The 57,531-nt window shown below is 68.1% G+C and carries 51 protein-coding genes (2 of these 51 running past the window's edge); 21 read left to right on the plus strand and 30 right to left on the minus strand.

The features are described 5' to 3' along the window. The 4 genes from ABD768_RS33445 to ABD768_RS33460 all read left to right on the plus strand — a co-directional run. Positions 1-1,336, plus strand: partial view of an aldehyde dehydrogenase family protein gene (locus ABD768_RS33445; RefSeq protein ID WP_343968912.1) — the 3' portion only. It extends 101 nt beyond the left edge of the window; 1,336 of the gene's 1,437 nt are visible here — the last part of the coding sequence; the start codon falls outside the window, past its left edge; the stop codon is at positions 1,334-1,336. Then, entirely contained in the window at positions 1,326-2,204 is an 879-nt protein-coding gene (locus tag ABD768_RS33450) for an aldehyde dehydrogenase family protein (protein ID WP_343968914.1), read from the plus strand. The genes ABD768_RS33445 and ABD768_RS33450 overlap by 11 nt, the downstream gene beginning before the upstream one ends. 70 nt (positions 2,205-2,274) lie before the next feature. Further along, positions 2,275-2,877 (plus strand): putative glycolipid-binding domain-containing protein, encoded by a 603-nt coding sequence (locus ABD768_RS33455; protein WP_344847540.1) that lies wholly within the window; start codon positions 2,275-2,277, stop codon positions 2,875-2,877. 42 nt (positions 2,878-2,919) lie between these two features. Further along, complete coding sequence (locus ABD768_RS33460; protein WP_344847546.1) at positions 2,920-3,948, plus strand: S66 family peptidase; 1,029 nt, start codon at positions 2,920-2,922, stop codon at positions 3,946-3,948. On the opposite strand, the gene ABD768_RS33465 is transcribed toward ABD768_RS33460, so the two are convergent. From ABD768_RS33465 to ABD768_RS33475, 3 genes are read right to left on the minus strand one after another with little or no spacing between them, the layout of a single operon-like run. Next, positions 3,938-4,360 (minus strand): YciI family protein, encoded by a 423-nt coding sequence (locus ABD768_RS33465; RefSeq protein WP_344847548.1) that lies wholly within the window; start codon positions 4,358-4,360, stop codon positions 3,938-3,940. The two genes, ABD768_RS33460 and ABD768_RS33465, sit on opposite strands and share 11 nt — an antisense overlap. 26 nt (positions 4,361-4,386) lie before the next feature. After that, complete coding sequence (locus ABD768_RS33470; RefSeq protein ID WP_344847550.1) at positions 4,387-5,106, minus strand: hypothetical protein; 720 nt, start codon at positions 5,104-5,106, stop codon at positions 4,387-4,389. Positions 5,107-5,161: 55 nt separating this feature from the next. Then, a complete protein-coding gene (locus tag ABD768_RS33475) occupies positions 5,162-6,175 on the minus strand; it encodes a serine/threonine-protein kinase (RefSeq protein WP_343968924.1) in 1,014 nt (337 codons plus the stop codon). Positions 6,176-6,255: 80 nt separating this feature from the next. Here ABD768_RS33475 and ABD768_RS33480 point away from each other — a divergent pair, with 80 nt between their 5' ends. Next, positions 6,256-6,795, plus strand: coding sequence for an RNA polymerase sigma factor (locus ABD768_RS33480; RefSeq protein ID WP_343968926.1), 540 nt, complete (start codon positions 6,256-6,258; stop codon positions 6,793-6,795). Between the two features lie 34 nt (positions 6,796-6,829). Here the strand turns inward: ABD768_RS33480 and ABD768_RS33485 are convergent, their stop codons facing one another. Continuing rightward, positions 6,830-8,266 (minus strand): S28 family serine protease, encoded by a 1,437-nt coding sequence (locus ABD768_RS33485; RefSeq protein WP_344847552.1) that lies wholly within the window; start codon positions 8,264-8,266, stop codon positions 6,830-6,832. Positions 8,267-8,355: 89 nt separating this feature from the next. Between ABD768_RS33485 and ABD768_RS33490 the strand changes: the two genes are divergently transcribed. Beyond that, positions 8,356-8,517, plus strand: a complete 162-nt coding sequence (locus tag ABD768_RS33490; protein ID WP_328334441.1) for a hypothetical protein — start codon at positions 8,356-8,358, stop codon at positions 8,515-8,517. A gap of 30 nt (positions 8,518-8,547) precedes the next feature. Here the strand turns inward: ABD768_RS33490 and pepN are convergent, their stop codons facing one another. The 5 genes from pepN to ABD768_RS33515 all read right to left on the minus strand — a co-directional run bounded on the left by pepN (position 8,548) and on the right by ABD768_RS33515 (position 19,386). Next, positions 8,548-10,995 (minus strand): aminopeptidase N, encoded by a 2,448-nt coding sequence (gene pepN / locus ABD768_RS33495; RefSeq protein ID WP_344847557.1) that lies wholly within the window; start codon positions 10,993-10,995, stop codon positions 8,548-8,550. Between the two features lie 14 nt (positions 10,996-11,009). Continuing rightward, on the minus strand, positions 11,010-11,477 hold the full coding sequence (locus ABD768_RS33500) for a YkvA family protein (protein WP_344847559.1): 468 nt from the start codon (positions 11,475-11,477) through the stop codon (positions 11,010-11,012). Between the two features lie 214 nt (positions 11,478-11,691). Then, the gene (locus tag ABD768_RS33505) at positions 11,692-12,051 is read right to left on the minus strand and encodes a hypothetical protein (protein WP_344847561.1); all 360 of its coding nucleotides are present in this window, start codon (positions 12,049-12,051) and stop codon (positions 11,692-11,694) included. A 40-nt stretch (positions 12,052-12,091) separates the two neighbouring features. Next, on the minus strand, positions 12,092-18,742 hold the full coding sequence (locus tag ABD768_RS33510) for an RHS repeat-associated core domain-containing protein (RefSeq protein ID WP_344847562.1): 6,651 nt from the start codon (positions 18,740-18,742) through the stop codon (positions 12,092-12,094). A gap of 194 nt (positions 18,743-18,936) precedes the next feature. Further along, positions 18,937-19,386, minus strand: coding sequence for a PH domain-containing protein (locus tag ABD768_RS33515; protein WP_344847564.1), 450 nt, complete (start codon positions 19,384-19,386; stop codon positions 18,937-18,939). Positions 19,387-19,431: 45 nt separating this feature from the next. Between ABD768_RS33515 and ABD768_RS33520 the strand changes: the two genes are divergently transcribed. Then, on the plus strand, positions 19,432-19,944 hold the full coding sequence (locus tag ABD768_RS33520; RefSeq protein ID WP_344847567.1) for a hypothetical protein: 513 nt from the start codon (positions 19,432-19,434) through the stop codon (positions 19,942-19,944). 23 nt (positions 19,945-19,967) lie between these two features. Here ABD768_RS33520 and ABD768_RS33525 read toward each other — a convergent pair whose 3' ends face one another. Continuing rightward, on the minus strand, positions 19,968-20,855 hold the full coding sequence (locus ABD768_RS33525) for a LysR family transcriptional regulator (protein ID WP_344847575.1): 888 nt from the start codon (positions 20,853-20,855) through the stop codon (positions 19,968-19,970). An 83-nt stretch (positions 20,856-20,938) separates the two neighbouring features. Between ABD768_RS33525 and ABD768_RS33530 the strand changes: the two genes are divergently transcribed. From ABD768_RS33530 to ABD768_RS33540, 3 genes are all read left to right on the plus strand, one after another. Continuing rightward, the gene (locus ABD768_RS33530; protein ID WP_344847577.1) at positions 20,939-21,688 is read left to right on the plus strand and encodes a sulfite exporter TauE/SafE family protein; all 750 of its coding nucleotides are present in this window, start codon (positions 20,939-20,941) and stop codon (positions 21,686-21,688) included. Further along, positions 21,685-21,996 (plus strand): hypothetical protein, encoded by a 312-nt coding sequence (locus ABD768_RS33535; RefSeq protein ID WP_343968943.1) that lies wholly within the window; start codon positions 21,685-21,687, stop codon positions 21,994-21,996. Before ABD768_RS33530 ends, ABD768_RS33535 begins: the two co-directional genes overlap by 4 nt. A gap of 122 nt (positions 21,997-22,118) precedes the next feature. Then, complete coding sequence (locus ABD768_RS33540) at positions 22,119-22,541, plus strand: hypothetical protein (protein ID WP_343968945.1); 423 nt, start codon at positions 22,119-22,121, stop codon at positions 22,539-22,541. 79 nt (positions 22,542-22,620) lie between these two features. Here ABD768_RS33540 and ABD768_RS33545 read toward each other — a convergent pair whose 3' ends face one another. The 5 genes from ABD768_RS33545 to ABD768_RS33565 all read right to left on the minus strand — a co-directional run bounded on the left by ABD768_RS33545 (position 22,621) and on the right by ABD768_RS33565 (position 26,687). After that, complete coding sequence (locus ABD768_RS33545; RefSeq protein WP_343968947.1) at positions 22,621-23,304, minus strand: S1C family serine protease; 684 nt, start codon at positions 23,302-23,304, stop codon at positions 22,621-22,623. A gap of 266 nt (positions 23,305-23,570) precedes the next feature. Further along, a complete protein-coding gene (locus tag ABD768_RS33550; RefSeq protein ID WP_344847580.1) occupies positions 23,571-24,518 on the minus strand; it encodes a VWA domain-containing protein in 948 nt (315 codons plus the stop codon). Then, the gene (locus ABD768_RS33555) at positions 24,515-25,483 is read right to left on the minus strand and encodes a DUF58 domain-containing protein (RefSeq protein WP_344847582.1); all 969 of its coding nucleotides are present in this window, start codon (positions 25,481-25,483) and stop codon (positions 24,515-24,517) included. Before ABD768_RS33555 ends, ABD768_RS33550 begins: the two co-directional genes overlap by 4 nt. After that, the gene (locus ABD768_RS33560) at positions 25,480-26,460 is read right to left on the minus strand and encodes an AAA family ATPase (RefSeq protein WP_344847584.1); all 981 of its coding nucleotides are present in this window, start codon (positions 26,458-26,460) and stop codon (positions 25,480-25,482) included. Before ABD768_RS33560 ends, ABD768_RS33555 begins: the two co-directional genes overlap by 4 nt. Then, positions 26,457-26,687 (minus strand): hypothetical protein, encoded by a 231-nt coding sequence (locus tag ABD768_RS33565; RefSeq protein WP_343968955.1) that lies wholly within the window; start codon positions 26,685-26,687, stop codon positions 26,457-26,459. The genes ABD768_RS33560 and ABD768_RS33565 overlap by 4 nt, the downstream gene beginning before the upstream one ends. A 129-nt stretch (positions 26,688-26,816) precedes the next feature. On the opposite strand from ABD768_RS33565, the gene ABD768_RS33570 reads away from it, so the two are divergent. Then, complete coding sequence (locus ABD768_RS33570) at positions 26,817-27,509, plus strand: response regulator transcription factor (RefSeq protein ID WP_343968957.1); 693 nt, start codon at positions 26,817-26,819, stop codon at positions 27,507-27,509. Then, a complete protein-coding gene (locus tag ABD768_RS33575; protein WP_344847587.1) occupies positions 27,506-28,816 on the plus strand; it encodes a sensor histidine kinase in 1,311 nt (436 codons plus the stop codon). Before ABD768_RS33570 ends, ABD768_RS33575 begins: the two co-directional genes overlap by 4 nt. A gap of 70 nt (positions 28,817-28,886) precedes the next feature. On the opposite strand, the gene ABD768_RS33580 is transcribed toward ABD768_RS33575, so the two are convergent. The 6 genes from ABD768_RS33580 to ABD768_RS33605 all read right to left on the minus strand — a co-directional run bounded on the left by ABD768_RS33580 (position 28,887) and on the right by ABD768_RS33605 (position 36,013). Continuing rightward, the gene (locus tag ABD768_RS33580) at positions 28,887-30,308 is read right to left on the minus strand and encodes an FGGY family carbohydrate kinase (RefSeq protein ID WP_344847589.1); all 1,422 of its coding nucleotides are present in this window, start codon (positions 30,306-30,308) and stop codon (positions 28,887-28,889) included. After that, positions 30,309-31,286 carry a sugar-binding transcriptional regulator gene (locus tag ABD768_RS33585; RefSeq protein WP_343968963.1) on the minus strand — a complete coding sequence of 326 codons (978 nt, stop codon included), beginning with the start codon at positions 31,284-31,286 and terminating at the stop codon, positions 30,309-30,311. A gap of 77 nt (positions 31,287-31,363) precedes the next feature. After that, on the minus strand, positions 31,364-32,833 hold the full coding sequence (locus ABD768_RS33590; RefSeq protein ID WP_344847591.1) for a mannitol dehydrogenase family protein: 1,470 nt from the start codon (positions 32,831-32,833) through the stop codon (positions 31,364-31,366). An 11-nt stretch (positions 32,834-32,844) separates the two neighbouring features. Continuing rightward, entirely contained in the window at positions 32,845-33,690 is an 846-nt protein-coding gene (locus ABD768_RS33595; RefSeq protein ID WP_343968967.1) for a carbohydrate ABC transporter permease, read from the minus strand. Continuing rightward, positions 33,687-34,637, minus strand: coding sequence for a carbohydrate ABC transporter permease (locus ABD768_RS33600; RefSeq protein ID WP_343968969.1), 951 nt, complete (start codon positions 34,635-34,637; stop codon positions 33,687-33,689). Before ABD768_RS33600 ends, ABD768_RS33595 begins: the two co-directional genes overlap by 4 nt. Positions 34,638-34,645: 8 nt before the next feature. Further along, positions 34,646-36,013, minus strand: a complete 1,368-nt coding sequence (locus ABD768_RS33605; RefSeq protein ID WP_343968971.1) for an ABC transporter substrate-binding protein — start codon at positions 36,011-36,013, stop codon at positions 34,646-34,648. A 172-nt stretch (positions 36,014-36,185) separates the two neighbouring features. On the opposite strand from ABD768_RS33605, the gene ABD768_RS33610 reads away from it, so the two are divergent. Together ABD768_RS33610 and ABD768_RS33615 are read left to right on the plus strand one after the other, a co-directional pair. Further along, entirely contained in the window at positions 36,186-36,974 is a 789-nt protein-coding gene (locus ABD768_RS33610; RefSeq protein ID WP_344847594.1) for a phosphotransferase, read from the plus strand. Between the two features lie 188 nt (positions 36,975-37,162). Then, a complete protein-coding gene (locus tag ABD768_RS33615) occupies positions 37,163-37,759 on the plus strand; it encodes a uridine kinase family protein (protein ID WP_343968975.1) in 597 nt (198 codons plus the stop codon). A gap of 15 nt (positions 37,760-37,774) precedes the next feature. Here the strand turns inward: ABD768_RS33615 and ABD768_RS33620 are convergent, their stop codons facing one another. Next, positions 37,775-38,737 carry a LysR family transcriptional regulator gene (locus tag ABD768_RS33620; protein WP_344847596.1) on the minus strand — a complete coding sequence of 321 codons (963 nt, stop codon included), beginning with the start codon at positions 38,735-38,737 and terminating at the stop codon, positions 37,775-37,777. A 121-nt stretch (positions 38,738-38,858) separates the two neighbouring features. Here ABD768_RS33620 and ABD768_RS33625 point away from each other — a divergent pair, with 121 nt between their 5' ends. Beyond that, positions 38,859-41,141, plus strand: a complete 2,283-nt coding sequence (locus tag ABD768_RS33625) for a M9 family metallopeptidase (protein ID WP_344847598.1) — start codon at positions 38,859-38,861, stop codon at positions 41,139-41,141. Between the two features lie 134 nt (positions 41,142-41,275). Next, entirely contained in the window at positions 41,276-41,956 is a 681-nt protein-coding gene (locus ABD768_RS33630) for a hypothetical protein (protein WP_344847600.1), read from the plus strand. A 20-nt stretch (positions 41,957-41,976) separates the two neighbouring features. Here ABD768_RS33630 and ABD768_RS33635 read toward each other — a convergent pair whose 3' ends face one another. The 7 genes from ABD768_RS33635 to ABD768_RS33665 all read right to left on the minus strand — a co-directional run bounded on the left by ABD768_RS33635 (position 41,977) and on the right by ABD768_RS33665 (position 50,034). After that, positions 41,977-42,957, minus strand: a complete 981-nt coding sequence (locus ABD768_RS33635; RefSeq protein WP_343968982.1) for a hypothetical protein — start codon at positions 42,955-42,957, stop codon at positions 41,977-41,979. A 110-nt stretch (positions 42,958-43,067) separates the two neighbouring features. Next, positions 43,068-44,348, minus strand: a complete 1,281-nt coding sequence (locus ABD768_RS33640) for a thymidine phosphorylase (RefSeq protein ID WP_344847906.1) — start codon at positions 44,346-44,348, stop codon at positions 43,068-43,070. Further along, positions 44,345-44,740: a cytidine deaminase gene (locus tag ABD768_RS33645; protein ID WP_344847909.1), complete on the minus strand. Its 396-nt coding sequence runs from the start codon at positions 44,738-44,740 to the stop codon at positions 44,345-44,347. The genes ABD768_RS33640 and ABD768_RS33645 overlap by 4 nt, the downstream gene beginning before the upstream one ends. 52 nt (positions 44,741-44,792) lie before the next feature. After that, complete coding sequence (locus ABD768_RS33650) at positions 44,793-46,085, minus strand: ABC transporter permease (protein WP_343968984.1); 1,293 nt, start codon at positions 46,083-46,085, stop codon at positions 44,793-44,795. Beyond that, complete coding sequence (locus tag ABD768_RS33655; protein ID WP_343968986.1) at positions 46,082-47,290, minus strand: ABC transporter permease; 1,209 nt, start codon at positions 47,288-47,290, stop codon at positions 46,082-46,084. The genes ABD768_RS33650 and ABD768_RS33655 overlap by 4 nt, the downstream gene beginning before the upstream one ends. Then, a complete protein-coding gene (locus ABD768_RS33660) occupies positions 47,291-48,841 on the minus strand; it encodes an ABC transporter ATP-binding protein (RefSeq protein WP_343968988.1) in 1,551 nt (516 codons plus the stop codon). Between the two features lie 116 nt (positions 48,842-48,957). Further along, a complete protein-coding gene (locus tag ABD768_RS33665) occupies positions 48,958-50,034 on the minus strand; it encodes a BMP family lipoprotein (protein ID WP_343968990.1) in 1,077 nt (358 codons plus the stop codon). 207 nt (positions 50,035-50,241) lie between these two features. Here ABD768_RS33665 and ABD768_RS33670 point away from each other — a divergent pair, with 207 nt between their 5' ends. After that, positions 50,242-50,892 carry a ThuA domain-containing protein gene (locus tag ABD768_RS33670; protein ID WP_344847604.1) on the plus strand — a complete coding sequence of 217 codons (651 nt, stop codon included), beginning with the start codon at positions 50,242-50,244 and terminating at the stop codon, positions 50,890-50,892. A gap of 15 nt (positions 50,893-50,907) precedes the next feature. Then, a complete protein-coding gene (locus ABD768_RS33675; protein ID WP_343968992.1) occupies positions 50,908-52,095 on the plus strand; it encodes an amidohydrolase in 1,188 nt (395 codons plus the stop codon). Here ABD768_RS33675 and ABD768_RS33680 read toward each other — a convergent pair. Beyond that, complete coding sequence (locus tag ABD768_RS33680; RefSeq protein ID WP_344847606.1) at positions 52,092-53,672, minus strand: acyl-CoA mutase large subunit family protein; 1,581 nt, start codon at positions 53,670-53,672, stop codon at positions 52,092-52,094. The two genes, ABD768_RS33675 and ABD768_RS33680, sit on opposite strands and share 4 nt — an antisense overlap. 275 nt (positions 53,673-53,947) lie before the next feature. On the opposite strand from ABD768_RS33680, the gene ABD768_RS33685 reads away from it, so the two are divergent. The 3 genes from ABD768_RS33685 to ABD768_RS33695 all read left to right on the plus strand — a co-directional run. Next, positions 53,948-55,099 (plus strand): glycosyltransferase family 4 protein, encoded by a 1,152-nt coding sequence (locus tag ABD768_RS33685; protein WP_343969000.1) that lies wholly within the window; start codon positions 53,948-53,950, stop codon positions 55,097-55,099. Further along, positions 55,096-56,199, plus strand: a complete 1,104-nt coding sequence (locus ABD768_RS33690; RefSeq protein WP_344847609.1) for a glycosyltransferase — start codon at positions 55,096-55,098, stop codon at positions 56,197-56,199. Before ABD768_RS33685 ends, ABD768_RS33690 begins: the two co-directional genes overlap by 4 nt. A gap of 116 nt (positions 56,200-56,315) precedes the next feature. Next, positions 56,316-57,531, plus strand: partial view of a choice-of-anchor D domain-containing protein gene (locus ABD768_RS33695; RefSeq protein WP_344847611.1) — the start only. Its footprint extends 1,820 nt past the window's final position; only the first 1,216 of its 3,036 coding nucleotides appear in the window; its start codon is at positions 56,316-56,318; the stop codon falls past the right edge of the window.

Genomic DNA, 57,531 nt, shown 5'->3' on the forward strand with positions numbered 1-57,531 from the left:
CGACGGCAAGCCGTTCAAGACGGTCAGCCCGGCGTCGGAGGAGGTGCTGGCCGAGGTCAGCGAGGCCGGTCCGGCGGATGTGGATCGCGCCGTCAAGGCGGCCCGCAAGGCCTACGAGAAGGTCTGGGGCCCGATGCCGGGCCGCGACCGCGCGAAGTACCTGTACCGGATCGCCCGGCTGATCCAGGAGCGCTCGCGTGAGCTGGCCGTGCTCGAGTCGCTGGACAACGGCAAGCCGATCCGCGAGTCCCGCGACGTCGACCTGCCGCTGGTGGCCGCGCATTTCTTCTACTACGCCGGCTGGGCCGACAAGCTCGAGTACGCCGGGGCCGGCCCCGACCCGCAGCCGCTGGGTGTCGCCGCACAGGTGATCCCGTGGAACTTCCCGTTGATGATGCTGGCGTGGAAGATCGCGCCGGCGCTAGCAGCGGGCAACACCGTCGTGCTGAAGCCGGCCGAGACGACGCCGCTGACCGCGCTGGCCTTCGCGGAGATCTGCCAGCAGGCTGACCTGCCGCCGGGTGTGGTCAACATCATCACCGGCGCAGGTCGTACCGGGCAGGCACTGGTCGAGCACGAGGGTGTCGACAAGGTCGCCTTCACCGGCTCGACCGCGGTCGGCCGCGCGATTGCCAAGTCGGTCGCCGGGACGCCGAAGAAGGTGACGCTCGAGCTGGGCGGCAAGGCGGCGAACATCGTCTTCGAGGACGCCCCGATCGACCAGACCATCGAGGGCATCGTCAACGGCATCTTCTTCAACCAGGGCCACGTCTGCTGCGCCGGTTCGCGGCTGCTGGTCCAGGAGAGCGTGTACGACGAGGTGCTGGCGCGGCTGAAGCGCCGGATGTCGACCCTGCGCGTGGGCGATCCGCTGGACAAGAACACCGACATCGGCGCGATCAACTCGGCCGAGCAACTGGCCCGGATTCGCGAGCTCTCGCAGATCGGCGAGGACGAGGGCTCCGAGCGCTGGTCTCCGGAGTGCGAGCTGCCGGCGCAGGGGTTCTGGTTCCCGCCGACCGTCTTCACCGGGGTCTCCCAGGCGCACCGGATCGCCCGCGAGGAGATCTTCGGGCCGGTGCTGTCCGTGCTCACCTTCCGCACCCCGCAGGAGGCGGTCGAGAAGGCGAACAACACGCCGTTCGGGCTGTCCGCCGGGGTCTGGACCGAGAAGGGCTCGCGGATCCTCTGGATGGCGAACCAGCTCCGGGCCGGCGTCGTCTGGGCCAACACGTTCAACCGCTTCGACCCGACCTCGCCGTTCGGCGGCTACAAGGAGTCGGGCTACGGCCGCGAGGGCGGCCGCCATGGTCTGGAGGCCTACCTTGCCCACTAAATCCGACCCGGCCCGCCTCGACGTCCGCAAGACCTACAAGCTGTACGTCGGCGGCGCCTTCCCGCGCAGCGAGTCCGGCCGGTCGTACGTGGTGTCCGATGCCAAGGGCAAGTTCCTGGCGAACGCGTCGCAGGCCTCCCGCAAGGACGCCCGCGACGCCGTCGTCGCCGCGCGCAAGGCCTTCGGCGGCTGGTCCGCCCGGACGGCGTACAACCGCGGCCAGGTGCTGTACCGGATCGCCGAGGTGATGGAGGGGCGGCACGAGCAGTTCAGCTCAGAGGTCGCGGCGTCCGAGGGCCTGTCGATCAGCAAGGCCCGCGCGGTCGTCGACGCGTCGATCGACCGCTGGGTCTGGTACGCGGGCTGGGCCGACAAGCTGGCCCAGGTGGTCGGCTCGAGCAACCCGGTGGCCGGCCCGTACTTCGACTTCTCCTTGCCCGAGGCAACTGGTGTGGTCGCGGTGCTCGCGCCGCAGGACTCCAGCCTGCTCGGCCTGACCAGCGTGATCGCCCCGGCCATCGTCTCGGGCAACACGGTCGTCGCGGTCACCTCCTTCGAGCGACCACTGCCGGCCGTGACGCTGGGCGAGGTGATGGCGACGTCCGACGTACCGGGCGGCGTCGTCAACATCCTCACCGGCTCAGCGACGGAGATCGGTCCCTGGCTGGCGTCGCACTCCGACGTCAACGCCATCGACCTGGCCGGCATCACCGACGCCGACGAGGCCACAGAGCTCGAGGCAGCGTCAGCGGAGAACCTCAAGCGGGTCCGCCGCCCAGCCCAAGAGGACTGGACGGAGTCACCGGGGTTGTCGCGGCTCACGCAGTACCTGGAACTGAAAACGGTCTGGCACCCGATCGGCCTGTGAAGGCCGGAGCCTGTGGATAACCAGCCGGCTGAGACGACCCCGCCGGATACACTCAGTTAGGAAGGACAGGGTGGCGGTGGTGCTGCGGATGTGGAGGGGCGACGGCTCCTGGCATGCGGAAGCCGTGCAGCTCGACCTCGGCGAAGACCGACTCAGCGCGACCGGCACCCAGTTCGGCGCAGACCCGCTGCCGTACCGGGTGGATTACGAGCTGGAGACCGGTGCGAACTGGGTGACCCGGCGGCTGCATGTCGATGCCGTCGGGGACGGGTGGAGCCGGTCGCTCGAACTGCTCTCGGACGAAGCCGGGCAATGGACCTGTACCTCGTCGGTCGACGGTGACGTCGACCTTCCGGTGCCTGGCGGGAACCTCGCCGCAGTGTCAGGCGCACTGGACTGCGACCTCGCGTTTTCGCCGTTGACCAATCTCATGCCGGTGCTGCGGCACGACCTGCACCGGCAGGCGGGGACGGTCGACTTTCTGATGGCTTGGGTGTCGCTGCCGGACCTTGCCGTGCATGCTTCGCCACAGCGGTATGAGGCGTTGGGGTCTGATGAGAAGAGCGCGCTCGTGCGGTACATCGGTCTCGACAACGACTTCGTGGCGGACCTCCAGCTCGACACTCGAGGCGTGGTAGTCCACTACCCCGGCATCGCCACCCGCGTCAGCTAAATCAAGGCGCCGGGCGGGGCACGGGTCTTGTAGCTTGGCCGCATGTTGTTTGCGCGCAAGGTGGTTGCCGGGGATCGGGTTGCTGTCGTCTCGGCGGGGAGTGGGTTGCCGGAGATCTTTCCTGGGCCGTATGAGCTTGGGCTGGAGCGGCTGCGTGGGTTCGGGCTTGTGCCCGTGGAGTACCCGACGACCCGCAAGCTCGGGTCGACGCCGGAAGCGCGGGCCGCTGATCTGCACGCAGCGTGGAGCGATCCGTCGATCCGGGCGGTGATCGCGTCGATCGGTGGGGACGATCAGATCACGGTGCTCAAGCATCTTGATCCGGACGTGTTCCGCGCCGATCCGAAGCCGTTCTTCGGGTACAGCGACAACACCAATCTGCTCAACTTCCTTTATTCGTTGGGGATTCCGGCCTATCACGGCGGTTCGGTGATGGTTCAGTTCGGCCGGGGCGGCGCCATGCATCCTGACTCCGAGCGGTCGCTGCGGGCGGCATTGTTCGGCTCCGGCGAGTTCGAACTGACGCCTGCGGCCGGGTGGACCGATGAGGATCGCGACTGGGCCGTCGCCGAGCACCTCGCGTCGGAGCCGTCGCTGTTCCCCGGAACCGGGTGGACCTGGCAGGGACCGCGGACGCCGGTGACCGGGCGGTTGTGGGGTGGCTGCCTGGAGATCATCGACTGGCAGCTGGCCGCCAATCGCTGGATGCTGCCGGTCGAGGAGTACTCCGGCGTGCTGTTCCTCGAGACGTCCGAGGAGATGCCGTCCGCGGACACGGTCTATCGGATCCTTCGCAACCTGGGCGAACGCGGCCTGCTCGCCCGCTTCGACGCAGTCCTCTGGGGTCGGCCGAAGAGCCGGTCGCTTGAGCACCGGTCCACGGCGGAGGAGTCGGCGGCCTACGTGGAGGGGCAGTACTCCGCGATCCGCCGGGCGCTTGCGGAGTACAAGCCTGATGCCTTGCTCGTCACGGGGCTGGACATCGGGCACACCGATCCGCAGCAGGTGCTTCCGTACGGCGGTACCGCGAGCATCGATCCGGTGGCTCAGCGGATCTCGGTCATTTACTGAGCTTGGCCGTCGCTGCCTGGGTCCGGGCCTGGGCCTCGGGGGTGTAAGCGTCGCCGAAGTCCTCGGCCTCGAAGATCTGGCGCAGGTCGACGCCGCGCGAGTTGCCCATGTCGGCGTCGAGGCAACGCTCGGCCCAGGCGATCGCCTCTTCCTTCGAGGCGACCTGGATCAGGCAGTAGCCGGCGATCAGTTCCTTGGTCTCCGTGAACGGGCCGTCGACGACGCTGTGCTTGCCTTCGTGGATCTCGAGCCGGATGGCCTTGGAGCTCGGGTGCAGGCCGTCGCCACCGATCAGCACGCCGGCCTCGGCCATCTCGGCCATCAGCGAGGTCATCGCGGTGATGCTCTCCTCGCTCGGCATCGCGCCGGCTTCGTACTCGTCGGTCCCGCGAAACGTCATCATGTAGCGCATAACGGGCAGGCTAACCGACGGACGGGCTAGCGGATCTGGGTCCTGGAGAGGGTCGGATTGGTGTCGGGATAGCAGGCGACCGGCGACTTGATGGTGATGAACTTCCACTTGATCGCCGCCGTGAGAGTGAGACCGGGGTCGTCGAAGCTGGTGCCCTTGAGGCTCGTCTTCACGACGCGACCGCTGGCGCCGGCCTTCAGACGGACGGAGAGGATCGGCAGCTGGTACGCCGATCCGCCTGGCACCGGGCCGCCGAGGCGGATCGTGATGACCCGGCCGGAGTGCTCGAGGGTGGGCGTGGAGCCGAGGCCTGAGCCACCGATCAGGCGGCCGCTGATGAACCAGGTGTTGTTCGGGACGGGGATCCGGAGCGTCAGGTCGCGGACCTCCTTGAGCTTGAATCCCCTCACCTCGGCCGGCAACGACCCTGGCTTGAGTTGGACCGCGATGGTGAAGCCGGTTCCTGCTTTGACGGTCGCCGGGGCCTTCGCGTTCACCCCTTGCTTGAGGCTGAAGGTGTGTTTGCCGAACTTGGTGTCGGCTCGGCAGGCGTAGCTCGCGGTCGGCGCCGCGGCGGATTGTGCGGCGACGAGTTGCGCCGCGGTGGGTTGCGCCCTAGGCGACGGCGACGCGGCGGCGGCCGGAGTACCGGCGGTCAATAGCGCCAGTCCTGTCAGCGCTGCCACTGCTGTCAGGGCGGAGGTGGATGACTTGCGCAGCCGGGTTTCGATGCGTTGAGTAGTCATACGGCTACCGTACGGAGTCACACTGGGATTTGGCTTGGCCCGTCTCGGCTGGTGGTCAGCGGCCGACGAAGTACCAGGCTCCGGTTCCGGCCAGCAGGAAGAGGAGTGGGAGCGAGGTGTAGAGCCAGCGGCGGCGGGCCCGGCGTTGGGTGGGTGATTGGGCGACCGTGGTCGGGACCTGGTCGACGTCGTTGAAGATCGTGCGCTGGGCGGCGAGCAGGGGGGCTTCCTGCTCGAGGCGGTAGGCCTCGGCCTCCAGGCGGTCGGCCAGGGTGTCCGCGCGGTTCCAGCGGTCGCCGACGCGGAAGGCGAGGGTTCGGGCGAGGATCTCGTCGATCTCGCCGATCGAGTCGTGCAGCAGCGGTCGCAGGCTCGGCGGGTTGCTGTCGGGATCACGGGCGAGCACGTCGGTGATGGACGACGCCACGAACGGCGGACGGCCGGTCATCAGCGCATAGGTCACGGCGCCGACGGCGTACACGTCTGCTCGCTCGTCGAAGCCGCCATCGCCTCGACCCTGTTCGGGAGCCATGTACGACGGGGTGCCGACAGCCTGCGTCAGGCCCGACGCCTCGGCTGCCCGCTTGGCCAGGCCTAGGTCGGCCAGCACGATCCGGTGCGTGCCGCCGCCTGATTCGAGCCCTGATGACGGTCGGAGGAGCAGGTTGGCGGGGGTGATGTCGCGATGCACGACTCCCTCGTCGTGGAGGGCCGCGACGGCTCGGGCCAGGTCGGCGCCCCACCAGAGTGCGTCGGCGGGCTCAAGCGGTCCGTGCGAGAGCACCTCGGCGAGTGAGCCGCCGTCGACGAAGTCCATCACGAAGTACGGGCGGCCGTCGGGTAGTTGGCCGAGGTCGAACACGCGCACGACCCGGTCGCTGGCGATCCGGCGCATCAGCCGGGCCTCGGACAGGAAGCGCTCGCGGACGTCGGCGCGGGACGCCCAGTTGTCGGCGAGCACCTTCACGGCGACGTCCACGTCGAGGTCGTCGTCGTACCCTCGCCAGACCGTCGCGAAAGCGCCTGCGCCGATCTTCGACTGCAGCCGGTAGCGTCCGATGACATCCATCCCGGCTATTGTCGGTGACTGTAGGGATCAAGGCGAACACCGGACCACGACGAGTGGCGTCGTGGCGAACCTGGGGGAGCATGAACGAGGAGCTGGAAGAGCTCGCGGCCCGCGCGGCGGGTGGCGACGAGAGCGTCATCCCCGAGCTGCTGCAGGCGATCCGCCCGCAGGTACTGCGCCGGGTCTCGAAGTTCCTGCCCTATCGGGAAGACGCCGAAGAGGCCGCGCAGGACACGCTGATGACGGTCGCCACCAAGATCCACATGTTCAAGGGCACCGGCAGCTTCGCCGGCTGGCTGACGGTCGTCGCCACCAACTGTGCCCGCCAGACGTACCGCTCCCTCAAGCGCCGCTCGGTCGAACAGTCCGCCGAGGTACTCCCCGAAGCGATCGACCCCCGCACCACCTCGGTCATCGCCGGCTCCCGCCTGGACCTCCTGGAAGCCCTCGAGTCCCTGGAGGCCAACCACCCCCAGCTAGTCCAGCCCCTCGTCCTCCGCGACCTCGGCGCCATGTCCTACAACGAGATCGCCGAAGAACTCGCCGTCCCCCTGGGCACGGTCAAAGCCCGAATCCACCAAGCCCGCAAACAGGTCGCCGAACACCTGACCGTCCGCTGACCCCCTCGGTGGGGTCAGCGAACGGCGTACGGCTTCAGCGGAGACGGCCCTGGCGTTCGGCTCCCGGGTCGACGGTGGTGGTCTTCGTCCGGGCTAGCGCGGGATTGGCGGCGACGCCCATCCATTTCTGCAGGATTTGGGTGGCTTCGGCGCGTTGGGCCGCGGGGAGGCCGGTGATGCTGGAGCCGTGGTTGCCGGCCGGCTGGATGTACCAGTGGGAGTCGCGGGTGCCCCGGCCGGGCTCGAACTTCTCCGCGCTCCACGGGTCGTTCTCGCCGTACACGAACAGCATCCGCCGACCCGAAGTCTTCAGCCACCGGTCGACGTCGGCCATCGCGTACGGCTCGTGCTTCGGCTCGATCGAGTCCGGTACGGCGGCCGGCGCGTCGCCCGCCTCGCGGTAGTGCAACAGCCCCTTGAGCCAGGTCGTCTTGCTAGCGACGTCCGGCCAGTTCAGCTGCTGGGTCGCCTGGTAGTAGTACGGGAGGAAGTCCGCGGTGCCCTCGTCGGAGTAGAACTCCCAGCCCGAGATCTGATCGATGAAGTCGAACAGTTGCTGATCCGTCGCCGCCGCCGTCCCCGGCACCTGCGGGCAGTTCGCCTGAGTGCTGTACTGCCAGAAGGCGAACGGCGTGTCCAGCACGGCGGCCTCGAACGCGCGATCGACCGTGCCGAAGGTGTCCTCGTAGGTCAGCCCCTTCTGCACCGCCATCTGCTTCAGCTTCGCGACCATCGCCGGCCTGCGCAGCAACGCGTTCCGTTGCATGTTGCGCAGGGCGAGGTTGCAGGCCGGGTCGGTACCGGCGTCCTGGATGAAGGAGATGTACGAGTCGTGCCGGTTGTCCACATCCTGCGGGGCCACGTACGCGACCGTGGCGTCGACGTCGTTGGGGTAGAAGCGCCGGTGGTAGACCGACGTCATGCCGCCCTTGCTCGCCCCGGTGGAGACCCACTTACCGGAGTACAGGGCCTTCTTGAACGCCTGGACGATCTCGTGGTGGTCGGTCGCCGCCTGCCAGATGTTGAGCTTGGTCCAGTCCTGGCTGGCCGGCTTGGAATTGTTGAAGAAGCGCTGCTCGACGTTCAACTGGTTGCCGTCGACGAGCCGCGTCGGCTCCGAGGTGAAGGCGCCGCCGACACCGCCGTACCCGGTCGTGTGCAGCACGGTCGGGCGATCGAAGCCGCGGTGCCACAAGGTCACCCGCTGCTCGAACTTCTCCCCGCGCGGCTTGCGGTGGTCGGCCGCCTGCGTGTACCAGAGGACGAAGAACGGCTTGCCGCTCACGAGGCTGCTGCTCTCGATCCGCAGCCCTGGAATGGTCTGCAGTTTCGCCGTCACCTCGGCGACTGGATCAGCAGCCGGAGCCACCGCCCCTTGTACTACGGGCGCGGCCGTCGCTGTGGTGAGCGCGGACCCCGCGATCAGGGCTGCGGTCAGAACAACCACGGGCAGACGGGCAAAGCGGCGCATCGGCGGACTCCTCGGTGTGGGGCGACACTGCGGAAGAGCCTAAGCTCCCCCACCGACAATCCGCGACCCTTGACAGATAGGTTGCCTGCATGTGCAGAGCGGTGAAGTGCAAGACCTGCGGGAAGACGACCTGGGCGGGCTGCGGGCAGCATGTCGCGCAGGTCAAGCAGGGCGTGCCGGCGCAGGACTGGTGCGCCGGACACCCCAAGGAAGCCGGTTCAGGACTGTTCGCGCGGTTCTTCCGCCGCTGACATCTGGCCGCTGACCTCTGGCCTCCGACCTCAGCCGAAGGTTCGGCGGACGGCGATCGCCCGGCGGAGGTCGTCGGTGTGGTCGGCGGTGGTGCGGCGGATGCTCGGGGCAACGGTTTCGTCGGCGATCAGCGCGTCGGCTCGCTCGATCACCGCTTCGTCCACCGCGTACTTCGGGAAGATCCGGACGACCGTCATCGCGACGGCCATGCCCGAGCGGATCTCGCCGGTGTGCGCGATCTCGGTGAAGTAGCGGTCGACGTACGGCGCGGTCAGCTCGGTCTGCGCCGGATCCCAGAAGCCCTCGGCGATGGCGAACAACTCGTTCACGCCGACCGTGGCATCCGTCATGATCCGCTGCCAGGCTGCTTCCTTGCCGTCCGCGGTTGCGGCCAGGCAGCGAGCCGCTTGGGCTACACCTTCGGTCGACTGGTCGTTGGCCAGCGCGGCATCGACCTCTGCCTTGCCGTAGACGCCTAGGCGGACCAGGCGGAGTACTAGGGACCAGCGGAAGTCCGTGTCGACCTGGAGGCCGCTGGGGACGCCACTGCCGTCCAGCCAGCCCTGCAGCAGCTTGGCGTCGTCTGTGGTCGCCACTACTGCCCGGGTGATGGCTAGTTGGAGGCTGCTGCCGGCAGGGGTCTCGGCGAGCCTCTTTGTGAGCGCAGCGGCTGCCTGGGCGCGGTACGGGTCCTGAGGGAGGTAGGCGCCGAGCAGGCGGTCGTCCAGCCAGCGCAGAAGGGAGCCCACCGCGATGTCGCTGTCCTCGTGCTTGATGGCTTCGAGCAGGATCGCGAGCGCCTGGCGTGGGTCGAGTTCGGCGTCGGCGACGGCGTCGCGGATGCTGTTCCAGATCACGCCGCGGGTGGTGCTGTCGGCGATCTGCGGCAGTACTGCGGGGAGGTTGGCCAGGCTGGTCGCGTCGAGGCGGATCTTGGCCCAGGTGTCGTCGGCTGCGTCCGGGACGATCACGGCCGCGGTCGGGTCCAACTCGATGTCGACGGAGTCGCGGTCCAGCAGAACTGGGAACGAGGTGAGGCGGCCGCTCTCGTCGTACGCGCCGACCGTCAGTTTGTGCGGGCGGTCGGCGGGGTGCGCTTGCGGCGTACTGCGGCGCAGCCTGATGCCCGTCGCGGTGCGCTCGGCGCTGATGGTGTCGAGGCCGGCCGTGCGGAGCCATTGCTCGGACCAGTTCGGCAGCTCGACGGCGCCGGCCTCGGTGAGCTTGGCGATGAACTCGTGCAGGTCCGCGTTGCCGAACTCGTGCGCGTCGATGTGCGCGTTGACGCCCTTGAGGAAGACCTCGTCACCCAGGTACGCCGCGAGCTGTTTGAGGACCGCGGCGCCTTTGGCATAAGAGATTCCGTCGAAGTCGTCGAGCGACTGGCGGGCGTCCTTGATCGAGTCCGCCGCGACCGGGTGGGTCGAGCGGCGCTGGTCGGCCTGCAGCCCCCACCACTTGCGGACGAAGGCGAAGTCCGTCCAATGGCCTTTGTGGTCGGTGACGTCGTGCGCGACGCGGTTGGCCATGTACTCGGCGAAGGACTCGTTCAGCCAGAGGTCGTTCCACCACTTCATCGTGACCGCGTCGCCGAACCACATGTGCGCCATCTCGTGCACGACGATCCTCGCCCGGAGACTGCGCTCGGCGTCGGTCACCGCTGAGCGGAAGACGAGGCTGTCGGCGAAGGTGACGCAGCCGGGGTTCTCCATTGCGCCGAGGTTGAAGTCGGGCACGAAGACCTGGTGGTACTCGCCGAAGGGGTAGCGGTAGCCGAAGAGGCGGTGGTACTCGTCGAAGGCCTGCGCGGTGACCCGGAAGAGGTCTTCCTTGTCCTTCTCGAGATGCTCCTTGAGGCTTTGGCGGCAGGCGAGTCCCAGTGGGATGCCGTCGTGCTCGCTCTTGATGAGGTGGAAGGGGCCGGCTACCAGCGTCACGAAGTACGTCGAAAGTGGTGGGGTTTGCTTGAGCTCCCACTCCCCTGGCTTTGTTTGCGTCGCGGCGCCGTTGCCGAGGACGATCCATTCCTCGGGGCATTTGACGGTCATCGTGTACGGCGCTTTGAGGTCGGGCTGGTCGAAGCAGGCGAAGTACCTTGGGGCGGACTCCAGTGACGACATGCCATACAGGTAGACGCGGCCGTCGCCCGCGTCCACGGACCTTTGCAGGCCTTCGCCGTCGGCGGAGTACTTCATCACCGCATCGACCACGAGCACGTTCTCGCCTTGCAGGCCTTCGAGCTGCAAGCGTCCGTCCTCAAGGCTCTTGACGTCGAGGTTCGCGCCATTGAGCGTCACCTTGGTGAGCTCCTGCGGCTTCACATCGACGAAGCTCCGCTCGTCCCTCGCCTCGAACCTGATCGTGCTCACCGCCCGGAAGGTCTCAGGTCCGGTGGTCAGATCGAAGGCGATCTCGTAGGAGCTGACGGTGAGGGCGGCGGCCCGGGTACGGGCTTCTTCGACAGTGAGAGCGGGCATGCCGTAGACGCTACCTAACCCGGCGGAAGGGCGCGCCGCTCCCGCTCGTGCCGCAAGTACAACCCCGTAGCCGTCGACACGCTCGTGAACAACCACATCCCGACACCCGCGTCATCGGCGATCCCGAGCACCGGCAGCAGATCGGGAAGGATGTCGATCGGAGAGATCAGGTACACCAACGCCACCAACCACAGGGCCTTCCGCCCACCGCTGACCCCCGCGTACCCCTCAGCCTTGGCCGCCCTGAGCATCCGCGGCAAGGCCTTGGCCCGCTCGAACACATCCCCCACCGGCACCGGCTCCCCCTTGGCAGCCTTCCTCCGCCACCGAGCCCGCCGCACCAACCCAATCGCCGCGGCAACCGCCCCCAGCCCGAGAAAAACACCCCCGACCCCCGCGGCCGGCACTCCGAGCACATCCCCATCCCGAAACACCAGAGTCGCCAACCCGATCAACCCCAGCAGCCCACCAAAGAACACCATCCCCCAACAGTAAAGCCCCACGCTGCCTCAAGCTCGCTCCTACGTCGCTCGCCTTCGGCGCTCCCACCCACCCGGTGTTTACGCTCCTCCGTCGCGCGAAACGAGAGTAGGCACCCACGCACCCCACGCGGACCCGTCGCCAACCACCGCGGAGTACGCAGACCCATCGTTTGCTGTGCGCGACCACTAGGCGGGCCACACCCTCCGCCTTCGGCTAGATCATCACCACTGTGATAGCAGCAGCGATCGTCGTCATCAGCACTACCTGCGCGACCTTCGATCGCCGCCACAGGTGGTCCGGCAGTTTGGTGCCCTCTTCCCTTTCCTTGTCCTCCAGAAGGTCCGAGAGAATCAGGATCGGCCGCCCGAGGGTCGCGACGATTGCCAGCAAATAGAGTCCTGCCGCTCCCCAGGCGACGATCGCCATCGGGTTGTCCACCAAGGCTGCTCGCCACGTCGCGAAAACGGCCGTCACCAGCCAGCCTCCGACGCCGATCCCACCTGTCGTCCTGTCCTTTCGGACCAAGGGATCGAACCAAGTCAGGAGGCAGACCAAGACGAGCAGCCCAAGCATGACACCTGTCGCCAGGTGCGGCGTCTGGAAGAAGAAGTCCTCACCACCAGTGCTTTTTACGGCCGTGCCTCCTGAGACTTCGGTAGCTGTCGACCATGCCCGATCCGTTCAAGGCGAAGTGCGCCTTGCCTTCCCAGTAGACACCATACAATCGGCTCCGGCCATGGCGGGTGGCGTGCCGCCTGAAGGCGCCGACCGCGCCGCCCTCTCGCGCGAAGCGCCGGACTTTGCGCCACTTCGATCGATATTTGCCGATCTTGAGGTGCCTGCCCTTCATCGCTCGTGCGAACTTCCCGCCACCGACCGCGACATTCAATGCGGTCGAGGCCAACTGCTTTCCCGCCGCCTTCCAGTCGCCGTTGGCCGCGTAGAGGCCGGCTGAGAGGAGGCCAGTAGCCGCCGAGAAAGCAGAGCAGAACGAGCAGAACGGTACGTATCCGGCCACGCTACTGATGGTGGACACGACCTTCGCCACCCTGCCGCACCAGCCACATTTCCATTCACCAGTCAGATCAACGCTATTGATCGGATCGGCCGGGTACGTGTAGTCGTTACTGTTGCCGCCCTCGACCGGGTCCACGGAACTGAAGAGACCAGTCACCGAGTTGTAGAGGCGAACGCCCATAAGAATAAGGCCGGTGCCTGAGGTGGCTCGTTGTTTGGCGCCTAGCCAGCCGTAGTCGACGGCGCCGGTCAGAGAGGTGTTGGTTGCTGCGGCGTTGCCGTATTCGTCGTACGCGTTCCAACCGGAAATGCTGGTTGCTGGGGTGAGGGTTGTTGGGAGGTCGACCGTCGTGACCACGTCGCCGTGGGGGTTGGCGAGGGTTAGATCTGCTGAGGCTGATTGGTCGACGGTGAGGCTTAGGTCGCCGCCGATTAGTTCTGCGTAGCGTTGGGTGGTGGTGCCTTGGGTTACCCAGGTGGGGTTGTCGGAGGTGTCGGCGTAGTGGCGGATTGTGTTGGTTGTGGTGCCGCTGGTGGTTACGGATTCGGTGGAGCGGCGGTCCAGGGCGTCGAGGGTGTACGACGTGGTGGTGGGGCCTTGGGTGATCGACTTTGCTAGGTCGTTGTCGTAGTAGGACAGGGTGATGTTGCCGTCAGTTGGGTGTGGGGCGTCTGACGCGGGCAGCGTGGTGGTGCGACCCAGTACGTCGTACGCGTAGGTGCCAACACCATTCGCACCGGTGACGGGGCGGTCGGCTGTGTCGAAGGTTCGGGTGGTGGAGACGGCGCCGGTGGTGGTGCAGGAGCCGTCGGCGGCTGGGGCGGCTACCGCCTTGGTTAGGCGGTTGTCGTTGCGGTCGAAGGTGTAGGAGCGGGTGACGCAGCCGGGGAGTTCATTGGGGTCTGTGACGTCTGTGCCGGTGGTGGTGGCGGTTCGGTCTTGGACCTTGGTGAGGCGACCGGCGTTGTCGTAGGTGTAGTTGCGGTCGTAGCCGAGGGCGTCTCCAGGAGCGTCGCCGGTGTCGCCGGTGAAGGCGGAGCCGTCGGGGGTCCATTCGTGGGCTACTCGGCCGTTGACGTCGTTGTCCAGCGACCAGGACAGCCAGGGGCCGTTCGGGTCGATGGTGGTGGAGCCGTCGTCGTTGATGTTGGTGACCTGGCCGGTGTAACGCAGGCCGATCGGTTCGCCGACGTTGTCGAGGTCGTTGTACTGCGTGATGCCACCGGGCAGCTTCTGGACCGTCATCGAGCCGTCGGCGTCGTACGCGCCGGTGGACGACCAGGTGGAGCCGGCCGTGGTGACCTCGACCTTGGTGGCGACGCCTCGGCGCTCGGTCTTGCCGGCCGCGTCGGTGCCGTCGTAGGTGTAGCGGGTCGAGCCGTTCGCGTCCGTCACGGTCGCGACCGAGCCGGCAGCGTCGTACACGGTCGTCGTGGCCTGTTCACCAGACGGCTGGTACGTCGTTTGGCGGCCCCAAGTGTCATAGCCGGTGGTGATCGTGCCGGCGGTGGTCCCGTCGGCGTTCTTAGCTGTGACCACAGTCGCCTGGCCCGAGACCGGGTCGTACGTGGTGGTCTTGCTGGTGTTCGGGGTCGAACCCGCCAGCCCGGCGACCGTGGTCTTGGTCGTGTCGACGCGACCATCGAGCAGGTACGTCGTGGTGGCGGTCCGCGTCACCGCGCCCGAGGTCTCGGTCACGGTCTTCGGTGCCAGCAGGTAGTTGAAGTCGGCGGTCGTTGTCGTCGGCAACGTCGGTGTCGCGGTGCCGCCGGAGGTGGGCTGCGCCGCGGGGCCGGTCTGGCACACCAGGCCTGCCCATTGAGCCTTCCCGCCGCATGCGGGCACGGACGCGTTGGCGGCCGCCGTGTAGTACACGGTCTTCGTCGTACCGGCGTCCGCTCCGTTCGAGCCCGGCTGGCGGGTCTCGATCGTGCGGCCCTCGGCGTCGAAGCGGGTCACCTTGACGATGTCGCCGGTGCTGTTGGTGCCGTCGAAGTCGACGTCGGTGATCGTCTTGCCGGCCTGGCCGAGCGCCCAGCCGGAGGCGTCGCCCGGTACCGGTGGTCCGTAGTCGGTGAGCGACTGTGCCGTCATCTCCAGGTCGGTGCCGGTACCCGGGTCATGGGCGTACGACGTCGACTTGGTGGCCAGTCGGTACGGCAGGGTCGTGTCCGGGTTGATCCCCGCGTTCGGGGCGCCTTCGTCGAAGCTGCTGTGACTGTGCACCCGGACCCAGCGACGCGTGCCGTCCTTCAGTACCGCGAAGCGCGACGGACCGTAGGTGTCGGTCACCAGGGTGCCCGCCGGGGTCACGACGGCGTCGCCGGCCGCGTTCTTGATGTCGCCGTTGTAGACGGTCAGCGAAGCGACCTGGTCGACCGACGCGCCGGCCGGGATCGCGCCGTCGATCACCGAGCGGATCGCCCGCTCGTCGAGCTCGCGAACGGTGTTGCCCTGCTCGTTGTAGTCGGTCGAGTTGTACTGCCAGTCACCCGCGCCGTACTTCGCACTGTTGACCGTGTACCCCGACGCGTCGGTGTACTGCAGATCGGCGTACTGCCAGTCGTCGGCACCAGGCGCGCCCGCCAACGGATGATCCGGACCGAAAACGGCGTACCCGTTCGTCGGCGTCGCCTTCTGGTTCCATCGAGCCACCGAGGTGGCCGACAGATCAGGCAGACCCGTGCCTGACAGCGGTACGTCGTACACGAACTTCGCCAGCGTCGCCGTACCACCGGTCGGGTCCCCGGCCGGGCGATCACGCTTGACCGTGTCGAGCTTTTCGCGCTGATCGACGGTGACGTAGTTCAACTGGATCGGGAGCTGGCCGGCTGCCTTGACCGAGGTCAGGTGGTTCAGCGAGTTGTAGCCGTACTCCGTGGACAGGTTGGACCGCGGGTCGGTGACCTTGATCAGCCGGCCGCTCGCGTCGTACGTGTACGCCGCGACCTTGATCGAATCCATCCCCGGTCCACTGGCGCGGTCCGGGTTGTAGATGTCCAGCCAGCCCTCCGACAGCCGGGTCTCGCCGTTGATCGTGGTGTAGACGAAGTGCAGGGCGCGGCAACCCGCAACCAGTGAGCTGATGCAGTTCACGCCCGGCGGCGTCGGGGCCAGGATGCGGCTGACGTGACCACTGGCGTCGTACGAGTAGGTGGTCTTCGCCGTGATCCCGGGCTCGTAGACCGTTCCAGGCTTGAAGAACGCCGGTGTCGAAGGCGTCGGTGCGGTGTCGGTGGTCCAGGTGGTGACGGTGCCGTCGTCCTCGGTGTAGGTGAGGATCGGCGCCGTGGCGGTGCCGGTGACGGTGAGCTTCGAGCCGTCCAGTTCGGTGTCCTCGTCGGCCGGGACCCAGGTACCGGCTGCCAACGATGCACCCGTACGCCGCTGGCCGTTCGGCGACTCGAACACCAGCCCGGTGCCATCGCCGTCGGTCAGCGAGATCGTGCCGTCGACGCGCGACGAGTCAACCACCCGTACTCCGCCGGCGCCCGCGTCGGCGCCGTCGAAGTGGGCGACCCAGCCGGGGCCGAAGACGCCGTTGATCGGGTCGGGCGTACCGGCGTACGTGGAGTGTGAGCGGGAGATCGAGAGGTCGCCGGTGTAGCCGGGGACGGAGATGTCGGTGGTGTCGGTGTTGAACTCACCGGTCCAGAGCGCGACCTGGCCGGGGCCTGCTTCGGCGGTGGGGAATCCGTTGCCGAAGGCATGGGGGACGCGTTGGATCGTGGTGTTGGGGGTTTGGGACCAGGTGCATTGGCTCGACGAGGCGTAGGTGATGCAGACCTGGACGTCGAGTTTGACCGGGACACGGTCGTTGAGGGTGGTGGGCTCGATCGCCGGGGTGGAGGGGTCGGAGTCGACGTTGGCGTCGATCTTGGCGTTGTTGGAGTCCCAGATCCCGGTGACCGCGACTCCGGCGGTGCCGTTGTCGGTGACGGTCAGCGGGGTGTCGTCGACGTTCCAGCCGACGGTGTCGTGTTGGCCGTCTTTGGCGTAGCCGGAGAGGCGCCAGCGGACTTTGGCGGTGGGCATGTCGGCCGCGCCGCGGGGCGGGCCGGAGGCATCGATCTTGATGGCGCCGGTGGTGGTGATGCGCGGGTCGGCGGTCGGCGAGGCAAGCGCGGAGCCGCCCCAGCCGAAGCTGTACGCCGCAGCGCCGGACAACCGGCCTGCCGGGGACTCGGCCGTGGCCGTGATCCGGTGCAGCCCTTGGACGTCCTTGGGGAGGGTGACGGTGGTCTTGGCGGTGGCGGGGTCGCTGGACGGCGTGATCTTGATCTGGCCGGCGGCGCCGCCGGTGAAGTTCGTCGGGACCGGCTTGCCGTCGACGGTGAGGCGGATGTAGCCGGGTGAGGAGTAGCCGGTGCCGGTCGCAGTCACCGTGCAGACCACGTCGGCGGTCGGGGCGTCGTCTTGCCAGGAGTTGATGGCGTAGGGCTGGGGGCAGGAGATGATCGGGGCCTGGGGCTGGGTGGCGCCGATACGCAGCTGGCTCCAGGCCGACCAGGCGGAGTCGAGGCGGCCGTCGTTGGACTTGGCCCGGACGTAGATAAGGGTGTTCTCGGGCAGGTTGACGGACGGCTTGCAGCCGCCGGTCGTGCCGGAGGCGTAGGTGGCCGACGTACAGGTTGCCTTCAGGCTGGATGCCGAGACGGTGGTGGAGTCGTGGAACTCGATCACGTACTTGACGGTGTTGCCGTCGGCATCGGATGCCTTGGTGATTGCCCAGGGGTTCAGGTACGGGGAGTACAGGGCGCTGGTGCCGCCGGGGGCGGCGTAGGCGACCGCGGACGAGTACGCCGGCAGCGACGGCTGGCCAGGGCGGCGGTTCCAGGTCATCGTCACGTACGGGTCGGCGATGCCGGCGAAGGAGTAGAAGCGCTTGTACGACGTGCCGTCGGCCTCGTTGGCTGCGGTCAGTGCCAGGCCGCCGGTCGGGTAGGACGCGGTGGACCAGGCCTGGGCCAGGCCGGTCATCGGGATCGAGATCCGGCCGCCCGGGCAGCCGGTGGCGCCCTTCGCAGCTGACACCGAGCCGTAGACCGCGCCGTCCACCGGCCGCGTTGGCCAGCGGGAATCAGGCGTGGTCGGTGTTGCCGAGCGCAGTTGCACGACCGTCGGTGTACAAGTGTTGGCGCCGTACTGCCACAGCGATATCGACGCGGACAAGATGTCCTTGCCGGCGAAGGTCGAGGTCGCGAAGTTCATGTAGGAACGGGCGACGGTCGCCGAACCGTTCTTGCCCACGCGCAGGTCGACCGCGTTGGACTGGTCGTTCAGCTCGCCGGACTGCAACCAGGTGTCGAAGGTCGACTTCAACGTGCCGGTCACATAGGTCGGGTCGACCGTCACCGGGAACACCCGCGACGGGTCGAGGAACCACTTCGCGTCCGGCGCGATCACCAGCGTCGCCTTGCCGCGCGAGATCTGCTCGACGGTCACCTTCACGACCGACTGGGCGCCCTGCCCGCCATCGGATGTCGCGTCCCACATGAAGCCGACCGGGATCTTCGACCGTACGACGTCCTTCGCGTCGACGAACTCGATCGAGCCGTCAGCCGCCGTCCGCGGCGTCAAACCCTTTGTCCGCAAGGGAATCCGCCACACCGGCGCGGTCGCCGGGCGCTGCTTGACGATGAAGTCGTTCTCGAAACCGCTACGCCGGGCGTCCAGGACGAGGTCGACGCCTGGTTGCACGTCGGCGTACGTCGCCTTCGTACCGTCCAGCGTCGGCTCGGGAAGCTTCCACGGCGACAGCCACTCCACCTGACGGCCGGTACCGGACGATGCCGACGCGAAGACCTGGCCGGTCGCCGCGTTGCGCTTGCCCAACCGCAGACCGTGCTCGTGGCCACGCGGGGCGACCGTGCCGTCAGCAGCCTTCTGCAGCGTCAGGTTGATCGACTGCCACGCACCCTTCGCCGTCTTGAAGCGGATCGGCACGGCGTGCGCATCCGTCGTCATGGTCCCGTCAGGGTTCGACCACGTCGTGGATGTCTCGGTCCGCATCGACTCGACCTCGACGCGACTGCCCTGCGCCCGCGCCGTGACCGAGGCAGAGATCACATCCGGGCGCGAAGCGACCTTGGCCGCGGGCGGCGGCTGATCCGCCGTGGGCGCGGCCTCGGCGGGTTGATGGCCTTCCAGGGCGGTCGCGAGGAGCGCCAACGACACCAGCGCGGCCACGACCCGAGGGGTTTTCTGCCCGCGAGAACGCTCAGAACGATCCACTAGAAACTTCACGGCGACTCCTGCTGCCTCACGCCGACCTGGGACAGCACGACGACGGACGATCGCCATGCGGGTCAGCGCTCGCTACATCGCCCGCCGTTCCGTCCCGTTACCCGAATTGCAACAAGTTGCAGTAATGCCGGATCCGCTTGCCAAGCAGGTGTTTCGGGGTCCACGCGCGCGCTGAAGGTCAGCACCGGGTCGTGTCAGTGGGCTTGGTGGTCGAGCCAATGCTGGCGGAGTTTGGCGGTTTGGCGGGTGACTCGGCGGTTGCGGCCGCGGAAGGTGTAGCCGGACAGGCAGGACAGGAGGACGCCGGGCTCTTCGGGCGAAGGAGGGTCGGCGAGTTCGACGTACGGGATTGCGGTGGCGCCCAGGGAGGCCTCGCCCTCGTCGAGTCTGATGTCGGCGATGGCGGTCCACGGGATGAGTTCGTCGCGGCCGAGGTTGAGGAGTTTGAGGCCGGTGGGGGTGGCGGCGACGCCGACGCGGGCGAAGCGCCAGAGGATCAGCACGCCGACCGCGATGGAGATGATCACGGCGACTTGGTCCGGGATGGAGGAGAACTCGTCGTAGACGGCAAGCAGGCACATCTCAGCCAGGACGACCACACACACGGCCAGAAACACACCGTTCCCGATGGCTCTGAAGGCCATGCGTTCCCCCCGCTGCTCTACAAGAGATGGACGGATACTAGTGGCGTGAAGGTCCAGCAGAGCTACGTAGTGGACAGCGATGGGTGGGACCACGCCGAGCTGGTCGAGGTGTGCCGGCTGGTTTTAAGGGTGGTACGAGCAGGAGTCGCCAAGTACGAGACCGATATACCGGTTGCTGATGGCGAGTGGCCTGTGGAGGTTGCGGCGGCGGCTGAGGTGCTGCGGGGAGTCGCCGGGCGGACTGGGCGGGTGGAGAAGGGTGGGTACGCGCAGACCGGCTTAGTGCGGGCCGATGCGGCGGCGGGCGGCAACGAGGAGACGTGGGAGGCGTTTGTGATGTTTGCGCCTTGGGCTTATGACGCTGGGGTTTGGGGTGAGGTGGGTGAGCTCGTGTCTTTGTCTGATGAGGGGCGGTCGATCGCTGTGCGGTTGGACGGGGATCAGGTGGAAGCGGTTGGGCAGGTGATCGGGGCGGCGCGGTTGGTGCCGGAGAAGGAGTGGCGGGCGGTGTGGAAGCAGCGTCGCAGGGAGCGGCGGAGCTCGGGTGGTGACGGCTAGGCGGTCGAGGGGCGGCTAGGCGGTCAGGTGGTGGCGGCTTGGCGGATGTGGGTGGCTAGGGCGGTTATGGCTGGGGTGGGCGGGGTGGGGGCGTAGCAAATGAGGTGGGAGCGGGTGGCCCAGGGGTCTGTTAGGGGGCAGATGTCTAGGGCGGGGTTGCCGGCTACTGAGCGGAGGGGGGCGATGGCCAGGCCTACGCCTGCGGTGGCGAGGGTGATGAGGGTGTGGAGGGTTGGAACCAGGGTCCGGTAGCGCGGGGCCGGGGCGTGCGGGCCCAGGCGGCGGTCCATCCAGGTGCGGAGGGTGGAGCCTAGGTCCAGGCCGATCATGGGGTGCTCGGCGACTTCGGCGTACGACATCGTGGGGCGGCCGCTGAGGAGGCCGCCTGCGGGGCCGATGACTACCAGGGAGTCGTCGACCAGGGGTTCGGTGCGCAGGGTGGTGCCGGTGGTTTCGTCGTCGTCCAGGACTATGCCTAGGTCGGCTTTGCCTTCAGCTAGGAGGCGGAGGGAGCGTGGGGTGCGTTGCTCGGAGACGGTGACATCGTGCTCGGGGTACTCGCGTAGGAAGGACGCCAGCGCTGCCGGGACCACCCGGTGCATGGCTGAGCCGCCGGAGACCAGGACTAGTGGGCGGGAGCGGGCAGCGGTGTAGCTGGCGACGGCACTGTCCAGGCGGGCCGTTTGAGCCAGTACTTCGCGCGCGTGGCGAGCGAGCGTAGTACCGGCGGGAGTCGGCCGCACCCCACGCCGTTCGCGGACCAGCAGCGGGACCCCGGCGTGGGTCTCCAGAGCCCTGACCCGCGCGCTGGCCGAAGGCAGACTCAGGTGCATCTGCACTGCTCCGGCCGTGATCGAGCCTTGGTCCACCACGTGGACAAACAACCGCAGGTCGTCCAGGTCATAGCGCATAAGGGCAGACTATGCTTCACACAGAGGCTGACTGAGGCAAAAACGCATTGTGCTCCTTACCCCGGCTCCCCGATGCTCGGTACGTGACCACGCTGCTGATCGTCCTGCTCGCCGGGATCGCAGCAGGCGCGCTCAACTCGGTCGGCGGTGGCGGGAGCTTCGTCGCGTTCCCAGCGCTCGTCGCGGTCGGGGTCGGCGCGGTCACCGCCAACGCGGCAACGACCGTCGCACTACTGCCTGGCGGGCTGGCCAGCCTCTGGGTCTACCGTCGCGACCTCGAGCCGATTCCCAGTACATCGATCCCGGTACTGACCTGGACCAGCGTGATCGGCGGCGCGTTCGGCGCCGGCCTGCTGCTCACCCTTCCGTCCGAGTCCTTCGACGCGCTCGTCCCCTGGCTGCTCGCGTTCGCCACGTTCGTGCTGGCCTTCGGCCGCAAGATCGCCAAGTCGCTGCGCACCCGGGTCGCCGGGCGGCCGACGATCGTGGCCGGCCAACTGCTGCTCTCCCTGTACGGCGGCTACTTCGGCGGCGCGTCCGGGCTGATGATGGTCGCCTTCTGGAGCGTTGCCGCGAGCATCGATCCGGGCCGGCTCAATCCGCTGCGGATGTCCCAGATGGCCGCCATCTACCTGACCGCGGGCGCCGTCTTCCTGGTCGCCTCGGACATCCTCACCGAGTGGCTCAAACTGGTACTGATGTTCACCGGCGCGATCATCGGCGGCTTCGGCGGAGCCACCATCGCCCGTCAGCTGTCCACCCGCACAATCCGCGGCATCGTGGTGGCGTCCGCCGCGGCGATGACCGTCGGGTACTTCGTGATCACCTCATGATCACCGACGACTCGCTGGCCCGGCTCGCGATCGCCTGGGAGGCCTGCCAACTGGCGGAGTCGGCACGCGCCGCCGTGACCGTCGAGGGCGATCCGCTCGCCCGGGCGCAGGAGGTACTGCGGGCCGCCGAGAGGTACGCCGCCACCGTGCACGCCTTCACCAGCCGTCCCCACGGCGGGCCCGCCGCGCCGATGAGCTGGCGGTTGCCGGAGGCACCGGAAGAGGCGGCGGAGGATCTCGACGACTGGGTCCGCCGGCACGCCGACGGCGAGGATCCGGGGCCGGCCCCGATCTCCGGACAGTTGTAGCCGAGGGCAACAAAAAGCTGTAACAGAGCTGTGATCCAACTATTTCCCCGGGGCCCGCGTCTCAGTCTGTGTCGAGCTCACAAGGGCTCAGAAAAGCTTGAAATCAAGGGGAGATCACCATCATGCGCAACCGTTCTCAGCTGGTCCGCCGGGTCGTCGCCGTCGTCGGAGGCCTCGGTCTCGCCGCCGGCGCCGTGGGGGTCGCCGGCGCGCTGCAGGCGAACGCGTCCACCACCGGCCAGAACACCGTCGCCGCCCAGCCGGTCGTCGCGAAGAAGATCACCATCGCCACGAACGGCACCTACGTGCCGCTGTGGGCGAAGGTGACGCTGAGCGGCAAGACCACCGGTATCAAGGCGAACTCCGTCGTCCAGGTCCAGCGCCTCGAGGGCACCAAGTGGGTCAACTTCCCGGCCACCACCAAGGTGACCTCGAAGGCCACCTACGCCGTCAAGGTCGCCAGCGGCCGCGCCGGTGTGAACAAGTTCCGGGTGGTCTCCTCGAGCACGATCAGCCCGGTGGTCAGCATCACCTTCGCGAAGTGACGCGCTGAACGATCAGGCGGGGTCCGTAGTGCCGGCGGGACCCGGTACTACGGACGCCGCTTTCGCGTTCGACGGAAACTCAGTCGATGAGACCCTTCACGATCGTCGTCATCCGGTCGACCGGGATCGCGAAGCCGATGCCGATGTTGCCGGAGCGGGACGACGTGCCCAGCGTCGCGATGGCGGTGTTGACGCCGACCACCTGACCGGCCGAGTTGACCAGCGGGCCGCCCGAGTTGCCGGGGTTGATCGCGGCGTCGGTCTGGATCGCCGACTGCCGGTTGCCGTTGTCACCGAACCGGGCCTGCCGGTTGACGGCGCTGACGATTCCGGCCGTCACCGTTCCTTCCAGCCCGAGCGGTGAGCCGACCGCCAGTACCGGGTCGCCCACCTGGAGCTGCGAGGACCGGCCGAGCGTGAGCGACCGCAGTCCCTCGACGTTGCCGCTGACCTGGAGTACGGCGAGGTCGTTGTCCGCGTCGACGCCGATGATGCTCGCGTCCACCGATCGGCCGGTGGACAGGACCAGTGACACATCGCTCGCTCCCTCCACCACATGGGCGTTCGTGACCACGTGCCCTTGCTGGTCGATCGCGAACCCGGAACCGGTCGCCCGGCCGGCCCGTACCGACACGACGCCCGGCAACACGCTCGCTGCAGCGGTAGTGATCGACCCCTGCTGAGCACCGGGCGACGGTGCTCCCGCCTGCGGCAACTCGACCGGCGCTACCGCCGATGGCGAGTCACCCCAACCCCCCGTCACAGCACCCGCTAGACCGCCCGCCAGAACGGACAGGGCTATTCCAGTGGCTAGTACGCGGCCAGTACGGCGTACAGGGGGTTGAACCGTCACCCCGGCCGGAGGTGCCGCGGCCGGAGAGGGGGGTGCCGACTGGACGGCGGCGGCCGGGGTGACGGGGAAGGGGACGCCCGGTGGGGGTGCAGCGGGAGGCGCTACGGGCGGTGGGCCGGGCTGGTAGTGCGGCCCGCGGAAGGGGTGACCTAGATGAGGGCTCATGCGAGGGCTCCTTAGGGCAGCCGCGAGAACCAGAGCAGCGACGCCAGGCCGGCCAGCAGTGCGACCGCCAGGGCGATACCCGCCACCAGATTGGTGATCTCGCGTTCCTCGGTGGTCCAGCCGATCGACGACTGGAGATCGGAGTAGACGGAGCGCAGTTCCTCGTCGCTCTCCGCGGAGTAGAAGGAACCTTTGGTGGCGTCGGCCAGCTCGCGCAGCGAGTCGGCGTCGGCAGGGACCGGTACGTTGCGGCCGTCGAGGTTCACGGTGCCCTCTGCAGTGCCGTAGGCGATCGTGGAGACCGGTACGCCGGCCTGCGCCGCAGCCTGCGCTGCCTCGTCGATCGGGCGGCCGGAGGTGTTCCCACCGTCGGACAGCAGCACGATCCGGGTCGGAGGCGGGTCGGTGGCCGCGTCGGCGTCGAGGTTCTTCACGGCGTCGAGGCTGGTCAGGACGGCCTCGCCGATCGCGGTGCTGTCGGTGAGAGTGAGGCGGTTGAGCGCGTCGACGGTTGCCTGGTGGTTGGTGCTTGGTCGGGTGACGACGTTCGCAGTACGGGCGAAGGAGACCAGGCCGACGTTGAACTGCTTGGGGAGGTTGTCGACGAAGTCGGTCGCGGCGCTCTTGGCCACCTCGAAGCGGTTGGGCTCGACGTCGGTGGCGGCCATCGAGTTGGAGATGTCCATCGCTACGACGACGGTGGCGCGTTCGCGCGGTACCCGGACGTCGGTGACCGGGCGGGCGATCGCGATCGTGAGCACGGTCAGGGCGGCGAGGAAGGCGAGGGCGGGTGCGTGGCGGCGCCAGCCCGGGCTCTTCGGGGCGACCTTCTCGAGCATGGGGAGGGTCGCGAAGCGTACGGCGTACTTGCTGCGGCGGCGTTGCGCTACGACGTAGGCGACGACGAGCGCAGCGACGATCAGCAGCAGCCAGAGCCACAGCGGTTGCTCGAACTTCATCGGATTCCGGTCCTCCCTCTCGGTGTTCGCCGGGTATCGGCCCGCCTCCGCGCGGTCGCGAACGCAGCGACATCACGCACCCAGTCGGTGTCCGTGCGCAGGACGAGATGGGCTGCGCCTGCCGCGCGGATAGCCTGGGCGGTCTGCTCCCGGTGCTCACGCATCGCCGCGGCATACCGCTCCCGCAACCTGCGCTTGCTGGTCTGCACCTCCCGTCGCCGCCCCGTCTCCGGGTCGACGAGGGTGAGTAGGCCGACTTCCGGCAACTCCAGCTCGCGGGGGTCGAGAACTTCGACGGCGATCACCTCGTGCCGGGCGCCGAGACGCCGCAGAGCGTCAGCCCAGCCGGCGCTGGCGGGGTGAGCGGCTTGCCAGGGTGCGGTGTGGAAGTCGGAGATGACGACTCTCAGGCCGGGGCGAGGGTGTTCGCGGTTGAGGCGAGTGATCGCGTGCGCCAAGTCCGTTTGGGGATGTTCTCCTGGAGTTGCTCGCGGCAACGAGAGCAGGGTGCGGAGGGTACGGCGGAGCGCGGGGCCGCCTCCTACGTCGGGGATTCTTCGGACTTCATTGCCGAGGGCAACTCTTACGCCGAGGCGGTTGCCGGGGCGGTCTGCCAGGAGGCCTACGGCGCCTACGATGGCTACGGCCAGGTCGCGCTTCTCCGACAGCGCAGTACCGAAGTCCATGGAAGCCGAGGCGTCGACGAGGGCCCAGGTCTCCAGTTCGCGTTCGGCGAGGGGGGCTCGGACGTGCGGTTCGAGGGAGCGGGCGGTGACGTTCCAGTCCATCCGGCGGACGTCGTCCTGGCCGGCCTGGTACGGACGTGCCTCGTTCGGCTCGGAGCCCGGGCCGCTCCGCAGGCCGGTGATCTCGCCGTGCAGGAAGCCTTCCAGCTTCCGCTTCACCGATAGCTCGAGCGAGCGGAGCGCCCGCTCCCGCCCGGCGAGCAGGTCAGGACCTGTCATGCCGCGGAGCCCTGCTGATCAGCCGGTACGACGTGAGGCTGCTCGATCGCCTGCAGCACCCGCGACACCACCGCCCGCGGATCGACCCCATCGGCAAGCGCGTCGAACGTCAGCACCAGCCGATGCGCCATCACGTCATGCGCCACGTCGTACACATCAGCAGGCAGTACGTAATCCCGCCCCCGCAACAACGCCAGCGCCCGACCCGCCGCAACCAGCCCCAGCGTCGCCCGCGGACTCACGCCGAACTCCAGTACGCCGCCAAGATCATTGATCCCGTACTGCGCCGGCACCCGCGTCGCGTGCACCAGCCGGACGACGTACTCCGCGACGGCATTGTGCACGAAGACGTCTTCCGTCGCCTCCTGCAACTCGCTCACGATCGCCGGCGTCAGCACCGCGTTGGCATGCGGCCGATGCGAACTCATCCGCTGCAGGATCGTGAGTTCCTCCAGCGGCGTCGGGTAGTCGACGGTGATCTTGAGCAGGAACCGGTCCCGCTGCGCTTCGGGCAACGCGTAGACGCCCTCGGACTCGATCGGGTTCTGCGTCGCTAGGACAAGGAAAGGCGCAGGCAACGGGTAGCTGACGCCGCCGATGCTGACCTGGTTCTCGGCCATCGCCTCCAGCAGCGCCGACTGCACCTTGGCGGGCGCGCGGTTGATCTCGTCGGCTAGTACGAGGTTGGCGAAGATGGGACCTAGCTCGGTGTCGAAGCCTTCCGCGGACGGCCGCCAGATCCGGGTGCCGACCATGTCGCCGGGTACGAGGTCAGGGGTGAACTGCAGTCGGGCGAAGCGGCCGCCGATCACCTCCGCCAGGGTGCGGACGGCCAGGGTCTTGGCGACGCCCGGTACGCCTTCCAGGAGACAGTGGCCGCGAGCAAGCAATCCGACGAGCATCCGCTCCACCAGCTGGTCCTGCCCGACGACGACCCGCTTCACCTCGAAGAGCGCCCGCTCCAGCACTGCGGTCATGCGTTGCTCTGCGGGTTCGCCTGGCTCTGCTCGGGTTGAGCGGTACCAGAGCCGTTCTTGTCAGGACAGTCGTGCGTGCTACTCGGCGTACCGGGGCCTTCTTCGACGGTCACGTAGCCCTGGTCGGGGGCTGGGTCGTTGCCCGCGGCGTACGCGACGCCGCCTGCGCCCAACGCGGCCGCAGCGATCGCAGTACCGAGCAGGAGGCGCTTGCCGGGGAGATTCATGCTGACTCCTTCACGTTCGGATGGTGGGCACCAATTCATCAGGCCGCCCCGAAAACGACCGGAAAGCAGACCGAAAGTCCGCCGAAAGCGCCTACCGGCTCTCCCCGCCCGCGCCGCTACCTTTGAGTCGTGCGACTACTGGTGGTGGAGGACGAGGAAGGCCTGGTCAGCGCGCTGCGCTCGGGACTCGGCCGGGCGGGCTATGCGGTGGATGCGGCGCTGACCGGCGCCGAGGCGGTCGAGAAGCTCGCGACCACGCCGTACGACCTGGCGATCCTCGACATCACCCTGCCGGACACAAGCGGCCTCGACCTGTGCCGCGCGGTACGCCGGGGTGAGATCGAGGTCGCGTCCGGACGCGAATTGCGGGTGCTGATGCTGACCGCGCGCGCCTCGCTCGCCGATCGGGTGCGGGGGCTGGACGAGGGCGCCGATGACTACTTGACCAAGCCATTCGCGCTCGTCGAACTGCTCGCTCGCATCCGCGCGTTGCTGCGGCGGGACGTGACCAATGGGACGACGCAGTTGCATGTCGGCGATCTCGTGCTGGACAGTTCGCGTCATCTGGCGAGCCGTGCTGGGCGGGAGCTTCCGCTGACACTGAAGGAGTTCGGCGTACTGCGGTATCTGATGTCGCGGCCGGGGCATGTGGTGTCGGCCGAGGAACTGCTCGAGCATGTCTGGGACGAGAACGCGGATCCGTTCACGCAGAGCGTCCGGGTGACGGTCGGGACGCTGCGGCGCAAGCTCACGCTGGAGGGCGAGGAAGCCTTGCTGGAAACGGTGATCGGGCGCGGGTACCGGCTTCGGGGTGACACATGACCAGGCCGGCGTGGACCCAGACGATCCGCTTCCGCTTGACGCTGACCTACTCCGCGGTGCTGATCGGGCTCTCGGCTCTGGTCCTCGGAGGTCTGTACTTCGCCTTGTCGGCGTACCTCGATCCGCAACCGCTGGATCCGATCACCGTCAAGAAGTCCTACTACGACAAGGAAGGGCACCTGAAGTTCAAGCCTGGCGAACCGATCCAGGCCGCTGACATCGCCAGCGTCCAGTCGGCGGTGAACTACAAGACCCTCGAAACACTCAAGACCTACTCGGCGGCCGGTATGGGCGTCCTGCTGCTGTTCAGCCTTGGTACCGGATGGTGGCTCTCGGGTCGCGCTTTGAAGCCGGTACGACGGATCACCGCGACCGCGCGCGACATCTCGGCGACCGATCTGTCCCGGCGGATCGCGATGGACGGGCCGCAGGACGAGTTGCGCAATCTCGCCGACACCGTCGACGACATGCTCGAACGGCTGGAGTCCGCCTTCGTCGCGCAACGGCAACTGGTCGACGACGCGTCGCACGAACTGCGGAACCCGTTGGCGGTGATCCAGGCCAACGTGGACGCAGTACTGGCCCACGACGACACTCCCTCCGAGGACCGTGCCCAGGCGACGGCGATCGTCTCACGCGCGATCCAGCGGATGACTCGGCTCGTCGAGGACCTGCTGGCGTCTGCGCGGCGGTCGTCACCGGCCTTCGTGGACGCGGACGTGGATCTGGCCGCGATCGCCGGCGAGGCCGCGGAGGAGTATGCGCTGCTCGCTGCTGATCGAGAGCTCCGGTTGGTACGCCGATTGTCGCCTGGACCCATCGCTGCTGGTGATGCCCAAGCGCTGCGCCGGGCGGTCGACAACCTGCTCTCCAATGCTGTCCGGCTGGCCCGCGGTGGCAGCGAACTCGTCCTGGCCGTCGGCAGCCGCAACGGCTGGGCCTGGATCGCCGTACGAGACGAAGGACCCGGCATCGCCGACGAAGACACCGACCGAGTCTTCGACCGCTTCTTCCGCTCCGGCCAACGCCAACCCCCCGCCACCGTCCCCCTGGTCGACCCGTCCAGCGGCCCCTCAACCAACCAACGCCGAGCCGGCCTAGGCCTGGCCATCGTCCGCCAGATAGTCGAATCCCATGGCGGCACGGTCGCCCTCCACTCCGAACTAGGCACCGGCTCCACCTTCATCCTCTGGCTCCCCGAACGCTCCCTGACCAACACCACCCGCCGCTCCCCCACCCCACCCACCGAAGACCCCCTAGGCCCCCGACAGAACAGCCCTGGCGCCGTCAGGCGGACTCGCGGTTGATGGTCGGCAGGTTCGACCGTCTGGTTCACCGGGGCTGTGATGGCTGCCGCCGCTGTCCGGTTCCAGGTGGTCAGCGGTAGTCGGAGGCGAGCAGGGGGCGGGTGCCGGAGAGTACTGCGGCGTAGCGGGCGCGGACGTCGGCGGCGGCTTCGTCGGTCAGTACTGCGGACTCGGGCTTGCTCATGGCAACGTCCCACACCGGCAGGTCCCCGGAGATGGCCCAGGCTGCTTGGCGGGCGGCGCCTAGGGCTACGTACTCGGCTGGTTCGGGGAGTACGACGGGGGCGCCGAGTAGGGCGGGGGCTAGGGCTTGTACTGCGCGGGAGCGGGCCGCGCCGCCTAGCAGTAGGACCCGGTGGACGGGGATGCCTTGGGCTCGGAGGGCGTCTACGGCATCGGCTAGGCCGCAGAGCATGCCTTCTACCGCGGCGCGGGCCATGGTGGCGGGCTGGGCGGTGGTACGGGTCAGGCCGTAGATGAGCCCGGTGGAGTGGGGTAGGTCTGGGGTGCGTTCGCCGTCCAAGTACGGGAGCATGACCAGGCCGTTGCTGCCAGGGGACGTCAGGGCAGCTTCGTCTAGAGCAGCCAGGTCCATGCCGAGCAGAGTCGCTGTGGCCGAGAGGACTCGGGCGGCGTTGAGGGTGCAGACCAGGGGGAGGTAGCCGCCGGTGGCGTCGGCGAAGCCGGCTACGAAGCCGCTGGGGTCGCTGGTGGGTGATGAATACCGAGCGAAGGCGGTGCCGCTGGTACCCAGAGACACCGCGACGTCGCCGGGCTGGAGGTCCAGGCCCAGGGCGGCGGCCATGTTGTCGCCGGTGCCGGCCGCCAAACTCGCGCCGAAGGCGGTTTGGCCGACGACCTCGGAGGGGCCGGCCACGCGCGGGAGTTGCAGGGAGCGGCCGAAGGCTAGTTCGACGAGGTCGGGGCGGTAGTCATTGGTGGAGGGCGACCACCAGCCGGTACCTGAGACGTCTCCCCGGTCCGTCGTGAGATCGGCGATGCCCGAGCGGTCGGCGGCCAGCTGGTGGGTCAACCAGTCGTGGGGCAGCGCAACAGCCTCGGCGCGAGCAGCCGCGTCGGGAGCAGCGCCACGGACCCAGCGCAGCTTGGTGACGGTGAAGCTCGGTACGGGCACGGATCCGACAGCGGAAGCCCAGGCCTCGGGGCCGCCCAGCTCGGAGACCAAGTCAGTCGTGGCATCGGCGGAGCTGGTGTCGTTCCAGAGCACCGCCGGGTGGACGACGGCGCCGGAGCCGTCGAGCAGGACCATGCCGTGCTGCTGACCAGCGACAGACAGAGCAGACACCCCGTCCAGTAGGCCGTCGGAGGCGATGGACCACGCCTTCCACCATTCGGCGGGGTCGACCTGGGTGGCGTCGGGATGGGGTGCGCGGCCTTCCCGTAGTACCTCGCCGGTGGTGGCATCGCATACGACGACCTTGGTCGCCTGGGTCGAGCAGTCGACTCCGGCAACCAGTCTGGGGTCAGTCATCTAGAGATCCTTTTCGGTAGCGAGGTGCCGCAGGACGTCACGGGCGAGGTCGGTCGTCGTCACCAGCGTGCTGACCAGCCCGGCCCGCACGGCGGCGACCACCGCCGGCGCGCGATGAGCTCCCGCGGCGAGGGCGATCCGCTCCGCCGGGTGGCGTAGCTGGTCGACCGAGACCGCGATGATCATCTGCTCCAACGGTGACTGGACCAGTCTGCCGTCCTGATCCAGAAGATGCCCGCTGACCTCGGCGATTGCGCCGCCGGCGACACCTTCGGCCCGGAGTTCCTCCGACACCGCGTCCCAGACCGTCGAGCAGCCGGCCCGCCAGGCGCCGATCGCGACCACCGAGATGTCGAGCCCGTCGGCCAGCGCCAGGGTGTCCGCGATGCCGGGCTGCCGGCGCAGTGCGGCGACGGCGGCGATGTCGTCGACGACGAGCGGTGCGTGGACGGCGTGCGCAGTACCGCCGGCAAGCGCGGCTGCTCGGCGGGCGAGGTCCATCGTGCTGCCGCCGCCCGCGGGTGAGTGGAGTGAGCCGGCCATCTGGATCACCGTGCAGGCAGGCAGTACGTCGATGTGGTCGACCATCGCGTCGACCGCCCGGCTCCAGGTCAGGCCCAGCAGATCCCCGTCGCGAACCAGCGGCGCGACCGTCCGCGCGGCAGCCTCGGCGACCTGGTCGCGGACCTGCTCCGGCGAGCCCGAGGTGTGCGTGACGACGCACAACTGGAGCCCGAGCGCGTCGGCCAGCTGCTCGGACAGCCCGCGATCGATCGGCGAGGGGTTCTTGATCTGGATCTGGACGATGCCACGACTGCGCGCGTCCTCGAGCAGCCGGGCGACCTTGAACCGGCTCAGGTCGAGCTCCTTGGCGATGTCCACCTTGGAGACGTTGTCGAGGTAGTACCGGCGCGCGACGTCGGCCAGCAGCTCGTCGTCCTCGTCACCCTCGCCGAGCAACTGTCCCCGACCGTTCACCGTCGCCCCGCCACCAATCTTCTCCCGTGATTCCCCGGCACCGTAACGGTTCGCGGGCCTTTGCCGCGAGCCCCTTCTCAGGCCCGCGCCTCCAGGGTCGCTCGTGCTCCGTGCTCGTGGAGCGAGGACAACGCGGCCGTGTAGGCGCTGACGAAGCGGGCGTCGTCGACGAGGTCACCGAAGAGGTCCCGGTCGGACACGAAGAGCAACGGCTCGTCGCGGTTGTGCTGGGCTCGTTCGACCAGCTTGTCGCGCAGCCGGTCGACCACCTCGATCGGCTCACCTTGCTCGTCGACGCCCTCGGCGTACCGGGCCCAGGAGGCGATCACCAGAGCGGAGTGCTCGATCCCGCGATCCGCGGCGAGCTGCTCGCGGACGACCGGGACCAGCCACTTGGGGATGCGGTCCGAGCTCTCCGCGCAGAGCCGGGCGAGGGTGTCGCGCACTTCGGGATTCGCGAACCGCTCGATCAGCTGGTGCTTGTAGCGGTCCAGATCGACCCCGGGCACCGGCGGCAGCGTCGGCGTACCTTCGGAATCCATGTAGCCGAGCAGGAAGTCGACGAACAGCTTGTCCTGGCAGACCTCGTGCGCGTAACGGTAGCCGGCCAGATACCCCAAGTAACAAAGGGCTTGGTGGCTCGCGTTGAGCAGCCGCAGCTTCATCAGCTCGTACGGTTCGACGTCCTCGACGAGTTGCACGCCGACTTCCTCGTACGCCGGCCTGTCGCCACCGAAGTCGTCCTCGAGCACCCACTGCGTGAACGGCTCGCACACCACCGGCCAGCCGTCCTCGACCCCGTACTGCGACGCCAGCGCCTCCCGATCCGCGTCAGCCGTGACCGGCGTGATCCGGTCGACCATGCAGTTCGGGAACCGGACCTCCTGCTCGAGGAAGTCCGCCAAAGCCGGGTCCTTGAGCCTGGCGAAGGCGGCCAGCATCTTGCGCGCGACGTGGCCGTTGCCAGGGATGTTGTCGCAGGACATCACCGTGAACGGCGCAACACCGGCCGCCCGTCGGCGGGCCAGCGCTTCGATGATGAAGCCGAACGCGCTCCCCGGCAGCGCGCCCGGCTCCAAGTCGGCAGCCAGGCCGGGGTCGGACGCGTCCAGCTCCCCGGTCACCTGGTTCACGTGATAGCCGCCCTCGGTGATCGTCAGCGAGACGATCCTGGTGGCGGGGTCGGTCAGCCGGGCGAGCACCGCCTCGGGGTCGTCGGGTGCGAAGAGGTACCCGACGATCGAGCCGATGACCCGGGGCTCGAGCGTCCCGTCGGGGTACTTCACGACCAGCGTGTAGAGGTTGTCCTGCGCCGCCATCACCTCGGCCATCCGCTTGTCGTGCGGGAGGACGCCGACGCCGACGATGCCCCAGTCGAGTGCCTTGCCGTCGTCCATCAGCTTGTCGAGGTACATCGCCTGATGGGCCCGGTGGAATCCGCCGACCCCGAAATGGACGATGCCGGGGCTGATCGAAGTACGGTCGTACGCCGGTACGCCGACGCGCTCGTCGAGCGACCCCAGGCTTGCCGAGTTGAGTCGTTGCACCGTTGCCTCCGTCACTTGACCGCCCCGAGGGACAGGCCCTGGACGAGCTTGTCCTGTGCCGCGAACCCGGCGATCAGCACCGGCAGCGACACCACCAGGGAGGCCGCGCAGACCTTCGCGAGGAACAGGCCCTGGCTGGTGACGAAGCCGGTCAGGAACACCGGCGCGGTCTGTGCCACGGTACCCGTGAGGACCCGGGCGAAAAGCAGCTCGTTCCAGCTGAAGATGAAGCAGATCAGCGACGCGGACGCGATGCCTGGCATGACGACCGGCGCGACCACCGAGCGCAGCGTGCGGACCAGGCCGGCGCCGTCGACGGAGGCCGCCTCGAGGATCTCGACCGGTACTTCGGCCAGGAAGCTGCGCAGCATCCAGACCGCGATCGGCAGGTTCATCGACGTGTAGAGCACGATCAGCAGCCAGATGTTGTCCAGCAGCCCGGCGAACTGCGCGAACAGGTAGATCGGCAGCAGCCCGGCGACCACCGGCAGCATCTTGGTGGACAGGAAGAAGAACATCACGTCGGTCCACTTCTTCACCGGCTTGATCGACAGCGCGTACGCCGCGGGGAACGCCAGCAGGATGACCAGGATCGTCGACAGGATGCTCGCGGTCAGCGAGTTCGCGATCGACGGCCAGGGACCGGAGTCGAAGAACGACCGGAAGCCGTCCAGGGTCAGCGGCGCGGTGACGTCCGGCGGGTTCTTCGCCGCGTCCTCCTCGTGGTGGAACGAGGTCAGCGCCATCCACAGCACCGGCAGCACGAACAGCACGCCCACGATCCAGGCCAGCGCGCTCAGCGCCAGCCCGCCGCCGCGGTTCTTGCGGCCCGTCACGATCGTCACTTGGCCGCTCATCGGCCCTCCTCCTTGAACAGGGTGGACACCGAGCGGAGCGCGAAGGTCGCGATCAGGATGGTGCCGATCACGACGATGACGCCCGCGGCCGAGGCCCGGCCGTAGTCATGGGCGGTGTAGAAGGTCTGGTAGATCGTGTACGGCAGGTTCGCCGTCCCGAGGCCGCCGGACGTGATCGTGAAGACGGCGTCGAAGTTCTGCACGACGTAGATCGAGCCGAGCAGCGCGCTCAGTTCGAGGTACTGACGCAGGTGAGGCAGCGTCATGTACCGGAAGATGTCCCACTGGCTGGCGCCGTCGATGCCGGCCGCCTCGATCACGTCGAGCGGGCGGCTCTGCAGGCCGGCCAGCAGGATCAGCATCATGAACGGCGTCCACTGCCAGACCAGCGCGAAAATCACCGACCACAAGGGCTGGTTGCTGATCCAGTCGGGCTGTGGCGCGTTGTCGCCGAAGATCCACTTCAGCACGCCGTTGAAGAGCCCGTACTCCGGGTTGTACAGCGCGTGTTTCCACAACAGGGCCGCCGCGACCGGTACGACGAGGAACGGCGTGATCATCATCGTCCGTACCGCTCCCCGGCCGCGGAACTTGCGGTCGAGCAGCAGGGCGATGCCCAGGCCGAGCAGCAGGCTGATGAGGACGACGCCCGCGGTCAGCAGGATGGTGACCCAGATGGCGTGCCGGGTGTTCGCGTCGGTGAGGACGCGGCGGAAGTTGTCGATGCCGGCGAAGCTGCGTTCGTCGGGGTAGTACGCGTTCCAGTTCATGAACGAGGTGATGATCGTGACCACGAACGGGAGCTGGGTGACGATGATCATGAAGACCAGGGCGGGCAGCAGCGGCGCCCGGCGGGCCCAGTCGCCGGTGCTGCGCAGCAGCGTGCCCGGCTTCTTCGGCGGTGTGGCTGTGTGGCGGCCTGGGCGCGCCTCGGTTTCGACACTCATGTCAGCCCTCACTTCGCTTCTCTGGCGCGATAGCGCTCTGCCACGTCGTCGGCGAGTTCCTGGCCGCGTTTCAGCGCCTCGTCGACGCTCATCCGGCCGGCGATCGCGGAGCTGACGTCCTGACTGACCTGGGTCCCGAGATCGGGGAACTCGGGGATGTCGATGAACTGGATGCCGATCGCGGGCCGCGGCTGGGCGCCCGGGTTGCGCGGGTCGGCGGTCTCGATCGCCTGCTTGGTCGGGTCGGCGAACGCCGCCGCCTCCTTGCGGTACTCCGGGTTCTCGTACGTCGAGGCGCGCTTGCCGGCCGGGACGCGGGACCAGCCGAGCTCCTTGCCGACCAGCTCCTCGTACTGCTTGCTGGAGGCCCAGGAGATGAACTTCCAGGCGTTGTCCTTCTTCTTGCTGGCCTCCTGGATGCTCCACGACCAGGCGTACAGCCAGCCGGAGCTGTCGGTCTTCACGACCGGCGCGGGGGCGTACCCCATCTTGCCCTTGACCGGTGAGTTGGGCGCTTCGAGCGAACCGGCGGCGGAGGTCGCGTCGTACCACATCGCCACGTTGCCCTGGACGAGGTTGTTGAGGCACTCGGTGAAGCCGGCCTGCGGGGCGCCGAGCTCGCCGTGGTTGCGGACCAGGTCGACGTAGAACTTGGTCGCCTCGGTGAACTCGGGGGCGTTGACCTTCGCTTGCCAGTCCTGGGTGAACCAGGTGCCGCCGAAGGTGTTCACGACCGTCGTCAGCGGGGCGAACAGCTGGCCCCAGCCTGGTTGGCCGCGCAGGCAGATGCCGCGCATGCCGGGCTGGGCGTTGTCGACCTTCGCCGCGATGTCGGCGACCTGCTGCCAGGTCGGCTTGGCCGGCATCTCGACACCCTTGGCCTGCAGGATGTCCTTGCGGTACATCAGGAACGACGACTCGCCGTAGAACGGCTCCCCGTAGATCTTGCCGTCGTCACCCGACATCGACTCGGTCATCGGCTTCAGGATGTCGTCCTGGTTGAACGCGGTGTCCTTGGCGATGTAGTCCGACAGCGGCGCGATCCACTTGCTCTTGGCATAGATCGGGATCTCGAAGTTGCTCAGCGACGCGACGTCGTACTGGCCGGCCTGGCTGGAGAACTCCTGGCTGATCTTGTCCCGGACGTCGTTCTCCGGCAGGACCGTGTAGTTGACCTTGATCCCGGTCTGTTTGGTGAAGTTGTCCGCGGTCAGCTTCTGCAGGTCCACCATCTGCGGGTTGTTCACCATCAGCACGTTGACGCTGTCGGCGCCACCGCCACCGGCTCCGCCGCCCCACCCGGCGCAGCTGCTCACTCCACTCACCAGGAGGAGTGCGATCGCCACACCTCCGATGCGTTTGCGCTGTTCCAGCACGGGCTGCTCCTTCGCGATCGGCGGGCACTCGCTCATATGAGCAGCACGCTGCTCATCGTTGAGTGAACCGTTTGCCCTGGCGCGTGTCAAGAGTTCGTTGCACAACTGTGCATTGGATTGCTCATTTGAGCGACCTAGCGCTTGGGGTGGGCAGCAGCCACACTGTGCGGTGATGCCTGAGGTCGAGACCCGCCTGCTCGGCGGCACCGCCAACCGTGGCCTGGTGGTACGGGTCGGCGATACCGTACGCCGCCCGCTGCGGCCCAGCAGTCCTGCCGTGCATGCGCTTCTGGACCATCTCCAGGAGGTCGGCTTCGACTCGTCCCCCGCCTTCCTCGGGGTGGACGAGCAGGGCCGGGAAGTACTGACCTACGTGCCCGGCGAGACGGTGCAGGCGCCATACCCTTCGTGGTCGATGACCGACGCGGCACTGGAGAGCGTCGCGCATCTCCTACGGCGCTACCACGAGGCCGTACTCGGATTCGACCCCTCCGGCTACCCGTGGGCCGAGCGAGTGCCCGCTGCGTATGACGACGGACTGGTCGGCCACAACGATCCGAACCTCGACAACATCGTCTTCCGCGACGGGGTGGCGGTCGCGCTGATCGACTTCGACCTGGCCGGTCCTGGGTCGACGCTGTGGGATGTCGCTGCGGCCGTACGCCTGTGGGCACCCCTGCGCCCCGACGCCGACATCCACGACGCCCGCCAAGGCCAATCGCTGACCCGTCTCCGCCGCTTCACCGACGCCTACGGCCTCACCGGCGACGACCGCACCCGCCTGATCGACGCAGCCGCCGCCAACCACATCTGGTGCATGGACTACGTCCGCCGAGGCGCCGAATCCGGCCACCCCTGGTTCCGCCAACGCTGGACCACCGGCGAATCCACCCTCACCGACCGAACCAACGCCTGGTTCACGACCAACCACAACGAACTAGTCAAAGCCTTACAGGCCTAGGAATCCCCCACGCGCCCGTCGGTGCATGCACAACTCCACCGGCAAGCGGATACCCCCGGTGTGTCGGGGGGTTTCGGGTGAGTTGCGTATGCATGGCCGTCCGGTCGGCCGGGGCCGTGGAGGGGCTTCGTGGTTGTGGTGGACGAGGGGCGGGAAGTGAAAGGCCGGGGCGGTGGGAGAATCTCGGGGTGAATGCTCGGGTGGTGTTGCTGGCGGGGCCTTCAGGGGCTGGGAAGTCGCGGTTGGCTGAACTGGTGGGGTTGCCGGTGGTACGGCTCGATGACTTCTACCGGGACGGGGATGACGCGGCAATGCCCCGGTCGCCGTTGGGGATCGTGGATTGGGATGATCCGCGGTCCTGGGACGGCGAGCGGGCGGTGGCTGCGCTCGAGGTGTTGTGCGCCACTGGGGTTGCCGACATGCCGATCTACGACATCGCCGCCGACGGGACCATCGGACATCGGCCTGTGGAGACAGGCGGATCACCACTGATCATTGCCGAGGGCATCTTCGCCGATCAGGTTGCCGGAGCGCTTCGGGAACGCGGTCTGCTGGCGGCGGCGATCTGTGTTCGGCACCACCGGATCGTCACCTTCGTACGCCGGTTCCAGCGCGATCTACGCGAGCACCGCAAGCCGCCGTTCACCCTGCTCCGGCGGGGATTGCTGCTACTGAAGGACGATCCGCGAGTGGTGAAGCGCTGCGTCGACGCCGGCTGCGAACCGCTGCACCCCAAGGCCGCCCGCCGACGCATCACGGATCTCCTCGCCACCGTCGCCGGCTAGGCGGTGCGCGGGGAGTTAGGTGGTTCGGGGGTGGACTTCGGGGTGGGCGGTCCACCACGGGGCGTAGGTGGGGCTGCGGAGGGCGTGGTCTGTGTAGGACGTCGCTATGGCTAGGTAGGTGGATTCGACTTGGTCTTCGGTTAGGCGGGGGCGGCGCCAAGCCAGGATCAGGCGGCCTCTCAGGGGGTCGCCGGTCAGGCGGCGGATTGTCATGCCTTCGGCGCCGGCCGAGGTGGGTTCTACGAGTTGGACGGCTCGGCCGGATTGGATCAGTTGGCGGCCGCCGCCGCTGGGCGCCTCGTAGCGGATCTTGGGGGTGAAGCCGGCTCGGCGGCAGGCGGCTCGGAGGGAGGCCAGGGAGCCGTCGTCGGCGCCGGGTGGGCTGATCCAGGATTCGTTGGCCAGGTCGGCGAGGTTGATTTCCTGTTGGGCGGCCAGGGGGTGGCTGGAGGTCAGGGCGATGAAGAACGGGAGGCGGGGCAGGACCGTGCGTTGAGCCAGCTCGGGCGCGAGGGGGACGTCGTGGTCGTCGCTCATGCCGATGACGGCGAAGTCCGAGCGGTGGTGGGCCAGGGATTGGGCGAGGCTGATGGCCGAGGGGTCCACCTGGACGGTGAGGTCCACAGGGGCCAGGGCTGTTTGGACGCGTTCGACGATGGTGCCCACGCATTCCATGTGGGCTGTGCCCATGTGCAGCTCGGCCGGGCCCGCGGTGGCAGCCATGGTGAGGTCGCCGGCGAAGGAGTCGATGTCGGCCAGGACCAGGCGGGCGCGTTGCAAGGCGCGTTCGCCCAGCGGCGTGGGGCGTACGCCGGTACGGGCTCGTTCGAACAGCTGGCCGCCGAGTGAGCGTTCGAAGCGTTGCAGGAGGCCGGTCAGCGCTGGTTGCGAGATCCCGAGGCGGGCGGCGGCTCTGGTCACGCTGCCGGCGTCGGCGATCGCGCAGATCGCCCGCAGGTGGCGGATCTCGGGATCCATAACGTGAGGCTATCGCCGTTGGGATGACCGGGGAACGGCTCGACGTGCCACGCTCCCAAACACTGCGGATCCCCCACCGCAGCCACGCGGGTTCGCGTGTTCCGCCCCGGAGGAGAACCTGATGACATCCCCACGACTCCAGCGATTACGGCGACAGGCGTCGGTACTGACCCTTGCCACCGTCATCGCCCTGACCGGACTGGCCCTCACCACCAGCCCAGGTCAGGCAGCCACCAGCCAGCAACCGCCGACAACCAAAGCAGGTCCGAGCGGGTCAGCCGACGAGCCCAGCCACGTCACCGATGCCAGTACGCCGGTAAGCCAACGTGCTCCCCTGCCGGCCTCCAAGCAGGAGTTGCGTCGTGACTACGACGGACCAGGACAGGTTGCCACCTTGCCCCGCCCGTCGATGCAGGGCCACAAAGCCGCGGCGACCTGCAACCCCGCTGACTTCACCAGCCGTACCGGCCAAGCTCTCGTCAACCAGATCAAGGCGTCGACGACGGACTGTGTCAACACACTCTTCAACCTGACCGGCACGGATGCGTACAACGCGTTCCGTGAGGCCCAGATGGTCAGCGTCGCGTACGGCCTGCGGGACAACGGATCCGGCTACCCCGGCAACAACTCGACCGGTACCGCCCAGCTGACCCTGTATCTCCGCGCCGGCTACTACGTGCAGTGGTACAACCCCTCAACCGTCGGCACCTACGGCCCAACGCTGCGGACTGCGATCCAGTCGGGCCTGGACAGCTTCTTCGCCAACACGCACGCCTTCGAGGTCAGCGACGCCAACGGGGAGACCCTCGCGGAGGCGATCACGCTGATCGACAGCTCGGCGCAGAACGCCCGCTACCTGTCCGTCGTGAAGCGGATGCTGACCGGCTACAACAACTCGTACAACACGTCGTGGTGGATGCTGAACGCGGTCAACAACGTCTACACGGTGTTGTTCCGCGGGCACCAGCTGCCGGAGTTCGTGGCGGCGGTACAAGCCGACCCGAGCGTGATCGACACCCTCTACGCCTTCGCGTCCAGCCACAAGGATCTACTGTCCGGCGACCAGAGCTACCTGACCTCGAACGCCGGCCGTGAACTCACCAGGTTCCTCCAGTACTCCGCCCTGCTGCCCAAGGTCCGTCCGCTTGCAAAGGGCCTGCTCGGGCAGACCGCACTACAGGGCCCGACGGCACCGCTGTGGGTCGGCGTCGCCGAGCTGGCCGACTACTACGACAAGGCCAACTGCGCGTACTACGACATCTGCAACCTGCAGGCCAAGCTGGCGGCCGTCGTGCTGCCGATCACCCACACCTGCAGCTCGACTCTGCGCATCCGGGCCCAGGAGATGACCACTGCCCAGCTGTCCTCGAGCTGCAGCAGCCTGGCGAGTCAGGACGCCTACTTCCACGGCATAGTCGCCGACCCCGGCCCGGTGGCCAACGACCGCAACACCAGTCTGGAGGTGGTGGTCTACAACTCCAGTACCGACTACCAGACCTATGCCGGAGCGATGTGGGGCATCGACACGAACAACGGCGGGATGTACCTCGAAGGCGACCCGGCCGCGGTCGGCAACCAGGCCCGGTTCATCGCCTACGAGGCCGAGTGGCTGCGACCGGTGTTCGCGATCTGGAACCTCAACCACGAGTACACCCACTACCTCGATGGCCGCTTCGACATGGCCGGTGACTTCGACGCGGGCGTCAGCACTCCGACGATCTGGTGGATCGAGGGGTTCGCGGAGTACGTGTCCTACTCCTACCGCAACGAGACCTACACCGCGGCGATCACCGAGGCTGCCCGGCGTACCTACTCACTGAGCACCCTGTTCGGTACCACCTACAGCAACGACACCACCCGGATCTACCAGTGGGGCTACCTCGCGGTGCGCTACATGCTGCAGTCGCACCGCAGTGACGTGACCACCGTCCTCAACTACTACCGGTCGGGCAACTGGAACGCTGCCGCCAGCTACCTGCGGACCACGATCGGCAGCCGGTACGACGCCGACTGGTACAGCTGGCTGTCCGCGTGCGGGGCGGGGAACTGTGGAGGCGGAGGCGGTACGACCTTGCCCGAGTGCACTGCCGCAGACATCCGCGTGCTGGGCAAGAACTGCCAGCGCGGCAACCGGGGCACGACCACTGGCAACTACGACTACCTCTACATCAACCTGCCGGCCGGTACGACGCAACTGCAGATCACAACCAGCGGTGGTACCGGCAACTGTGATCTCTACTACAACAAGGCCACCTGGGCGACCACCTCCGCCTACACCCAGCGATCGACCGCTACCGGCAACACCGAAGCGATCACCGTCGCCAATCCCCCCGCGGGCTACAGCTACGTCAGCCTGTACGGCGCAACAGGCTGCACCGGCGTCACTGTCAGCACCCGCTACTGATGATCGTTCGTTCCCTCCGCGTGGGTTCTACAGCGCGCGCTCATGTGGAGGGAACGAACCCCGCCGTACTTTGCCTGGCGTTCATCTTTGTCTGGTGGGCTCGCGGGGTAATCCCCTGACCCTGCGGAGGAATCGTGAGGCGAACCGCGCCCGGTGTAGCCGCTGTGGTGTGCGTTGGGCTGGTGTTCTTGGCAGGCTGCGGAAACGACGCGGGGGCGTCGACCGCGCCGGTCGGCGGGAATGAGCAGCCCCCGGCGCCGGCTGATGCTGCTGTGCCTGCTGCCGCTGGTGGGTTGGCCGGGCTGGCCGTCGTACCGGATGGGTTTCAGAAGGGTGTGGCCGGCGAGCCGGCGCAGGTGACCGGGCCGTTCACGCGGCAGAGCTTCGTGGACACGTTGTCGGCTTCGCCTGCTGAGGATCTCGCGCTGCTGTTGAACGCCGGGTGCAAGGAGGGGTACCAGACGTTCCGCTTGAGCACGGATCGACGCAAGCGGGTCACCGTGCAGCTCTTCAAGGCGGCGTCGGCGAGCAAGGCCCGCGACCTGCAGAAGGGTTTCTGGGCGCAGGACGAGCACACCAAGCCGTTCGCAGTACCGGGGGTGCCGGGTGCGTTGACCGACGCGCAGACCGGGGTCGCCGGCGTGACCGGCCAGATCGAGGCAGTCGCAGAGGCCAGCATCACGGTCGGCTCGATGGTCGCCGAGATAACCGTCAGCCAGAGCGGCACGCTGGAGAAGACGCCGGTACCCGACATCAAGCTCGCCACCACAGTGGTCAAGCTCCAGTACCAGCGCCTGACCACCAAGTCCGGCTGACGGTCGCACCGGCCCCAAGATCAGAAGCAGGTGAAGGCGTCCTTGATGACCACGAACGAGGACGGGTCGCTGAAGATGCTCGGGGCTCCCTTGCGGACGGCGAACGCCTTGATTCGTGGACGGCCTGGCTGGTCGGCCCAGGCGCCGCTGATCTTGTCCGCGCCGGCCTCGACCGCCGAGCGCGGGATCGTGTACTTGAACACGCCCCAGTTGTAGGGATCCATCGTGGAAGCGGCCCAGCCGACGAGATCCTGCGCGGCCTTGCAGTCGGACACGAAGTACCGCAGTCCGGTCGACGGGACATCCTTCAGCTTGCCGCTCTGCCGCACCTCGGCGACCTCGGACGGGTTGCCGATCTGGTACAGGGTGATGGTGGGGCTGGTGCCGTTGAGGATGTCCGAGCCCGGTGTGCCGAACGGCGCCGGCAGCGAACCGACGACGGGCGAGTTCATCGCACCGGGCGAGCCGGTGCTCTGCAGGGTGTTGAAGCGGATCGCGAACTTCCCGCCGCTCGAGCAGGCCGGTGCCACCAGGTTCGCCTCGACCTTGAGAGCGTCCAGGATCCAGTAGTTGAACATGGTCGTGCCGGGCGCGGGCGCCAGCGTGGTCGAGAGCTGGCCGGACAGGTTGACCGGAGCGGCTGACCCGCAGAGCCACTGCCACGTGTAGACCAGCGTCGCGGTCTTGCTCGACGGCTGGCCCTGTGCGTTGAACTTCGGCACCGCCCCGAAGTACGCCGTGACGTGCACCGGCTTGGTGGTGTCGACCCAGAGCTTCGCGAGCAGATGGGCATCCCACAGGTCGTCATAGGTCACGCCGGTGTACCCACCACCGAACTGCAGGTTCTTGCCCAGCGCGGTCGGCGCATCCGGGTCGGCCGCCACAGTGGCCGACGGCGTGGATGCCTGTCGTTCGGCAGCTGTCGCCTGACCGGCAGCACCGAGCAGCAGCGCAGCCGCCGTCAGCACCGCTGTGACCAGCTTCGATTTCCCCTGTCGCATCGCGTCGTCCTCCCGAGTGACTTTCCGTGACTCCCGTCAGCCTAGGAGTCACGGAAACGAGCCGGGAAGAGCGATTCGTTGCAGGTACGTGCAAGTTCGGTACTGCGGAATCAGGCCGTGATGCGGTCGATCACCAGTGGGGCCGGGGTGTAGGAGTCGGAGATTGTCACTGCGTCGGTGAGGGATTCCAGGGCTCGCTCGAAGCGGCTTGGATCGTCGGCGTGCAAGGTGAGGAGGGGCTGGCCCTCGGTGACCTGGTCGCCTGGTTTGGCGTGGAGTTGGACGCCTGCGACTGGGGAGACGGGGTCTTCCTTGCGGGCCCGGCCGGCGCCCAGGCGCCAGGCGGCTACGCCTACTGCCAGGGCGTCCAGTTGGGAGAGGACGCCTGAGGTTGTTGCCTTCACCACGTGTTGTTCGGGGGCGATGGGGAGATCGGCGTCGGGGTCGCCGCCCTGGGCTGCGATCATCCGGCGCCAGGCGTCCATGGCGGTGCCGTCGCGGAGCTTTTCGGCGGGGTCGATGTCGGTGACGCCGGCTGCCGCGAGCATTTCCACTGCCAGAGCGACGGTGAGCTCGATGATGTCGGAGGGGCCGCCGCCGGCCAGGACCTCGACGGATTCCCTGACCTCCAAGGCGTTTCCGGCGGTCAGGCCGAGGGGCGTCGACATGTCGGTGAGCAGGGCAACGGTCTTGACCCCGGCATCGGTGCCCAGGGCAACCATGGTGGAGGCGAGTTCGCGGGCGTCGGCCAGGTCCTTCATGAAGGCGCCGGTGCCGACCTTCACGTCGAGGACCAGGGCGCCGGTGCCTTCGGCGATCTTCTTGCTCATGATGGAGCTGGCGATCAGCGGGATCGCCTCGACCGTGCCGGTGACGTCGCGCAGGGCGTAGAGCTTCTTGTCAGCGGGAGCCAGGCCGTCGCCGGCCGCGCAGATGACGGCGCCGACGTCCTCGAGCTGCTGCATCATCTCTTCGTTGGACAGCGCCGCACGCCAGCCGGGGATCGACTCGAGCTTGTCCAGGGTACCGCCGGTGTGGCCGAGGCCGCGGCCGGACAGTTGCGGTACGGCGACGCCGCAGGCCGCCACCAAAGGGGCCAGCGGCAACGTGATCTTGTCGCCGACGCCGCCGGTGGAGTGCTTGTCCGCGGTCGGCCGGGACAGCTTGGCGAAGTCCATCCGCTCACCGGAGGCGATCATCGCTGCCGTCCAGCGGGCGATCTCACGGCGGTTCATCCCGTTCAGGAGGATGGCCATCGCCAGCGAGGACATCTGCTCGTCGGCGACCGCGCCCTTGGTGTAGGCGTCGATCACCCAGTCGATCTGGCCGTCGCTCAGCTCGCCCTTGTCCCGCTTGGTGCGGATGACGTCTACCGCGTCGAAAGACACTATTCCTCCAGTCGTTCAGGCCCGAACGCGTCGGGCAGTAGCTCGCGCAGGGGGCGGCTACCGGTGACGGACTCCACCAGGAGAGTCGGTCCGCCGTGCTCGTGCAGCAGCTGGCGACAGCGCCCGCACGGGGTGAGCAGTTCCTCGTTGTGGTCCACGCAGGTGAACGCGACCAGGCGTCCACCGCCGCTCGCGTGCAGCTCGGACACCAGCCCGCACTCGGCGCACAACGTCAGTCCGTACGACGCGTTCTCCACGTTGCACCCGGCAACGATCCGCCCGTCGTCGACGAGCGCCGCGGCGCCGACCGGAAACCCGCTGTAGGGCGCATACGCCCGCTGCATCGCCTGGACGGCGGCGGCGCGCAGCGCCCGCCAATCAACCGCACCGGCGATTCCCCGCCCTGCGGAAGGGGAATCGCCGGAAGAGGGGTCGGCGGCGGAGCCGCTATTCGGTGACGTAGGGCTCACCGTCCGCCTTGGGAGCTCTCACTCGGCCGACCAGGCCCGCGACGGCGATCACCGTGGCCAGGTACGGGGCCATCAGCAACAGTTCGCCGGGGATCGGGGTCTGGATGATCTGCAGTTGGGACTGGAGCTGGGTGGCGAAGCCGAAGAAGAGCGCCGCGACCATCGCGCCGATCGGGTTCCAGCGGCCCATGATCAGCGCCGCCAGCGCGATGAAGCCGTTGCCCGCGGTCATCCCCTTGTTGAACGACCCGGCGTACCCGACGGTGAAGAACGCTCCACCGAGACCGGCCAGCACGCCGGCCCAGAGCACCGCGGAGTACCGGATGCGCTTGACCCTGATGCCGACGGTGTCGGCCGCCTTCGGGTGCTCACCGACGGCGCGGACGCGAAGGCCCCAGCGAGTCTGGAACAGCACGAAGGTGACGACGGCGACCGCGATGTAGGTCAGGTACACGAGGACCGTCTGCTCGAACAGGATCGGCCCGAAGAACGGGATGTCCCCCAGCAGCGGGATCTTCATCGCCGACAGCACGTCCGGCGTGTTCAGATTGGCGGCGTCCTCCTGCAGGAACTGGTCGAACAGGTACCCCGTGATGCCGGTCGCGAAGACCACCAGCACGACGCCGAGGACCACCTGATTCACCAGGTACTTGATGGAGAAGACGGCCAGCAGCGCGGCCATCAGTACTCCGGACACGGCGGCCGCGATCAGCGCCGCGGCGCCGCTTCCCGTCGTACTGGACACGACCGCCGCCGTGAAGGCGCCGACCAGGAACTGGCCCTCGATCGCGATGTTGATGACACCGGCCCGCTCGCACAGCACACCGGCGAGCGCGCCGAGGATCAGCGGGGTGGCGAAGTTCAGCGTGCCCTGGAACTGGTTGGCCAGCGGGAAGGTCTTGCCCGCCGCGGCCCAGCACAGGAAGGCGCCCAGGAAGCTGACACCCAGTACTGCGGCCAGCCAGCCGGCGTACTTCGTCGGCACCCGGCGCATCACGTACGCCACGGCCGCCACCAGCCCGAACGCCCCGAGCAGCAGCGCGACCGGCTGGGCCGGGATCCCGACCAGGTTGTGCTGGAGGTCGCCGGACACCAACTGGAAGGTGGCCTTGCCGCCCTTGGTGCCGATCGCCAGTCCCAGCCCGATCAGCGCGAAGACGACCATCAGGCCGCCGACCCGCAGCCGGCGGGTCCGCTCGGCCGGCGCCTCGATGACAGCCGGCGCGGGCGCCGGGTCCTGTGCCCGGGAGTCGATCTCGGTCGAGCTCATCCGTTCCAGCCTTTCGCGAGGACGGCTCCGATGCCGCGTTCCTTCGGCAGGAACCGGAAGATCGAGCGCACCAGCGCCGGGGCGGCGACGAAGAGCACGATCACGGCCTGCAGGACGGTGGTCAGGGTCAGCGGCGTCTGGGTCTGCAACTGCATCTGCAGACCGCCCGCGTTGAGGGCGCCGAACAGCAGACCGGCCAGGACCGTGCCGAGCGGCGTACCGCGGCCGAGCAGGGCGACGGTGATGGCGTCGAAGCCGACCGATGCCGCGACGCCGTCGGTCAGCGGCAGGTCCGTGCCGAGCACCTGCTGGGTGCCCGCGAGGCCGGCCAGCGCACCGGCGACCAGCATCGCGACGAAGTACGCCCGGCCGACCGACATACCGGCGGTCCGGGAGGCGTCGGCGTTGGCGCCGACCGCGCGCAGCTCGAAGCCGACCGTCGAGCGGTTCAGCAGCCACCAGACGAAACCGGCCGCGACCAGCGCGAGCAGGAAGCCCACGTGCAGCCGGGTACTACCGAACTGCGGGTACTGCGCGTTCGCGTCCACGATCGGGCTGATCGGGTCCTCGCGACCGGGCCGCTTGAAGGTCGTCGTCGTCAGCAACCACTGGAGCAGGTAGACCGCGACGTAGTTGAGCATGATCGTGACGATCACCTCGTGGGCGCCGGTCCGGGCCTTGAGCAACCCGACCACGCCACCCCACAGCGCGCCGCCGATCAGGCCGGCCAGGATCGCCACGACCAGGTGGATCCCCGGCGGCAGGTGCCAGGCGAACCCGACCCAGGCGGCCAGGATCGCGCCGATGATCAGCTGGCCCTGGGCGCCGATGTTGAACAGCCCGGTCCGGAACGCCAGCGAAACGGCCAGGCCGCCGCAGATCAGCGGCGTCGCCTGGGTCAACGACTCGGTGATCGGCGTGATGCCGCCGAGCGCGCCGGAGGCCAGTGCCTGGTACGAGTCGCCGACGGCGCTGAAGGCCGCCGAGAAGGTGTCCATCGGCGCGGCGCCGAAGTACCCGACCGCTGTCTTCACCTGGTCGTCGCCGATGATGATCAAGATGGCGCCGACCAGCAGCGCCAGCACGATCGCGCTCAGCGAGACCAGGCTCTGGACCGCCCAGCCCGGCAGCGGCCGGCGCCCCGGCTTGGCCGGCTGCGGTTCGGCCGGTACCTGGGCCGGCTCGGTTGTGGTGTCGATACTCATCTAGATGGTTCCCAACGTCGTGGGGTTCTCGATCGCGACCTCGTGCGCCTCGGTCCGGGAGGCGCCGGCCATCATCAGGCCGAGTTCGTCGCGGGGCGTGTCGGACGGGACGACGCCGACCACCTTGCCGCGGTACATCACCGCGACCCGGTCGGACAGCGCGGCGATCTCGTCCAGTTCGGTGGAGACGATCAGTACGGCGGTGCCGTGGTCGCGTTCCTCGACGATCCGGGTGTGCAGGAACTCGATCGAGCCGACGTCGACACCGCGGGTGGGCTGCGAGGCGACCAGCAGCTTCAGCGGCCGGGACAGCTCCCGGGCCAGCACGACCTTCTGCTGGTTGCCACCGGACAGCGAGGAGACGGGCTGGTCCGCGCCCTGGGTGCGGATGTCGAACTCCTCGATCCGCGCGGTCGCGTTCTTCTCGATCTCGTCGGTGTGCAGCATCAGGCCCTTGCCGAACGGCTCGGACCGGAACAGGTCGAGCACCAGGTTCTCGGCGACGCTGAACGGGCCGACGAAACCGTCGTGGCCGCGGTCCTCGGGGACATAGCCGATCCCGGCGTCGAGACGCTCCCGGGTGGAGACCCCGGTCAGGTCCTTGCCGTCCAGCGAGATGCTGCCGGCCGCGATCGGGGTCAGCCCGAGCAGCGCCTCGGCGAGCTCGGTCTGACCGTTGCCCTGGACCCCGGCCACCGCGAGGATCTCGCCGCTGCGGACCTCCAGGTCCACGTTGTCGACGGCGGTGAAGCCACGCTCGTCGATCACCGTCAGGCCGCTGATCCGCAAGACGGCGTCCCCCGGCTGGGCGGGCGCCTTGTCGACCACCAGGTCGACCGCCCGGCCGACCATCATCTCGGCCAGCCCTTCCTCGGTCTCGCCCGGATCGGCCTGGCCGACCACCTTGCCACGGCGGATCACGGTGATCTTGTCCGCGATCGCCTTGACCTCCTTGAGCTTGTGGGTGATGAAGACGATCGAGGTGCCGTTCTCCTTGAGCTGGCGCATCACCGTGATCAGCTCGTCGATCTCGGCCGGCGTCAGCACCGCGGTCGGCTCGTCCAGGATCAGCACCTTGGCGTCGTTGGTGAGCGCCTTGATGATCTCGACCCGCTGCTGGACGCCGACCGGGATGTCCTCGACCAGCGCTTCGGGGTCGACCTCGAAGCCGTACCGCTCGGACAGCTCGGTGACGAGGGCGTCGGCCTTCTTGCGGTCCAGGATGCCGCCGGGGTGGGTGTTCTCCCGGCCGAGCATGATGTTCTCCGCGACGGTGAAGACCGGGATCAGCATGAAGTGCTGGTGCACCATCCCGATGCCGTGCTGGATCGCGTCGCTCGGCGAGGTGATCTTGACCTTCTCGCCGTCGATCAGGATCTCGCCGGAGTCAGGCTGGAGCAGCCCGTAGAGCATGTTCATCAGGGTCGACTTGCCGGCCCCGTTCTCCCCGAGCAGGCAGTGGATCTCGCCCGGCTCGATCACCAGATCGATGTGATCGTTGGCGACCAGGGAACCGAAACTCTTGGTCAGACCTGAGAGCTCTAGATGCATGCGGGCATGCCCCCTTCGAAATGACTTCAGCCTGCAGACGGCGAGCCAGGAAGGGCGGCCCCTTGGCAGGGACCGACTTTCCTGGCTCGCACCGTACTACTTAGTCGTGCTGTGAATCAGGAGGCCTTCGGCTGGGCCTTGGACTCGAGCGTGATCTTGCCGGCGATCAGGTCGGCCTTGATCGTGTCCAGCTCGGTCTTCAGCTCGGCCGGGACCTTGCTGTCGAACTCGTGGAACGGCGCCAGCGAGGTGCCGCCGTTCTCCAGCGTGCCGATGAACTGCTTGTTGTCGAACTTGTTGTCGACCACCGAGGTGATCGCGTCCTGGACGGCGACGTCCATGCCCTTCTTGACGCTGGAGATCAGCACCGAGCAGTACTCCGCGGCGCTGACGCAGCCGTCGGTGTCGACCCAGATCGCGTTGACCTTGCCGTTGCTGGCCTTGGCCGCCTGCAGACCGCCCAGACCGGACGGGCCGGCCACCGGGAAGATGATGTCGGCGCCCTGGGTGATCAGGTTCTGGGCGGTGTTCTGGCCCTTCGCCTTGTCCTCGAAGCCACCGGCGAACAGGCCGGCCTGCTTGGCGTCGTCCCAGCCGAGCACCTGGACGTTCTTCGACTTCTGCTTGTTGTAGTAGCGCACGCCCTCGGCGAAGCCGTCCATGAAGATGGTCACCGGCGGGATCTTCAGGCCGCCGAAGGTGCCGACCTTGCCGCTCTTGGACATCCCGGCGGCCAGGTAGCCGGCCTGGAAGCTGGCCTGGGCGGTGTTGAAGCTCAGCGGCTTCACGTTCTCGATCGGGGTGGCCGGGGCCGAGTCGACGATCGCGAACTTGATGCTCGGGTTCGCCTTGGCCGCCTTGTCGGTGGCGTCCTCCAGCTTGAAGCCGACGGCGACGATCACGTTGCACTTGGCGGCGACCATCGCGGTCATGTTGGTCGGGTAGTCGTTGTCCGACTTCGACTCGGCCTTGACCGGGGTCAGCCCCTTCGCCTTGACGGCGGCCTGGAAACCTTCGTACGACGTCTGGTTGAACGACTTGTCGTCGAACCCACCGGAGTCGGAGACCATGCAGGCCTTGAAGTCCTTGTTGGCGTCGCCGCCAGCCGTGTTCTCAGCCGGCTTGCTGCCACAAGCGGCGACAGCGAGCGTCAGCACGCCCACGATCGCCAATCCCCGCACGTACTTCTTCACCGGACGTCTCCTTTGTCGACCAAGTTCTGTCACCGGCACGCCTTCCCAGGTGCCGCATCCGCAGACTATAGGTGCGCGCCCGCCTTTCTTAGAACGGCAAAAGGGCCTCGATACCGGAAAGTGACCGGCGTGAGTGGCATTGCAACGAAACTTCTGCTGACCGCCCCAGTCCTGTCACGCAGAGTAGTCAAACTGAGGGAGCCAGGGATGGGTAGCGAGACAGTGATCTACAGCGGCGCCGGCGCGGACGGCGATCCGTGGCACGACCTGCCGCGGACCAGTGCGCGGCTGGCGGACGCGCTGGGTGGGCCCGGACTCTCACAGATCGTGAGCAGTGTGGACGAGTTGGCCGAGCTGATCGACCAGGCGGGGGTGCTGGTGGTCAACGCCAGCGCAGATCGGCACGGGCCGACGCCTGCCGATCAACAGTTCGGGCGGCTGGTCGAGAGGTTCCTGGCCGGTGGTGGCGGGTTGCTGGCGGTGCACAGCTCGACGATCGCGTTTCCGGGGCTGCAGAGCTGGCATCGGACGGTGGGGGCGAGGTGGGAGCACGGCAAGACGTTCCATCCACCGCTGGAGCGCACGCTGGTACGGCGTACCGGGGTCGAGCACCCGATCGCCGACGGGCTGGGCGACTTCTGGGTCGAGGACGAGCGGTACTCGGATCTCGTGCTCGTCGACGGGATCGAGGCGCTCTACGAGCACACCCACGAAGGCGCCACGCATCCGTTGCTGTGGGCCCGTGAGGTCGGCGGCGGGCGGGTCGTGTACGACGCGCTGGGCCATGACGAGCGCTCCTACGACGCCCCTGAGCGGGTGGAGTTGCTGCGACGCAGTGCCGGATGGTTGCGGGGTTGATGCAAGGATTGTGGGATGACGACTTCGCACAGCCTGCGTCTCGCGGACGTGAAAGCACGCGTCGACGAGGTGCGGGATGAGGCAGTCGCGGTACGCCGTGACCTGCACGCCCACCCCGAACTCGGCTGGCACGAAGTCCGTACGACGGAACTGCTCGCGCGGCGGCTGACCGAGGCCGGCCTCTCGCCTCGCGTGCTGCCGACCGGCACCGGGCTGATCTGCGACATCGGCTCGGGCGACACGTGTACCGCGCTGCGGGCCGACATCGACGCGTTGCCGGTGCCGGACGCGGTCGACGCTCCGTGGCGGTCGACGATCGATGGAGCGGCGCACGCATGTGGGCACGACGTCCACACGGCCGCCCTGCTCGGGGCTGCCCTGGTGCTTGCCGGGATGGCGCGCGACGGGGTGCTCGATCGGCGGGTTCGCCTGATCTTCCAGCCCGCTGAGGAGGTCATGCCGGGCGGTGCGCTCGGGGTGATCGCGGCGGGCGGGCTGGACGGCGTACGGCGGATCTACGGCCTGCATTGCGATCCGCGGCTCGACGTCGGGCAGATCGGCCTGCGTACGGGTGCTTTGACGGCTGCCGCGGACCGGATTCTGGTGCGGTTGACCGGGCCGGGTGGGCACACGTCGAGGCCGCATCTGACCGCGGACCTGGTGTATGCGCTGTCCACGCTGGTGACCGAGTTGCCGGCTGCGCTCTCGCGGCGGGTCGATCCTCGCGCTGGAATGTCGCTGGTGTTCGGGCGGATCACGTCGGGGTCGGCGGCCAACGCGATCCCGGCTCGTGGCGAGGTGGAGGGCACACTGCGCTGCCTCGACGTCAACGCCTGGCGGCTCGCTGCCGAGTTGATCCCGACGCTCGCGGAGCAGCTGGCCGCGCCGTTCGGGGTGGAGGTGGACACCGAGGTCACGCACGGCGTGCCGCCGGTGATGAACGACGCCGGCGCGATCGACGTGTTCCGCGCGGCCGTCGAGCAGACGATCGGGCCGGGCGCGATCGCCCCGACCGACCAGAGCCTGGGCGGCGAGGACTACGCCTGGTACCTCGAGCACGTGCCCGGCGCGATGGCCCGCCTCGGCGTCCGCCCGGTCGGCGTCGAGACGGCCGCCGACCTGCATACGCCGGGCTTCAACCCTTCGGAGGAAGCCATCGCGCTCGGCACCGGCGTACTGACCGCTGCCGCTCTGCTGGACTAGAAGGTGTCGGCGGGGACGTAGACGCCCCAGACGGCGCGGAGGGCGTTGCTGACCTCGCCTACGGTGGCGCGGGCCTTGAGGGCTTCCTTCATCGGGTAGAGGCAGTTGTCGTTGCCCCGGGCAGCGTTCTGGAGATCGCTGAGCGCCTTGTCGACGGCCGCCTGATCGCGTTCGGCCCGGAGCCGGGCGAGGCGCTCGACCTGCTGCGCCTCGATCAGCGGGTTCACCCGGAGCGGCTCGTAGGGCTCTTCTTCAGCGACGCGGTACTTGTTCAGGCCGACCACGACCCGCTCAGCGCTGTCGATCTCCTGGGCGATCCGGTACGCCGACCGCTCGATCTCCTGCTTCTGGAACCCCTTCTCGATCGCCGCGACCGCGCCACCGAACTCCTCGACCTGGTCCATCAGCTCGCGCGCCGCCGCCTCGACCTCGTCGGTCAGCGACTCCACGACGTACGAACCGGCGAACGGATCGACCGTCGCGGTGATGTCGGTCTCGTACGCGAGCACCTGCTGCGTGCGCAGGGCGAGCCGGGCAGCCTTCTCGGTCGGCAGCGCGATCGCTTCGTCGTAGGAGTTGGTGTGCAGCGACTGGGTGCCGCCGAGCACGGCCGCGAGGCCCTGGATGGCGACCCGGACCAGGTTGACCTCGGGCTGCTGCGCGGTCAGCTGGACGCCGGCCGTCTGGGTGTGGAAGCGCAGCATCAGCGACTTGGGGTTCTTGGCGCCGAACTCGTCCCGCATCACCTGCGCCCAGATCCGGCGGGCCGCCCGGAACTTGGCGACCTCCTCCAGCAGCGTCGTGCGCGAGACGAAGAAGAAGCTCAACCGAGGAGCGAAGGTGTCGACGTCGAGGCCCGCGGCAACGGCGGTCCGGACGTACTCGATGCCGTCGGCCAGCGTGAAGGCGATCTCCTGCGCGGGCGTCGCGCCGGCCTCGGCCATGTGGTAGCCGGAGATCGAGATCGTGTTCCAGCGCGGCAGCTCGGTCTGGCAGTACGCGAAGATGTCGCTGATCAGCCGCAGCGACTCCTTCGGCGGGTAGATGTAGGTGCCGCGGGCGATGTACTCCTTCAGCACGTCGTTCTGGATCGTGCCGGTGAGCTTGTCACCGGAGACGCCCTGCTCCTCCGCGACGAGCTGATAGAGCAGCAAGAGCACCGAGCCGGGCGCGTTGATCGTCATCGAGGTGGAGACCTGGTCCAGCGGGATCCGGTCGAACAGCACCCGCATGTCGTCGATCGAGTCGATCGCCACCCCCACCTTGCCGACCTCGCCGTGCGCGATCTCAGCGTCGGAGTCGTAGCCCATCTGGGTCGGCAGGTCGAAGGCGACGGACAGTCCCATCGTGCCGGCGTCGATCAGCTGGTGGTACCGCTGGTTCGACTCGGCGGCGGTCCCGAACCCGGCGTACTGCCGCATGGTCCACGGCCGCTGCGTGTACATGGTCGGGTAGACGCCCCGGGTGAACGGATACTCCCCTGGCGCGCCCAGCTTCTCCGCAGCGTCGAACCCTTCGAGCTTCTCCGGCCCGTAGACCGCCTCGAAGTCCCATCCCGACTCGGTCTGATGACTCATCCCTCAACCGTAGGCCGAACCACCCAGCCACTGGTACACACCGTGCTGGTGACATCCAGCACGGTGCGTGACCTAGGTCTCGCACTCGGGCTTGAACGGGTCGCTAGGGTTGCTGGTCGCCGGGGGCCGGCCCCTGGCGTTTGGGTGCTGGTTGCTGGGTGGTGCCGGCTGGTTGCCTGGTGGTTACTCGCTGGTCGGGGACGCTTCGGCTGGGGATCGACGCCGTGTCACGGGAGTGTCGCCCAGGGTTCATGCGGGGTCGGGACTCTCGCAGTGTGCGCATAGTGATGGTCGCCGAGTCCTTCCTGCCGCAGATCAATGGTGTGGCGAACACAGCTCGCCACGTCACCGATCGGCTGCTGGCCCACGGGCACCAGCTGCTGATCATCGCCGCCGGGCCCGGGCCCGACACCTACCAGGGAGTCCGGGTGATCCGGGCGCGTAGCTTCGGGATCCCCGGCTACAAGGAGTTCCCGGTCGGGCTGCCCGATCCGGCGATCGAACGCGCGATGGCGGACTTCAAGCCGGACCTCGTTCACCTGGCGTCGCCCTTCATCATCGGCGCCTACGGGCTGCGCAGCGCGCGCCGGCTCGGGCTGCCGACGGTGGCGATCTTCCAGACCGACCTGGCCGCGTTCGCCCGGCAGTATCCGTGGTTCGCGAAGGCGGACCGGGGCATCACGGCCTGGATCCGCCGGGTGCACTCGCGGGCGGATCGCACGCTGGCGCCGTCGTCGGCGTCGGTGGCTCAGCTGGTGCAGGCGGGGGTTCCGCGCGTGCACACCTGGGGCCGCGGGGTGAACCTCGATCTGTTCGACCCGGCCAACCGCGACGAAGCCTGGCGCCGGGAGATCTCGCCGGACGGCAAGCCGATCGTGGGGTACGTCGGCCGGCTGGCCGCGGAGAAGAAGGTCAAGCGGCTGGCCGAGCTGGACGGGCTCGACTGCCGGCTGGTGATCGTCGGCGACGGGCCGGACCGCGCGAGCCTGGAACACACGTTGCCTGACGCAACGTTCCTGGGGATGCGCCGCGGTACGGACCTGGCGTCGATCTTCGCCGGGCTGGATGTCTTCGTGCATACGGGTGAACACGAGACGTTCTGCCAGACGATCCAGGAAGCGCAGGCTTCTGGCGTGGCGACGGTCGGACCGGCCGCGGGCGGACCGCTCGACCTGATCCGGCCGGGGGTGAACGGGTTGCTCTTCGAGCCTGGCCGGCCAGGGTCGTTGCGGCAGGCGGTCGCGCAGATGCTGGACGACCCCGCGCGGCGGCAGGCGATGGCCGAGGCCGGACAACGACGAGTACAGACAAGGACTTGGCCTGCAGTGGTCGACGATCTGGTGAACAAGCACTACGCCGAGGTGCTCCAGGAGGCGGCCACGCGTGGCTCCCAAGCCCGTACTTCGTGGTCGCGGCGGGCCGCATGAACCTACGGATCGCCCAGCTGGCCAACTTCGTCGGGCCGACGTCAGGCGGGATGCGGACCGCGATCGAGCATCTCGGCCAGGGGTACTGCGAGGCCGGCGCCGACCGGATCCTGATCACGCCCGGCGAACGGGACTCCGTGATCGAGACCGAGGTCGGCACGATCGTCCGGATGAAGGCGCCCAAGGTCGGCGGCGGCTACCGGTTGATCACCGACCCGTGGAAGGTGATCGAGACGCTGGAACGCTTCCGGCCGACCACGGTCGAGATCTCCGACAAGTCCACTTTGTTGCCGGTGGCAAGGTGGGCACGCAGAAACGAGATCGGCTCGGTGCTGTTCAGCCACGAGCGTCTGGACGCGATGCTGTCGCTGCGGACCGGCCGCCAGCTGGGGGTCGCGGCCGGCGTCGGAGCGCTCTACAGGCTGCTCAGCCGGACGTACGACGCTGTCGTCGTGACGTCCCGCTATGCGGCAGCCGAGTTCGACGAGGTCACCACTCCACTCGTCCGCATCCCGCTCGGTGTCGACCTCGAGACCTTCCACCCGTCGCTCGCCACTCCGGTGGACGACGGAGTGCTGAAGCTGGTCCACGCCGGCCGGCTGTCCCGCGAGAAGAGTCCGCACCTCGCAGTTGCCACGGCAGCTGAGCTGCACAAGCGGGGCGTGAAGCTGCGGATGGATGTCTATGGCTCCGGGCCGCATCTCGACGAGTTGGTCGCGATCGCCGGCCGCGCGCCGATCACCTTCCACGGCTACGTCGACGGCCGGGTCAAGCTGGCCCGCCACCTGGCCGAGGCCGACATCGCGTTGTCGGTGTGTCCGGGTGAGACCTTCGGGCTCGCAGTACTGGAGGCTTTGGCCGCCGGTACGCCGGTAGTCACCGCCGACACGGGTGGAGCACGAGAGCTGGTCGACGAAACCTGCGGCCGCTGGGGACGCCCGACGCCGGCAGCGCTCGCGGACGCAGTACTGGACCTGGCCAAGGTCCCCGGCCGCAGAGCCGCGGCCCGCCGGCGAGCCGAACTCTACGACTGGGATTCCTGCATCCAGCACATGCTCAACCTGCACACGCGTCTGGCCTCGAAGCGAATGGCCGCCTGAGCCCGGATTGCAGGAAGCTGCAACGGAGGTTGCCGCCAGACCCTTCCCTGCTGTAGTCATTGACCTCCCTGCCCGGCCTTCGGGGGCCTGCCGGAATCGCCTGCTCTGGAGATTCGATGCGTCGCGCCCGCAAGACCGTCCTGCTCCGCACTGCCCTGGCCGCGGCTCTCGCGGCCATCACCGTGCCGTTCATCGCCCATGCCGCCTTCGGTGACGAGGCCGTCACAGCCCCGACCGCCCAGGTGTTCCCGACCCGGCAGGGCGTCGGCATCGTCTGGAGCGACGTCGACGCAGCGGGCTACCGCGTGGAGCGCAGGCAAGCCGCCGCCGACTGGCAAGACGTCAGTGGCACGCTCGCGGCCTCGGCCACCAGCTGGATCGACGAGTCCATCCCGGCCGGCAGCGCCGCGGAGTACCGCGTCATCGGTGAGTCCGACTCCGCTCCTGCCACGAGCCCCTCGGTCACTGCCACCAGAGTCGAAGAACCCCCAGCCGTCGGCGACATCGACGCCCTCGCCCTGGACGCGAACCGCGGCGCAGGAGTCACCTGGCTCCAGAACGAGACCGCCACACCAGTCACGGCCTCAGCACCGGCCGACGGTTCCCGGGTCCTTTCCGCAGGCTCGCTCAAGGTGAAGCTTCCGGCGTTCATCGCCGGACCGGGCAACTACGACCTGCCCCAGGTCGCACTGACCCAAGGCGATCGAACGTGCAGCACAGAGGCTGTCCTGCGGGTCAAGGCGGTCAGCTACACGCCCGACCTGCAACTCGAAACCTTCGCGGCATCCCTGGCCGCCTGGTCGTGTGCGGGCTCTGCCGTGACCGTGGCCGCGGAACTCCGTTTCCACAGCGCGATCGGCTACCAGGCCCTGTCCGTCACACCGGACAAGCTGGACGCCGGCCGGGTCGAGGTCGGGAGCTCCGTGAACCAGACGGTCACCCTCAAGAACACCGGCACCGAGGCAGTGAAGTTCGGCCCCATCGCGCTCAACAACGGCGCAGGACCGGACTGGACGCTGGCCCGCGAGTGTGGGCAGTCCTTGCCCGCAGGCGCTTCGTGCACGCTGACGGTGAAGTTCCTGCCGGACGAAGGGCGGGCGGGCTACTGGGCCCGGCTGACGATCGAGGACTCCACCACGCTCAACCGGCACACCGTCGAGATGACCGGCACAGGCACCTCGCTGCCGAAGGCACCGCAGTCCATCAACGTCGTACCCACCTATCGGGGCCTCGCGCTGCGGTGGCAGGACTGGCCGTCCGCGGGAGGCACTCCGGTGCGTGGCTACTTCCTGCACCGCTACCTGGACGGTCAGGAGACGACGCAGTGGGTCG

Origin of the sequence: Kribbella ginsengisoli (assembly GCF_039537185.1) — a bacterium.
Lineage (GTDB): Bacteria > Actinomycetota > Actinomycetes > Propionibacteriales > Kribbellaceae > Kribbella > Kribbella koreensis.

Coding starts and splice junctions, on each gene's coding strand:
- ABD768_RS33460 (WP_344847546.1), top strand. CDS start 2,920: ATGTTGTTTGCGCGCAAGGTGGTTGCCGGGGATCGGGTTGCTGTCGTC.
- ABD768_RS33465 (WP_344847548.1), bottom strand. CDS start 4,360: ATGCGCTACATGATGACGTTTCGCGGGACCGACGAGTACGAAGCCGGC.
- ABD768_RS33470 (WP_344847550.1), bottom strand. CDS start 5,106: ATGACTACTCAACGCATCGAAACCCGGCTGCGCAAGTCATCCACCTCC.
- ABD768_RS33475 (WP_343968924.1), bottom strand. CDS start 6,175: ATGGATGTCATCGGACGCTACCGGCTGCAGTCGAAGATCGGCGCAGGC.
- ABD768_RS33480 (WP_343968926.1), top strand. CDS start 6,256: ATGAACGAGGAGCTGGAAGAGCTCGCGGCCCGCGCGGCGGGTGGCGAC.
- ABD768_RS33485 (WP_344847552.1), bottom strand. CDS start 8,266: ATGCGCCGCTTTGCCCGTCTGCCCGTGGTTGTTCTGACCGCAGCCCTG.
- ABD768_RS33490 (WP_328334441.1), top strand. CDS start 8,356: ATGTGCAGAGCGGTGAAGTGCAAGACCTGCGGGAAGACGACCTGGGCG.
- pepN (WP_344847557.1), bottom strand. CDS start 10,995: ATGCCCGCTCTCACTGTCGAAGAAGCCCGTACCCGGGCCGCCGCCCTC.
- ABD768_RS33500 (WP_344847559.1), bottom strand. CDS start 11,477: ATGGTGTTCTTTGGTGGGCTGCTGGGGTTGATCGGGTTGGCGACTCTG.
- ABD768_RS33505 (WP_344847561.1), bottom strand. CDS start 12,051: ATGCTTGGGCTGCTCGTCTTGGTCTGCCTCCTGACTTGGTTCGATCCC.
- ABD768_RS33515 (WP_344847564.1), bottom strand. CDS start 19,386: ATGGCCTTCAGAGCCATCGGGAACGGTGTGTTTCTGGCCGTGTGTGTG.
- ABD768_RS33525 (WP_344847575.1), bottom strand. CDS start 20,855: ATGCGCTATGACCTGGACGACCTGCGGTTGTTTGTCCACGTGGTGGAC.
- ABD768_RS33535 (WP_343968943.1), top strand. CDS start 21,685: ATGATCACCGACGACTCGCTGGCCCGGCTCGCGATCGCCTGGGAGGCC.
- ABD768_RS33540 (WP_343968945.1), top strand. CDS start 22,119: ATGCGCAACCGTTCTCAGCTGGTCCGCCGGGTCGTCGCCGTCGTCGGA.
- ABD768_RS33550 (WP_344847580.1), bottom strand. CDS start 24,518: ATGAAGTTCGAGCAACCGCTGTGGCTCTGGCTGCTGCTGATCGTCGCT.
- ABD768_RS33555 (WP_344847582.1), bottom strand. CDS start 25,483: ATGACAGGTCCTGACCTGCTCGCCGGGCGGGAGCGGGCGCTCCGCTCG.
- ABD768_RS33560 (WP_344847584.1), bottom strand. CDS start 26,460: ATGACCGCAGTGCTGGAGCGGGCGCTCTTCGAGGTGAAGCGGGTCGTC.
- ABD768_RS33565 (WP_343968955.1), bottom strand. CDS start 26,687: ATGAATCTCCCCGGCAAGCGCCTCCTGCTCGGTACTGCGATCGCTGCG.
- ABD768_RS33575 (WP_344847587.1), top strand. CDS start 27,506: ATGACCAGGCCGGCGTGGACCCAGACGATCCGCTTCCGCTTGACGCTG.
- ABD768_RS33580 (WP_344847589.1), bottom strand. CDS start 30,308: ATGACTGACCCCAGACTGGTTGCCGGAGTCGACTGCTCGACCCAGGCG.
- ABD768_RS33595 (WP_343968967.1), bottom strand. CDS start 33,690: ATGAGCGGCCAAGTGACGATCGTGACGGGCCGCAAGAACCGCGGCGGC.
- ABD768_RS33600 (WP_343968969.1), bottom strand. CDS start 34,637: ATGAGTGTCGAAACCGAGGCGCGCCCAGGCCGCCACACAGCCACACCG.
- ABD768_RS33610 (WP_344847594.1), top strand. CDS start 36,186: ATGCCTGAGGTCGAGACCCGCCTGCTCGGCGGCACCGCCAACCGTGGC.
- ABD768_RS33620 (WP_344847596.1), bottom strand. CDS start 38,737: ATGGATCCCGAGATCCGCCACCTGCGGGCGATCTGCGCGATCGCCGAC.
- ABD768_RS33625 (WP_344847598.1), top strand. CDS start 38,859: ATGACATCCCCACGACTCCAGCGATTACGGCGACAGGCGTCGGTACTG.
- ABD768_RS33635 (WP_343968982.1), bottom strand. CDS start 42,957: ATGCGACAGGGGAAATCGAAGCTGGTCACAGCGGTGCTGACGGCGGCT.
- ABD768_RS33650 (WP_343968984.1), bottom strand. CDS start 46,085: ATGAGCTCGACCGAGATCGACTCCCGGGCACAGGACCCGGCGCCCGCG.
- ABD768_RS33655 (WP_343968986.1), bottom strand. CDS start 47,290: ATGAGTATCGACACCACAACCGAGCCGGCCCAGGTACCGGCCGAACCG.
- ABD768_RS33660 (WP_343968988.1), bottom strand. CDS start 48,841: ATGCATCTAGAGCTCTCAGGTCTGACCAAGAGTTTCGGTTCCCTGGTC.
- ABD768_RS33670 (WP_344847604.1), top strand. CDS start 50,242: ATGGGTAGCGAGACAGTGATCTACAGCGGCGCCGGCGCGGACGGCGAT.
- ABD768_RS33675 (WP_343968992.1), top strand. CDS start 50,908: ATGACGACTTCGCACAGCCTGCGTCTCGCGGACGTGAAAGCACGCGTC.
- ABD768_RS33680 (WP_344847606.1), bottom strand. CDS start 53,672: ATGAGTCATCAGACCGAGTCGGGATGGGACTTCGAGGCGGTCTACGGG.
- ABD768_RS33690 (WP_344847609.1), top strand. CDS start 55,096: ATGAACCTACGGATCGCCCAGCTGGCCAACTTCGTCGGGCCGACGTCA.